This window comes from Salinicoccus jeotgali (genome assembly GCF_055379195.1).
On the sequence record NZ_AP043830.1, the window covers coordinates 1,321,593 to 1,379,263 of the forward strand.

The 57,671-nt window shown below is 44.9% G+C and carries 55 protein-coding genes, 2 tRNA genes and 1 other annotated feature (2 of these 58 cut by a window edge); of the genes, 6 read left to right on the top strand and 51 right to left on the bottom strand.

Going from position 1 to position 57,671, the window contains the following annotated elements; all coding sequences use genetic code 11:
• Positions 1-119 carry the start of a DNA topoisomerase IV subunit B gene (gene parE, locus ACZ43I_RS06655; RefSeq protein ID WP_344702793.1) on the bottom strand. Its footprint begins 1,861 nt before the window's first position, so the window shows 119 of its 1,980 coding nt (coding positions 1-119); its start codon is at positions 117-119; its stop codon lies beyond the left edge, outside the window.
• Between the two features lie 214 nt (positions 120-333).
• On the opposite strand from parE, the gene plsY reads away from it, so the two are divergent.
• Complete coding sequence (gene plsY, locus ACZ43I_RS06660) at positions 334-918, top strand: glycerol-3-phosphate 1-O-acyltransferase PlsY (RefSeq protein WP_344702791.1); 585 nt, start codon at positions 334-336, stop codon at positions 916-918.
• Between the two features lie 14 nt (positions 919-932).
• A complete protein-coding gene (locus ACZ43I_RS06665) occupies positions 933-1,211 on the top strand; it encodes a HesB/YadR/YfhF family protein (protein ID WP_344702789.1) in 279 nt (92 codons plus the stop codon).
• A 45-nt stretch (positions 1,212-1,256) separates the two neighbouring features.
• Here the strand turns inward: ACZ43I_RS06665 and acnA are convergent, their stop codons facing one another.
• Together acnA and ACZ43I_RS06675 are read right to left on the bottom strand one after the other, a co-directional pair.
• Entirely contained in the window at positions 1,257-3,962 is a 2,706-nt protein-coding gene (acnA, locus tag ACZ43I_RS06670) for an aconitate hydratase AcnA (RefSeq protein WP_344702787.1), read from the bottom strand.
• Positions 3,963-4,135: 173 nt separating this feature from the next.
• Complete coding sequence (locus ACZ43I_RS06675) at positions 4,136-5,716, bottom strand: glycine betaine uptake BCCT transporter (protein ID WP_344702786.1); 1,581 nt, start codon at positions 5,714-5,716, stop codon at positions 4,136-4,138.
• A gap of 221 nt (positions 5,717-5,937) precedes the next feature.
• On the opposite strand from ACZ43I_RS06675, the gene mscL reads away from it, so the two are divergent.
• On the top strand, positions 5,938-6,306 hold the full coding sequence (gene mscL, locus ACZ43I_RS06680; protein WP_344702784.1) for a large conductance mechanosensitive channel protein MscL: 369 nt from the start codon (positions 5,938-5,940) through the stop codon (positions 6,304-6,306).
• Between the two features lie 37 nt (positions 6,307-6,343).
• Here mscL and ACZ43I_RS06685 read toward each other — a convergent pair whose 3' ends face one another.
• Positions 6,344-7,759: a YfcC family protein gene (locus ACZ43I_RS06685; RefSeq protein ID WP_344702782.1), complete on the bottom strand. Its 1,416-nt coding sequence runs from the start codon at positions 7,757-7,759 to the stop codon at positions 6,344-6,346.
• 157 nt (positions 7,760-7,916) lie between these two features.
• On the opposite strand from ACZ43I_RS06685, the gene ACZ43I_RS06690 reads away from it, so the two are divergent.
• On the top strand, positions 7,917-9,296 hold the full coding sequence (locus tag ACZ43I_RS06690) for a YfcC family protein (protein ID WP_344702780.1): 1,380 nt from the start codon (positions 7,917-7,919) through the stop codon (positions 9,294-9,296).
• Positions 9,297-9,312: 16 nt separating this feature from the next.
• On the opposite strand, the gene ACZ43I_RS06695 is transcribed toward ACZ43I_RS06690, so the two are convergent.
• The 32 genes from ACZ43I_RS06695 to zapA form a co-directional block, all read right to left on the bottom strand.
• Positions 9,313-10,590: a bifunctional folylpolyglutamate synthase/dihydrofolate synthase gene (locus ACZ43I_RS06695; RefSeq protein WP_344702778.1), complete on the bottom strand. Its 1,278-nt coding sequence runs from the start codon at positions 10,588-10,590 to the stop codon at positions 9,313-9,315.
• A gap of 3 nt (positions 10,591-10,593) precedes the next feature.
• On the bottom strand, positions 10,594-13,221 hold the full coding sequence (locus ACZ43I_RS06700) for a valine--tRNA ligase (protein WP_344702776.1): 2,628 nt from the start codon (positions 13,219-13,221) through the stop codon (positions 10,594-10,596).
• Positions 13,222-13,261: 40 nt separating this feature from the next.
• Positions 13,262-13,465, bottom strand: a binding site (T-box leader).
• A 46-nt stretch (positions 13,466-13,511) separates the two neighbouring features.
• On the bottom strand, positions 13,512-14,570 hold the full coding sequence (locus ACZ43I_RS06705) for an AbrB family transcriptional regulator (protein ID WP_344702774.1): 1,059 nt from the start codon (positions 14,568-14,570) through the stop codon (positions 13,512-13,514).
• A 93-nt stretch (positions 14,571-14,663) separates the two neighbouring features.
• Entirely contained in the window at positions 14,664-15,068 is a 405-nt protein-coding gene (locus ACZ43I_RS06710) for a hypothetical protein (protein WP_344702772.1), read from the bottom strand.
• Positions 15,069-15,133: 65 nt separating this feature from the next.
• Positions 15,134-16,420: a glutamate-1-semialdehyde 2,1-aminomutase gene (gene hemL, locus ACZ43I_RS06715; RefSeq protein ID WP_425568365.1), complete on the bottom strand. Its 1,287-nt coding sequence runs from the start codon at positions 16,418-16,420 to the stop codon at positions 15,134-15,136.
• Between the two features lie 2 nt (positions 16,421-16,422).
• Positions 16,423-17,403: a porphobilinogen synthase gene (gene hemB, locus ACZ43I_RS06720; RefSeq protein ID WP_344702770.1), complete on the bottom strand. Its 981-nt coding sequence runs from the start codon at positions 17,401-17,403 to the stop codon at positions 16,423-16,425.
• Positions 17,393-18,106, bottom strand: a complete 714-nt coding sequence (locus tag ACZ43I_RS06725) for a uroporphyrinogen-III synthase (protein WP_344702768.1) — start codon at positions 18,104-18,106, stop codon at positions 17,393-17,395. Before ACZ43I_RS06725 ends, hemB begins: the two co-directional genes overlap by 11 nt.
• Entirely contained in the window at positions 18,093-19,016 is a 924-nt protein-coding gene (gene hemC / locus ACZ43I_RS06730) for a hydroxymethylbilane synthase (protein WP_344702766.1), read from the bottom strand. Before hemC ends, ACZ43I_RS06725 begins: the two co-directional genes overlap by 14 nt.
• A gap of 12 nt (positions 19,017-19,028) precedes the next feature.
• On the bottom strand, positions 19,029-19,853 hold the full coding sequence (gene ccsA, locus ACZ43I_RS06735; RefSeq protein ID WP_344702764.1) for a cytochrome c biogenesis protein CcsA: 825 nt from the start codon (positions 19,851-19,853) through the stop codon (positions 19,029-19,031).
• Positions 19,854-19,868: 15 nt separating this feature from the next.
• On the bottom strand, positions 19,869-21,215 hold the full coding sequence (gene hemA, locus ACZ43I_RS06740; RefSeq protein WP_344702762.1) for a glutamyl-tRNA reductase: 1,347 nt from the start codon (positions 21,213-21,215) through the stop codon (positions 19,869-19,871).
• Positions 21,216-21,350: 135 nt separating this feature from the next.
• Positions 21,351-21,938, bottom strand: a complete 588-nt coding sequence (gene yihA / locus ACZ43I_RS06745; RefSeq protein ID WP_344702760.1) for a ribosome biogenesis GTP-binding protein YihA/YsxC — start codon at positions 21,936-21,938, stop codon at positions 21,351-21,353.
• Positions 21,939-21,994: 56 nt separating this feature from the next.
• Positions 21,995-23,251, bottom strand: coding sequence for an ATP-dependent Clp protease ATP-binding subunit ClpX (clpX, locus tag ACZ43I_RS06750; protein WP_344702758.1), 1,257 nt, complete (start codon positions 23,249-23,251; stop codon positions 21,995-21,997).
• Between the two features lie 136 nt (positions 23,252-23,387).
• A complete protein-coding gene (gene tig / locus ACZ43I_RS06755) occupies positions 23,388-24,671 on the bottom strand; it encodes a trigger factor (protein WP_344702756.1) in 1,284 nt (427 codons plus the stop codon).
• Positions 24,672-24,755: 84 nt separating this feature from the next.
• A complete protein-coding gene (locus tag ACZ43I_RS06760) occupies positions 24,756-25,715 on the bottom strand; it encodes a hypothetical protein (protein WP_344702754.1) in 960 nt (319 codons plus the stop codon).
• Positions 25,705-26,319 carry an NUDIX domain-containing protein gene (locus ACZ43I_RS06765; protein ID WP_344702817.1) on the bottom strand — a complete coding sequence of 205 codons (615 nt, stop codon included), beginning with the start codon at positions 26,317-26,319 and terminating at the stop codon, positions 25,705-25,707. Before ACZ43I_RS06765 ends, ACZ43I_RS06760 begins: the two co-directional genes overlap by 11 nt.
• A 93-nt stretch (positions 26,320-26,412) precedes the next feature.
• Positions 26,413-26,486, bottom strand: a tRNA-Arg gene (locus tag ACZ43I_RS06770).
• A gap of 44 nt (positions 26,487-26,530) precedes the next feature.
• Positions 26,531-26,604, bottom strand: a tRNA-Arg gene (locus tag ACZ43I_RS06775).
• Between the two features lie 83 nt (positions 26,605-26,687).
• Positions 26,688-27,242 (bottom strand): GNAT family N-acetyltransferase, encoded by a 555-nt coding sequence (locus tag ACZ43I_RS06780; RefSeq protein ID WP_344702752.1) that lies wholly within the window; start codon positions 27,240-27,242, stop codon positions 26,688-26,690.
• Between the two features lie 27 nt (positions 27,243-27,269).
• Positions 27,270-27,635, bottom strand: a complete 366-nt coding sequence (locus ACZ43I_RS06785) for a thiol-disulfide oxidoreductase DCC family protein (RefSeq protein WP_344702750.1) — start codon at positions 27,633-27,635, stop codon at positions 27,270-27,272.
• A gap of 85 nt (positions 27,636-27,720) precedes the next feature.
• On the bottom strand, positions 27,721-28,209 hold the full coding sequence (locus ACZ43I_RS06790; RefSeq protein WP_344702748.1) for a metallophosphoesterase: 489 nt from the start codon (positions 28,207-28,209) through the stop codon (positions 27,721-27,723).
• Positions 28,206-28,814 carry an XTP/dITP diphosphatase gene (locus ACZ43I_RS06795; RefSeq protein WP_344702746.1) on the bottom strand — a complete coding sequence of 203 codons (609 nt, stop codon included), beginning with the start codon at positions 28,812-28,814 and terminating at the stop codon, positions 28,206-28,208. The genes ACZ43I_RS06790 and ACZ43I_RS06795 overlap by 4 nt, the downstream gene beginning before the upstream one ends.
• Positions 28,811-29,623, bottom strand: coding sequence for a glutamate racemase (gene racE, locus ACZ43I_RS06800; protein WP_344702816.1), 813 nt, complete (start codon positions 29,621-29,623; stop codon positions 28,811-28,813). The genes ACZ43I_RS06795 and racE overlap by 4 nt, the downstream gene beginning before the upstream one ends.
• The gene (locus tag ACZ43I_RS06805) at positions 29,616-30,059 is read right to left on the bottom strand and encodes a MarR family winged helix-turn-helix transcriptional regulator (protein WP_344702743.1); all 444 of its coding nucleotides are present in this window, start codon (positions 30,057-30,059) and stop codon (positions 29,616-29,618) included. The genes racE and ACZ43I_RS06805 overlap by 8 nt, the downstream gene beginning before the upstream one ends.
• 88 nt (positions 30,060-30,147) lie before the next feature.
• Positions 30,148-30,912 (bottom strand): succinate dehydrogenase iron-sulfur subunit, encoded by a 765-nt coding sequence (sdhB, locus tag ACZ43I_RS06810; RefSeq protein ID WP_344702741.1) that lies wholly within the window; start codon positions 30,910-30,912, stop codon positions 30,148-30,150.
• 18 nt (positions 30,913-30,930) lie between these two features.
• The gene (sdhA, locus tag ACZ43I_RS06815; protein ID WP_344702739.1) at positions 30,931-32,682 is read right to left on the bottom strand and encodes a succinate dehydrogenase flavoprotein subunit; all 1,752 of its coding nucleotides are present in this window, start codon (positions 32,680-32,682) and stop codon (positions 30,931-30,933) included.
• 16 nt (positions 32,683-32,698) lie between these two features.
• A complete protein-coding gene (locus tag ACZ43I_RS06820) occupies positions 32,699-33,325 on the bottom strand; it encodes a succinate dehydrogenase cytochrome b558 subunit (RefSeq protein ID WP_344702735.1) in 627 nt (208 codons plus the stop codon).
• Positions 33,326-33,453: 128 nt separating this feature from the next.
• Positions 33,454-35,223, bottom strand: a complete 1,770-nt coding sequence (gene uvrC / locus ACZ43I_RS06825; RefSeq protein ID WP_344702733.1) for an excinuclease ABC subunit UvrC — start codon at positions 35,221-35,223, stop codon at positions 33,454-33,456.
• A gap of 59 nt (positions 35,224-35,282) precedes the next feature.
• A complete protein-coding gene (trxA, locus tag ACZ43I_RS06830) occupies positions 35,283-35,597 on the bottom strand; it encodes a thioredoxin (protein WP_344702731.1) in 315 nt (104 codons plus the stop codon).
• Positions 35,598-35,776: 179 nt separating this feature from the next.
• Entirely contained in the window at positions 35,777-38,107 is a 2,331-nt protein-coding gene (locus ACZ43I_RS06835; protein WP_344702729.1) for an endonuclease MutS2, read from the bottom strand.
• Position 38,108: 1 nt separating this feature from the next.
• Positions 38,109-39,812, bottom strand: coding sequence for a DNA polymerase/3'-5' exonuclease PolX (polX, locus tag ACZ43I_RS06840; protein ID WP_344702727.1), 1,704 nt, complete (start codon positions 39,810-39,812; stop codon positions 38,109-38,111).
• Between the two features lie 28 nt (positions 39,813-39,840).
• Entirely contained in the window at positions 39,841-40,374 is a 534-nt protein-coding gene (locus tag ACZ43I_RS06845) for a CvpA family protein (RefSeq protein ID WP_344702725.1), read from the bottom strand.
• Positions 40,375-40,378: 4 nt separating this feature from the next.
• Positions 40,379-40,636: a cell division protein ZapA gene (gene zapA / locus ACZ43I_RS06850; RefSeq protein WP_344702723.1), complete on the bottom strand. Its 258-nt coding sequence runs from the start codon at positions 40,634-40,636 to the stop codon at positions 40,379-40,381.
• A gap of 118 nt (positions 40,637-40,754) precedes the next feature.
• Here zapA and rnhC point away from each other — a divergent pair, with 118 nt between their 5' ends.
• The gene (gene rnhC / locus ACZ43I_RS06855; RefSeq protein WP_344702721.1) at positions 40,755-41,441 is read left to right on the top strand and encodes a ribonuclease HIII; all 687 of its coding nucleotides are present in this window, start codon (positions 40,755-40,757) and stop codon (positions 41,439-41,441) included.
• Between the two features lie 79 nt (positions 41,442-41,520).
• Here rnhC and pheT read toward each other — a convergent pair whose 3' ends face one another.
• The 4 genes from pheT to ACZ43I_RS06875 all read right to left on the bottom strand — a co-directional run bounded on the left by pheT (position 41,521) and on the right by ACZ43I_RS06875 (position 47,077).
• The gene (pheT, locus tag ACZ43I_RS06860; protein WP_344702719.1) at positions 41,521-43,929 is read right to left on the bottom strand and encodes a phenylalanine--tRNA ligase subunit beta; all 2,409 of its coding nucleotides are present in this window, start codon (positions 43,927-43,929) and stop codon (positions 41,521-41,523) included.
• Positions 43,916-44,983, bottom strand: a complete 1,068-nt coding sequence (gene pheS, locus ACZ43I_RS06865) for a phenylalanine--tRNA ligase subunit alpha (protein ID WP_344702717.1) — start codon at positions 44,981-44,983, stop codon at positions 43,916-43,918. Before pheS ends, pheT begins: the two co-directional genes overlap by 14 nt.
• Before the next feature lie 280 nt (positions 44,984-45,263).
• Positions 45,264-46,010, bottom strand: a complete 747-nt coding sequence (locus tag ACZ43I_RS06870; RefSeq protein WP_344702714.1) for a TrmH family RNA methyltransferase — start codon at positions 46,008-46,010, stop codon at positions 45,264-45,266.
• On the bottom strand, positions 46,004-47,077 hold the full coding sequence (locus ACZ43I_RS06875; protein WP_344702713.1) for a M42 family metallopeptidase: 1,074 nt from the start codon (positions 47,075-47,077) through the stop codon (positions 46,004-46,006). Before ACZ43I_RS06875 ends, ACZ43I_RS06870 begins: the two co-directional genes overlap by 7 nt.
• Before the next feature lie 155 nt (positions 47,078-47,232).
• Between ACZ43I_RS06875 and ACZ43I_RS06880 the strand changes: the two genes are divergently transcribed.
• Positions 47,233-47,508, top strand: a complete 276-nt coding sequence (locus tag ACZ43I_RS06880; protein WP_344702710.1) for a hypothetical protein — start codon at positions 47,233-47,235, stop codon at positions 47,506-47,508.
• 52 nt (positions 47,509-47,560) lie between these two features.
• On the opposite strand, the gene rplT is transcribed toward ACZ43I_RS06880, so the two are convergent.
• The 11 genes from rplT to polA form a co-directional block, all read right to left on the bottom strand.
• Entirely contained in the window at positions 47,561-47,920 is a 360-nt protein-coding gene (gene rplT, locus ACZ43I_RS06885) for a 50S ribosomal protein L20 (RefSeq protein ID WP_344702706.1), read from the bottom strand.
• 25 nt (positions 47,921-47,945) lie between these two features.
• Positions 47,946-48,146 (bottom strand): 50S ribosomal protein L35, encoded by a 201-nt coding sequence (gene rpmI, locus ACZ43I_RS06890; RefSeq protein ID WP_344702704.1) that lies wholly within the window; start codon positions 48,144-48,146, stop codon positions 47,946-47,948.
• Between the two features lie 19 nt (positions 48,147-48,165).
• Positions 48,166-48,696: a translation initiation factor IF-3 gene (infC, locus tag ACZ43I_RS06895; RefSeq protein WP_344702701.1), complete on the bottom strand. Its 531-nt coding sequence runs from the start codon at positions 48,694-48,696 to the stop codon at positions 48,166-48,168.
• A 222-nt stretch (positions 48,697-48,918) separates the two neighbouring features.
• Complete coding sequence (gene thrS / locus ACZ43I_RS06900; RefSeq protein ID WP_344702699.1) at positions 48,919-50,847, bottom strand: threonine--tRNA ligase; 1,929 nt, start codon at positions 50,845-50,847, stop codon at positions 48,919-48,921.
• 305 nt (positions 50,848-51,152) lie between these two features.
• Positions 51,153-52,082, bottom strand: coding sequence for a primosomal protein DnaI (gene dnaI, locus ACZ43I_RS06905; RefSeq protein ID WP_344702697.1), 930 nt, complete (start codon positions 52,080-52,082; stop codon positions 51,153-51,155).
• A 5-nt stretch (positions 52,083-52,087) separates the two neighbouring features.
• Positions 52,088-53,419, bottom strand: a complete 1,332-nt coding sequence (locus ACZ43I_RS06910) for a replication initiation and membrane attachment family protein (protein WP_344702693.1) — start codon at positions 53,417-53,419, stop codon at positions 52,088-52,090.
• Positions 53,406-53,879, bottom strand: coding sequence for a transcriptional regulator NrdR (gene nrdR / locus ACZ43I_RS06915; protein ID WP_344702691.1), 474 nt, complete (start codon positions 53,877-53,879; stop codon positions 53,406-53,408). The genes ACZ43I_RS06910 and nrdR overlap by 14 nt, the downstream gene beginning before the upstream one ends.
• Positions 53,880-53,967: 88 nt before the next feature.
• Positions 53,968-54,972: a glyceraldehyde-3-phosphate dehydrogenase gene (locus ACZ43I_RS06920; RefSeq protein ID WP_344702689.1), complete on the bottom strand. Its 1,005-nt coding sequence runs from the start codon at positions 54,970-54,972 to the stop codon at positions 53,968-53,970.
• Positions 54,973-55,057: 85 nt separating this feature from the next.
• Complete coding sequence (gene coaE / locus ACZ43I_RS06925) at positions 55,058-55,648, bottom strand: dephospho-CoA kinase (RefSeq protein ID WP_344702686.1); 591 nt, start codon at positions 55,646-55,648, stop codon at positions 55,058-55,060.
• Between the two features lie 4 nt (positions 55,649-55,652).
• Complete coding sequence (mutM, locus tag ACZ43I_RS06930; protein WP_344702684.1) at positions 55,653-56,522, bottom strand: bifunctional DNA-formamidopyrimidine glycosylase/DNA-(apurinic or apyrimidinic site) lyase; 870 nt, start codon at positions 56,520-56,522, stop codon at positions 55,653-55,655.
• Positions 56,523-56,530: 8 nt separating this feature from the next.
• Positions 56,531-57,671, bottom strand: the final stretch of a protein-coding gene (gene polA, locus ACZ43I_RS06935; protein WP_344702682.1) for a DNA polymerase I. 1,460 nt of this gene lie beyond the right edge of the window; 1,141 of the gene's 2,601 nt are visible here — the last part of the coding sequence; its start codon lies off the right edge, out of view — the gene reads right to left on this strand; its stop codon occupies positions 56,531-56,533.

The window sequence follows — 57,671 nt, forward strand, 5'->3', positions numbered from 1 at the left end:
AGGTGATGCAGGCCCCTGTAGTCGGTTGAGCCGACATACATGCCGGGGCGTTTTCTTACAGCATCCAGCCCTTCAAGTATTTGAATCGACTCATCTGTATAAGTATTTCGTTTCGTCAAATCAGATTTCCTCCCACAAACATACGTTCGTTATTTTTATCTCATGTTCTATTTTTATACAAAACTTAAATGATTGCAACCCTAATTGGTCCAGGACAACCATTGTCACACTATATTAGTTTACATAATAAAGTTATAGTAAACTATATTTTATTATACCCAATTAAATTTATATGGTAAACTGTTAGTACCTGATAACAAAAGGGGATTTTAGATGGAAATCAATATGATACTCCTGATCTTCAGCTATCTCATAGGAGCAATTCCTTTTAGTCTTTTAATCGGCAAATGGTTTTATAAAATCAACCTAATGGAGCATGGCAGTGGAAATATTGGAACTACAAACACTTTTAGGATCTTAGGGAAGAAGGCAGGCATCGTCGTCCTTTTATTGGATATGTTCAAAGGAGCACTCCCTGTTTTGATTGCCATACTGGTCGATACGGATATGCATGTCTTCATCCCTGGGCTTGCCGCAGCACTTGGCCATGTCTATTCCATCTTCCTGAAATTCAAAGGGGGTAAAGCTGTCGCGACAAGCGCAGGAGCAGTCTTGGCCTATAACCCTGTTCTATTCATCATCCTGCTCACTGTTTTTCTCACCACCCTAAAATTAAGTAAGTATGTATCTCTTTCAAGCATCATCAGTGCCATCGTCTTCTTTATCTTGTCAATCGTCTTTCGGGATTATCTTCTTATTGCCTTTTCGTTCATCATCATGGTGGTCATTGTCGTTAGACATTCGTCAAACATCAAGCGTATAATGGATGGTACAGAATCGAAGATTACATTCATGTAGCAGGAGGTGGCATCATGTTGGAAGTTACAGACCGTGCAGTCGAATGGATGAAAGATGAAATGGATCCTGATGAGGGCCAAGGTGTAAACGTTTATGTAAGGTACGGAGGAGAAACGCAGTTGAAACAAGGCTTCTCGCCCGCACTCACTGTCGATCAGATTCCTCCAGACAGTAAAATATTCGAATACGAAGGACTTCAAGTCTTCATCAAGGAAGCCGATTTCTGGTATTTTGAAGACGCTGAGCTCCAGATTGATTTCGAGGATGAAGAAGTCATATTCAACCTTAAATAAAAGCATCCCATCTCGAAGAGATGGGATGCTTTTATTTCTATAATCTTAGGATTTCAGTTTATTCCTAAGTACGAGCTGTAGGATACCGCCGTTACGGTAATAATCAACTTCAACATCAGAATCGAAGCGTGCTTTCACTTTGAATGCCACTTTCTCACCGGATTCTTTAGTTGCAGTGACATCAAGAACATGTCCAGGCATGACATTGTCATCTACTTGGATATCAAATGTTTCACTGCCGTCCAGTCCAAGAGCTTCTGCATCTTCGCCATCTACAAATTGGAGTGGCAATACACCCATCATGACGAGGTTTGAACGGTGGATACGTTCATAGCTTGCTGCTATAACCGCTTCAACGCCGAGCAGATTCGTTCCTTTGGCAGCCCAGTCGCGGCTTGAGCCCATGCCGTAGTCGTCTCCAGCAATGACTACGAGACCAGTGTCGTCTTCTTTGTATTTCATGGCTGCATCATAGATGCTCATCACTTCGCCTGTTGGCCAGTACGTCGTGAAGCCGCCTTCTTTACCTTGTCCGATCTGGTTGCGGATACGGATATTGGCGAATGTACCGCGCACCATCACTTCGTGGTTACCGCGTCGTGAACCGTAGGAGTTGAAATCGCGTGGTGAAACGCCTTGTTCAATCAACCATTTTCCGGCCGGCGTATCTTTACCGATCGCCCCTGCTGGTGAAATGTGGTCTGTTGTGACTGAGTCTCCGAATTTGCCAAGTACGCGCAGTCCATTCAGTGACTTTATGCTGTCTGGCTCTGTTGAGAGATTCTGGAAGAATGAAGGGTTTTGGATGTAAGTGGAATCTGGATTGAAATCATAGAGCGGCTCATCTGTTGTTTCAATGTTGTTCCAGATTTCGTTAGCATCAAATACTCTTTCATATTCTTTCCTGAAGAGTTCAGGACTGACGTTGCTCATGACTGCATCCTTCACTTCCTGAGTGGATGGCCAGATGTCTTTCATGAAAACGTCATTGCCTTCTTTATCTTTACCAAGCGGCTCATTGCGGAGGTCGATATCTACTGTACCTGCAAGGGCATAGGCTACGACCAGCGGTGGTGAAGCAAGGTAGTTCGCTTTAACGAGCGGGTGTATACGCCCTTCGAAGTTACGGTTACCGGACAATACAGAACTTACAAGCATATCATTCTCTGTGATCGCTTCTGTGATTTCCGGAAGCAATGGTCCAGAGTTACCGATACATGTTGTACAGCCGTAACCGACAAGGTTGAACCCAAGTTGGTCGAGGTATTCCTGAAGGCCTGAGTCATCAAGATAACCTGTCACGACTTTTGAACCAGGAGCCAATGATGTTTTTACGTATGAAGGGACTTCTAGCCCTTTTTCAACTGCTTTTTTGGCAACAAGACCAGCACCAAGCATTACGTACGGGTTGGAAGTGTTTGTACATGAAGTGATTGCGGCAATGACCAGATCACCTGTTTTAATGTCTACATTCCTGCCGTCCTTGAAATTGATGGTCGCCTTCTTGTCGAACTCCCCTTCTTCCATGCCATGACCGTGGTTGCCGCTTTCAGCGGTTACGGATTTCCTGTATGAATCTTTCATATCAGACAAGTTGATAAGATCTTGAGGACGTTTTGGTCCGGCAAGCGCAGGTTCTACAGTAGAAAGGTCAAGTTCCACTTCTTCAGAGTATACTGGGTCGTTCTCCGGATTGAAGAACATGTCATTTTCCTTGAGATACGCTCTTACAATCTCAATATGCTCTTCGCTGCGGCCTGTCAGCCTCATGTAGTCGAGTGTTTCTTCATCTACTGGGAAGAAACCACAAGTTGCACCATATTCAGGCGCCATGTTCGCAATTGTGGCACGGTCTGCAAGCGGTAATGCAGGCACACCTTGACCGAAGAACTCAACGAACTTACCGACCACACCCTGCTTACGGAGCAGCTCCGTCACACGCAGCGCCAGATCCGTCGCAGTCGCTCCTTCTGGAAGCGAGTTCGTCAAACGGACTCCGACCACTTCAGGTACTGGGAAGTAGGATGGCTGTCCAAGCATTCCAGCTTCTGCTTCTATTCCGCCGACACCCCAACCGAGTACACCAAGACCGTTGATCATGGTTGTGTGGGAATCTGTACCGACTAGAGTATCCGGATACGTAATCATCTCTTCGCCATCTTCTTTCACATGGACAACATTCGCCAAGTACTCAAGGTTGACCTGGTGCACGATACCTGTGGCTGGTGGTACAGCTTTATAGTTATCGAATGCTTTAGTCGCCCAGTGAAGGAACTCATAACGCTCCTGGTTCCTTTCGAACTCAAGTTCCATATTGAGCTCAAGCGCGTTTTCAGTGCCGTATGCATCAACTTGTACAGAGTGGTCGATGACAAGATCAACAGGTACTTCAGGGTTGATCTTCTGGCCGTCGCCGCCGACATCATCCATCGCTTTCCTGAGAGATGCAAGGTCCACTACCGCAGGCACACCTGTAAAGTCCTGAAGGATGACACGGGATGGTTTGAATGGCACTTCTTTGCCTTTGTTGCTGCCCTGATCCCATGTCGCCAATGATTTGATATGGTCGTCTTTAATGACGCTACCGTCATATTGGCGCAATACAGATTCAAGCAATACCCTTATCGAGTATGGCAGTTTGTGAGTTTCTGACATGCCTTGTTCAGTCAAAGTCTTCAAGCTGTAGTAATTATAATCTTTGCCGTCGACAGTGAATGACTTTTTTGCTGATTCACTAATGTTCTGACTCATGTTAATAGCCCCCTATTAATATTCCAGTCGTAAGACCGTTCATATCAATTGTATATCTTTACATAATGGTTGTAAACGCCAGCACCATGTATTCATCAATAATCGTGATACAAAAAAATGACCTAGAGCAATAAGTAATACTTATCTCTCCAGGTCATAATCATAACAATATATTAATCCCTATTATTATTATCTTGTTCTTTTTCGTACTCGCGCATCATTTTCTCATATTTTGTACCTTCATAATCCTCTTTGAAGTATAAGCTGAGCGCCTTTTGTTCTTGCGCCACATCCTTGTAGGTGGCCACCATCATCAGTATCAGTATGATGGAGAATGGGAAAGCTGAGATGATTGCTGAGGCTTGGAGTGCTCCGAGTCCCCCGCCCATGAGAAGGACGATCGCAATCAATACTTGTGCAAATCCCCAAATTATTTTGACTCGGTTTGGTGGTGTCAATGAACCATTGGTCGTCTGCATTCCGAGAACGAATGTAGCAGAGTCGGCCGAAGTGATGAAGAAAGTACCGATCAGCATGACTGCTACAAGAGAAACGACCATGCCGAGTGGCATGTTATTGAACATTTCAAACAACACTGATTCGGTCGCCAGTTCGGAGAAGCCTCCGTTCATCCTCTCTGAATCTATTGCTGTTACACCAAAGACACTGAACCAGAAGAAGCTGAGGACGGCTGGTCCAACCATTACTGCCAACACGAACTCCCTGATTGTACGGCCTCTCGATACGCGTGCAATGAAGATCCCTACGAATGGGCTCCAGCTCATCCACCAACCCCAATAATATAGGGTCCAGTTGCCAAGCCAATCATTCTTTGCGCCATCCAGTGGTGCAACGTCATAACTCATATTGACGAAATTGCCGATCATGCCACCGAATGTATCAGTCCACATATTCAATATAAGGACAGTAGGCCCAAGGACGAGTGTAAAGATCAGTAGAATGCCTCCAAGTACCATGTTGGCATTACTCAAGTACTGGATGCCTTTCGATAATCCGGACCATGCACTCCACATGAATAGGACAGTGATGATTGCAATGATAAGTATCTGTACATAGATGTTATTCGGTATACCGAATAAATAAGTCAATCCGCCGTTGATCTGCATTACTCCCAGACCAAGTGAAGTCGCTACACCTGCAATTGTTGCAAAAACTGCAAGCACATCAATGGCTGTACCGAGCGGTCCTTCGACACGTTTGCCGAGGATCGGTTTCAAGGTCCTTGAAATAAGTCCCGGTTCACCGCGTCTGAACTGGGTAAATGCCAAGGCAAGCCCCACTACTGCATAGATTGCCCATGCATGGAAGCCCCAGTGGAAGAAAGTCCGGCGTAATGATTCCTTCAATGCCTGGTCGGTTTCAGGTTCTGCTGTTGGAGGGGTGAAATAGTGACTGATCGGTTCAGCCGCCCCCCAGAATACAAGACCGATACCCATACCGGCACTAAACAGCATCGCAAACCACGATATTGTTCTGAATTCCGGTTTTTCTGTCGGTTTACCCAACCGAATCTGGCCCATCGGCGTGAATACAAAAATAAGGCAAAATACGATAAATACCGTTGTTAGCGATACATAGTACCAACTGAAGTTACTTGTGATAAATCCCTGGATTGTACCCGTCACCGATTCAAAACTATCGGAAAAGAATACTCCATACAATACGAGTACGGAAACAATAGCCAATGCAATCCAAAACACGGGGGTCAGATGGACTTTTTCCTTTTCTCTCATGTAATTCCTCCTCTGGATATTTCATCCGTGCTGCTTACTTTCAGTAATGCAGCCCACAAAACAATTATTCATGTTATCATACACTGTTGATTATAGCAAACCACCTTATACTTTAAATTATCGATTGCTATATAAAAAACCTTTGAAAACATATTGCACTTTCTTGTCTGTATTGTAGTATTATCTATGTCCTTAAATAAATTGAATGGGAGAGAATCCACATGTGGCAAGAGTTTAAAGATTTCCTGCTCAGGGGCAATGTCCTCGACCTGGCTGTTGCAGTGGTGCTTGGGGCAGCGTTCGGTAAAATCGTCACAGCACTTGTCGAGAACATCATCATGCCCTCCATCGCCCTGATTTTCGGAAACACAGATTTCACTTCTGAATGGGCTTATAAAGGTATTACCTATGGTGTGTTCATCCAAGCCATCATCGACTTTATCATCATTGGTGCAGCAATCTTCATCTTCGTTAAAGTGGTCAATACATTAACCCGTAACCGTTTCGTGGAAGAAGCGGCTGAAGATGAACAGATTGTGCTCTTGAGGGAGATACGGGATTCCCTGAAGAATGACTCTTTAAAATCCTGATTGCATAAAAAGGCTGATCTTTTAAGATCGGCCTTTTTTAGGATATTCCGATCATCGTAGCGGCCACAAGTGCCAATGCGGCGATAAAGAGCCATAATGCAGTAATCTTCCAAACGAATTTCACCCATTTCAGATACGGGATGCCAGATACTGCAAGCACACCCATCAATGAGGCGGAAGTTGGAATGATGGTATTGGTTATTGCATCACCATATTGATATGCAAGAACCGCCACTTGCCTTGGGATCTCCTGTAGATCGGCAATGGGCGTCATAATCGGCATCGTAGTCATCGCCTGTCCGGAGCCGGACGGGATGAAGAAGTTGATGATGACTTGAATGACCAGCATACCAAGGGCTGTGATGGATGGCGGAAGGAAATCCAGTATACTGCTCATGCCGTGGATGATCGTATCAATGATGACACCTGACTCCAGGACCACCACAATGGCGCGGGCAAACCCAACGATGATGGCGCCGTAGACAACCAGCTTCATGCCATCTATGAATGCATCAAAAATATCATTTATCCTCATGCCACTCACGAGACCTGCCAGAAGGCCTATGACGAAGAAGTTGGCGGAGAGTTCGGTCAGGAACCAGCCATGCTGAAAAATCCCGTAGACGTTGATGATGATACCGGCAGTAAAAGTCAGCAGTATGAAAATATGCCTCTTCTTCAACTCTTCAAAGTTCATCACATCTTCTGTGAAGTTGACCTGTCCCCTTTTGGATTCTTCATAGACTAAACTCTTTTCGGGATCCTTCTTCACTTTTTTTGCATAGTGCATGACATACAGGATGCCGGCACCAAGCACCAGCAGATAGATGACTGTTCTGAACTGCCACCCAGAAAAGATGGTAAGCTCAGCAATCTCCTGGGCGATCCCTACAGTGAATGGATTCAGCATACCGCCGATGAAACCTGAAGCGGCACCCAAAGTCACTATCGCAGTCCCCACCATTGCATCATATCCTAGAGCAGTTGCAAGAACGATGCCGATCGGCACAAAGATGATCGCTTCCTCAGACATTCCGGTTGAGAAGCCCAGAACGGAAAAGACAAACATGATGACTGGAATCATCAATCGTTCATTCCCCTTAACTGCCACCATGACTTTTTGGATGGCAGCTTCTATGGCACCGGTAGCACGGACAATTCCAAAAGCACCACCGACGAGAAATATATAGAAAATGATGCTGGCACCGTCGATGAGCCCTGTTGGAATCGCCTTGAAGAGTTCAAAGAAGGTCACAGGACTCTGTTCAACCCCTGAATAACTCCCCGGTACAACCTCAGTTCGTTCGCCCACTTCCACACGCTCGAATTCACCTGCTGGCACAACATAACTGAGGACGGCTGCAATGATCACCACCGCAAATAAAATTGCATAAGTATGTGGGAACCTAAATCCTGGTGCCGGCGCTGACGGCTCGTTTCTGTCGTTGCTCATATAAATCTCCTCTCTCGATTTTATACATCTATTATACAGTTAATCGCAGTTTTTAAAAGATTAATTTGTAGGAATAATCTAAATAATTAATAAAATGATTGCCATAGATTTTCCATACCGTATAATTATAGATGAATAAAATAGATGGGAGATAGCCATGAAATATATCAAAGTGCCCCATGCATTTGTACTTATATACTCTATTGTCATCTTAGCGATGGTTTTGAGCTATATTATCCCGGCTGGGGAATATGAACGCTATGAAAATGAAAACGGGACCCTTGTAGTCGATGGCGATTCTTTTCATTTTACTGAACAGACGCCAGTTGAATGGACCGAAATTTTCCGCGTGATTCCAGCTGGCATGATGGATGCCGGCAGCATCATTTTCCTGATCTTTCTGATAGGCGGTGCTTTCGGCATGATAAACGGCACTGGTGCGATAGAATCTGGCATCAGCAAAGTTGTCTCTTTACTTGAAGATCGTGAAATAATACTCATCCCCCTCACCATGCTGATATTTTCTTTGGGAGGCGCCACTTTCGGTATGGCTGAATCTACGCTAATTTTCATTCCAATGGGAATCCTACTTGCCCGCTCTCTCGGCATGGATGCGATGACGGGCATGGCGATAGTGGCTCTCGGAGCTGCCTCGGGATTTGCCGGAGGCTTTATGAACATCTTTACAGTCGGCGTGGCACAGGAGATTGCGGAACTCCCCTTATTTTCTGGTATGTTCTATAGGATTATCATACAACTCATCTTTGTCGCGATCGCCTCATTCTTCGTCTACAGATATGGTAAACGTGTCCAGCACGATAAGACCAAAAGCTATGTCTATGCTTTGGAGCAATCAAATCATCAGGAAACATATTCGTTCAAAACATTTACGATGAGGCATGCTCTAGTGCTGGTCATCGTCCTGGCTGGATTCGGCCTGATCATCTACGGGGTGGTAAAAGGTTGGTCCACCGGGACCGACCTTGCAGCAATATTCCTTGCAATGGGGATACTATCCGGTCTTGTCGGGGGCAATACGCCTAATATGATTGCAGAAGATTTCATCAAAGGTGCCAAAGAAGTGACCTTCGGCGCACTGATAGTCGGCCTTGCCCGGTGCATCCTGCTGATACTCGAAGATGGAACCATCATCGATACAGTCATATATGCTGTAAGCTCTGTCTTGGACGGGCTGCCGGCTACAATTGCTGCAGTTGGAATGTTTCTCACGCAATTCATTCTCAATTTCTTTATACCTTCTGGCTCTGGACAGGCAGCTACGACCATCCCGCTGATGGCACCGATTGGGGATATCGTAGGCATCTCCAGACAGTCGGTTGTCCTTGCCTTCCAGATGGGCGACGGGCTTTCCAACTACTTATTTCCAACGTCCGCGATTTTGATGGCCGGTTTAAGCATCGCGAACATCCCCTATGAGAAATGGTTGAGGTTCGTTTGGCCCATCATGTTGAGTTGGGTGGTGGCAAGTGCCCTTTTCATGGTCATCAGTCTATGGATTAATTACGGACCTTTCTAAACAAAAACGACGATAATCATTGATTATCGTCGTTTTTGTTTAACTTCTGCTTAACTTCGCTGATGAAGTACAAACTGCCGGTAACAAGCAGTATATCTCCATCAAACGTGTCCAGAAATGCTTTATAGTCGTCAACCACGGCCTTTACCGGATGCTGGACTTTCTCGAATACCGTCTCTTTATCCAAGGCTTTTGGAAAATCGAATTCAGTGACGTTGAAGGAATCAGCAATCGATTCCAGTTTTTCGATCATCGTATCGATCGGCTTACCTTCTATTGCAGAAAACAGGACAGTGATATCCCTATTCGGATATTCCTTCGCCATAGTATTCACCAATGCATCGACGGCCTCATTGTTGTGGGCACCATCCAAAATGATTAAAGGTTCGGTCGACGCCACTTCTATCCTGCCTGGCCAAACCGTCTCTTCAATACCTTGTATCAACAGATTGCAGTCGATATTGACCTGGTTCCTTTCGTATAGTTCAATGAGTGCTGCAATCGCAAGGGAGGCATTCTCCTTCTGGTGCCTGCCTGGCATGCTCAACTTGAGGTCCTGGAAATCATAGTGCCCGTACTGGAATTGGAACTCGCCGTTTTCGGGGATGAGGATGATATCCCGATTCAATTCGATCCCTTTTGAATCGTTCTCTTCAAGGATTTTATGGATATAATCCCTGGAAACATCATCTTTGATACTGAAGACTAAAGGAACCCCTGGCTTTATCACACCACTTTTATCTTTTGTGATATCAAGCAATGTATCTCCCAAGATGGCGGTATGATCAAGGCCTATGCTTGTCAACACTGTCAGAATGGGATTGAATACGTTCGTAGAATCTTTTTTCGCACCGAGTCCTGCTTCAACAAGTACATAATCGACTGGTTGAATGGTACCGAAATGGACGAACATCATCGTCGTAATGATTTCAAACTCAGTCGCAGTACCAAGATCGGTTTCTCTTTCCAATTCTTCGCTTATGGGCTTCACTATTTCGATCAGTTCAACAAGCTGTTCATCGGTAATTGGATGGCCGTTGATTGATATTCGTTCATTGAATGTTTCGATGTAGGGGGAAGTGAAAGTCCCCACAGAGTAACCATTGCGGTTTAAGGCATTCCGCATATAGGCCACAGTGGATCCTTTACCATTCGTTCCCACTATATGGATCCCATTGATGTTCCGTTCAGGATTATCAAGCTGTTTAAGCATCCATTCCATGCGTTTTACACCCGGTTTGATGCCGAACTTCATCCTATCATGGATCCAATTCAATCCTTCTTGATATTCCATCACTTATCCCTTTCTTTTCAGGTTATTCAACCTTTCTTCTACCTCATCGTACTGTGCCTGGTAGTTCTGCTGTTTTTCCTTTTCTTTTTCGACTACTGCAGCCGGCGCATTTTGGACGAATTTCTCATTGCCAAGCTTGCCTTCAACGCGTTTCAGTTCGCCTTCCAGACGCTTCAACTCATTTGTAAGCCTCTCGATTTCCTCTTCCATATCAATCAATCCAGATAATGGCAGAATTACAGTGGCTCCATTCACCACATCGGTTTTGACATCATCATCTGCAGCGATATGTGATGAGATCTCCAATGTTTCCGGATTGCAGAAACGTTCAATGTAGTGGCGGTTGGATTCTATAATTTCAAGCCTTGATTCGTCTTTTACTTCAATGAGGATGTCGATTGGCTTCGACAGTGGAGTGTTTACATCATTCCGTGTGTGACGGATGGATTTTATGATGTCAACCAGAAGTGCCATAGCATTCTTCGATGTCGGGTTGCTTAGTGCAGGGGCCGCCTCAGGCCAGTCGCTTACAACAATCGAACGATCATTGTCGATGGTTTGGTATATCTCTTCTGTAACGAATGGCATGAATGGGTGCAGCATTTTCAACATGCTGTCTAAAGTGTGCAGCAAGACAGAGCGGGTCATCGCCTTTTCACTGTCTGATCCTTCAGTCATTGGTACTTTCGCCATTTCAATATACCAGTCGCAGAATTCGTCCCATATGAAATTATAGAGGATGCGCCCCACTTCCCCGAATTCATATTGTTCAGAGAGACGCGTGACGTCAGAGATCGTTTCATTCAAGCGCGTAAGAATCCATTCATCTGCAAGTGATTTATCCCCTTCGAGATCTATATCCTGCATCTTGAAGTCTTCACCAATGTTCATAAGTGCAAATCGTGACGCATTCCATATTTTATTGATGAAATTCCAGACGGACTCGACTTTTTCATCAGAATATCTGAGATCCTGTCCCGGCGTCGATCCAGTGGAGAGGAAATAACGCAATGCATCGACACCGTAATTTTCGATGACATCCATTGGGTCAACACCATTTCCAAGTGACTTGGACATCTTGCGGTTCTGTTCATCCCTTACAAGACCATGGAGGAGCACATCATCAAATGGCTTTTCTCCGGTGTGTTCCAGCGAAGAGAAAATCATGCGTGCTACCCAGAAGAATATGATGTCGTAACCTGTTACCAGTACGTTGGTCGGGAAGAATTTCTTCAGATCATCAGTTTCTTCCGGCCATCCCATCGTCGAAAACGGCCATAGGGCACTGGAGAACCATGTGTCCAGGACATCTTCATCCTGGGTCCAATCCCCAAGATTTTCAGGAGGCGTCATGCCGACATAAATTTCTCCGGTGTCATTATGGTACCAGGCTGGAATCTGATGGCCCCACCACAGCTGCCTCGATATCACCCAGTCCCGGATGTCGCCCATCCACCGTCTGAATGTTGCATCGAACCGCTCCGGTACAAATTGAATGGCCTCATCGGTATCCTGGTTATCCAGGCTATTTTTTGCCAGTGTGTCCATCTTCACGAACCATTGCGTCGACAAATACGGCTCTACAACTGCGCCGCTTCTTTCGGAATGGCCCACAGAGTGCATATGCGGTTCCACTTTTATCAGATAACCTTCGGATTCGAGGTCTGCCACCAAAGCTTTACGGCATTCAAAACGGTCAATACCTTCGTATTTCCCCGCAAGTTCATTCATCGAGCCATCCTCATTCATTACATTGATGCGCTCAAGATTATGTTTTTCCCCGAGGGTGAAGTCATTTGGATCATGTGCAGGTGTCACTTTCATTACGCCCGTACCAAACTCCATATCCACATAGGAGTCACTTATAATCGGCAATTCACGACCGACGATCGGCAAAGTTACGGATTGGCCGATGTACTCTTTGTAGCGTTCATCTTCTGGATGGACCACAATTGCGGTATCACCAAGCATCGTTTCTGGACGTGTCGTAGCAATTTCTAGATGATTTCCGTCAGGCAGTGGGTAACGGACATGGTAGAAATTGCCTTCCACTTCCTTATGGATGACTTCGATATCACTGAGTGCCGTTTTAGTGGCCGGATCCCAATTGATGATGTATTCTCCGCGATAGATGAGATTTTTATTGTACATATCCACAAACACTTTACGGACAGCTTTCGAAAGCCCCTCATCCATCGTAAAACGTTCTTTATCATAATCAAGCCCGAGACCAAGCTTCTTCCACTGGCTCCTGATGAAATCTGCATATTCTTCCTTCCATCCCCAAGCATGCTCAAGGAATTTCTCGCGGCCGATGTCATGTCTTGAGATGCCCTGTTCACGTAGGCGCGCATCGACTTTTGCCTGAGTTGCTATTCCGGCATGATCCATGCCGGGCAGATAAAGGACTTCATAGCCTTGCATACGCTTCATCCGTGTGATTATATCTTGCAGTGTAGTATCCCAGGCGTGCCCTAGATGCAGTTTGCCAGTAACATTCGGTGGCGGGATGACGATCGAAAATGGTGGTTTATCTGAATTTGCATCAGATTTAAAATATCCTGATTCCACCCATTTTTCATATTTTCCTTCTTCCACTTTTTGTGGATTATATTTCTTCGACATTTCCATATTATTCTCTCCTTAAGACATAATAAAAAGCTTCCATCCTGAATAGGACGGAAGCTCCGTGGTACCACCTAAATTCAACCTCTACGGCTGCACTCGAAATGATTAACGCTCATTACACGTCAGCACCTACTCGATTCAGAACTGATTGCAAGCAGACTACTTTCACAGCAAGTTTTGACATGTTTCCAGCACCACATGTTCTCTGGATTTCCCGCTTACCGCTACTCTTCTGCACTCTTTATATATCATTAGTTTTATAGTATTCCAACGGTTGGGAGCTGTCAAGTTCTTTAGCTGTCCTCGCTGTATCTGTTGCGTTTCAGCATGAAATTGATGAGGGGTGCAATGATGAGCAGGATGAAGAAGATACGGAAGATATGATAGCTTGAAATCATTGCGATGTTAGCATCCATCTCAACAGCCACGATGATGATCTGGCCGATCCCCCCCGGCGCAGCACTCAGGAAAAGATTTGTAAACTGATGATCCGTAGTGATTATAAATAAAAACACCAGTATCATCGTTCCGAAGATAAGAAGGACATTTTGAATGATCATAGAAACAATCATCCGTGTATTCAATTGATTGACCAACGTTGAAATCTGCATGCCGATCCTAAGGCCGAACAGAAGTTGAGCGGCATATAGGAATTCTATATCGACTGAAAAGCTGTAGCCTGTCGTCAAATTCCACACCAATATTGCGATCATTGGCCCGATCATGACGGGTACAGGGAATTTCAATCTCCCTAATATGTAGATGAGCAAGGGCGCAAAAACGATGATCCAGATCATTTCAGGGATGAGCATTTCCGATAAAGGCGCCGCCACATCATTTATACCGACAGAACTACCGTGCGGTGCCAAACTTGCAATGAAGGGGACGATGATGACCACAAGAACTATTCTGGACATTTGAGTTAAAGTAACTAGCAGAAGATCCGCTTTCTCCTCCTCCTCAGCCATGACGATCATCTGCGATAAGGCACCTGGAATTGTAGCGAGCACTGCCGTTTCATAAGAACACCCGGTCAACTTCATGAAGAACCGGGAAAGCAGCAGGCTCAAAGCGACGATTAGAACAGAAAGCAAAATGATATTCATATAATCATCGGCCATATCAATCAGTGTATCTTCTGTGAAAGTCGAACCGATTTCAGCCCCTATGATTATCAGTCCGGCACTGCCCAACCATTTCGGATAGGCAAACTCCGTGTTTACGAAGCGATGAAACAAGATTGCAGCAATCATGGCACCGAAAAGCCAAGGCAAGATCATGCCACTGAAGTGAAGTATGGAAGACACTGCTGCTGCCATTACGAAGAGCAGTATGAGGTAGAAATATTTCATCTGTCCCCTCCTTTATATCAATCAGAAACCTTTACAATAGGCGCAGACATAAGAAAACCCTGCCTCCCGGCAGGGTGCCCTCATGGTCATGGTTCAACTGGTCGCGGTCAATGCGCCTGTTGATGGAAATGTAGCGGAAATCATTCCCTGGAATGGCTGCACTACGCTGGCCATGTCTGCTTCTGAAATAAGCTCTTGCTCTGAAGTCGCTTCAAAATGCACTGCTGCTTCACCAGTTGCTGGCGCTTCCTGAATGATTGCAGCGCTTTCTTCCTCATCTTCTTCCTCAGAACCACCACCGCTGAACTGATTCACAATCAATGGAATGATCAATAGGACGATGAGGATTGGAATGATCCACATAAGAGGATTTTTCTTATTGACTGTCTCCCTCTGGATCATTTCCCTGTTCTGGCCTTCGATGTAGACCAGATCTTCTTCTCTTTCACCCTTCATATTCACATCTTTGTCAGAGACGTGTTCGTCTTTTTTATCCACTTGTGATTCCCCCCACATTATATAATTTACTCCATTATACACTTAAATACTGCTTTGGCAAAAGCCTATTTGGTTGCCAATCGATCCAATGCTGTCGAGAAGGCATCGATTGTACGCTCAATATCTTCTGGCGTATGTTTAGTCGAGAGGAACATTCCTTCAAATTGGGAAGGTGGCAGATAGACCCCTTCCTTGAGGAGTTCTTGATAAAGTTCCCTAAACAGGTTCAGATCGCTGGTATTGGCGCTGTCGAAATCCACTACAGGCCCTTCTGTAAGGAAGAATCCAATCATGGATCCGGCGCGGTTTACAGTTATAGGCAGGTCATGTTTGCTGAAGACTTTCTTGAGGCCGGATTCGAGCATGTCGCCCAGTTTATTGAAATGCTCATAACTCTCAGGCGTCAGTTGACGCAATGTTTCCAACCCTGCCGTCATAGCGAGCGGATTGCCTGAAAGCGTCCCTGCCTGATAGATATTACCAACTGGTGCAATGTGTTCCATGATATCGCGGCGTCCGCCATAGGCACCTACCGGGAGGCCCCCGCCAATCACTTTACCGAGGCATGTAAGGTCCGGCTTGATGCCGTAATGACCCTGAGCACTGTTATATCCGACACGGAATCCTGTCATCACTTCATCGAAGATAAGCAGTGTCCCATTCTCTTCTGTAAGTTCACGCACAAATTTCAAATAGCCATCTTTTGGAGGCACTACCCCCATATTACCGGCTACCGGCTCCATGATGACCGCTGCAATGTCGTCACCGAACTTGTCAAAAGCGATCTTTAAGCTCTCTTCATCATTGTACGGGACCGTAACTGTATTCTTTGCCGTCCCTTCCGGCACACCTGGGGAATCAGGCAAACCTAATGTAGCCACACCACTCCCTGCTTTAATCAGGAGGGAATCACTATGTCCGTGGTAGCAGCCTTCAAATTTAAGTATTTTATTTCTGCCGGTAAACCCCCGTGCCAACCGTAGGGCAGCCAGAGTCGCTTCTGTACCTGATGACACCATGCGGAGCATTTCTACTGACGGTACCCTTTCTATGACCAGTTCGGCCAACTCGTTTTCAAGGCGGGTAGGTGCACCGAAACTTGTGCCTTTTTGGGCTGCTGCTGTAAGTGCATCGACGACCTTCCTATCGCTGTGACCTAGAATAAGTGGTCCGAAACTTAAAACATAATCGATGTATTCGTTGCCGTCCACATCATATGTCCTGGCACCTTCTGCCCGATCGATGAATAAAGGATCCATACCAACCGATTTGAATGCTCTTACTGGACTATTGACTCCTCCAGGCATGAGTTCCTTTGCTGTCTGATAAAGTTCCTGTGACTTTTCATACATTCCTATTCCATCCCTTCATCAAGCATTCTGCAAATATCTTTTGCAAAATAAGTAATTATCATATCTGCCCCCGCGCGTTTCATTGAAATCATCTGTTCCATGATAACTGCTTCATCAAGAAGACCCATATCTACTGCCGTGCGCGTCATTGCATATTCCCCACTCACATTATAGGCGACCACTGGCACATCACTGCGATCACGTACATCCCTGATGATGTCAAGGTAGGAAAGTGCAGGTTTGACGATCATCATATCGCAGCCTTCTTCGAGGTCACTTGACAGCTCGCGGTGGGCTTCAAGACGATTTGCAGGGTCCATCTGATATGTTCTTCGATCACCGAATGATGGTGTGGAGTCTGCTGCATCCCTGAATGGTCCATAAAATTTAGAAGCATATTTGATGCCATAGCTCATGATTGGAATATGGCTGAATCCATTATCATCAAGTCCCTTACGGATTTCAGTAACAAATCCATCCATCATATTACTTGGAGCAATTATATCAGCACCTGCCCTCGCCTGAGACACTGCGGTCCTTACAAGAAGCGGTAATGTGCTGTCATTGTCGACATCCTGCGTATCAGGGTCTATCAGACCACAATGGCCATGGTCGGTATACTCACAGAGGCAAGTATCAAGTATGACAAGGATTTCCGGGTGCAATCTTTTCGATATTCGGCATGCTTCCTGTACCACGCCATTATCGTCATAGGCACCGTGTCCCTCGGCATCTTTCTCTTTCGGGATGCCAAAGAAAATTACAGACTTTATCCCTGCTTTTTTGACAGCGTCTAGTTCCTCCTCAAGAAGATTCAAGGAAATCTGGAAAACGCCTTTCATTGAAGGCACTTCTTCACGTATATCATCTTTTTCCACTACAAAAATAGGATAGATGAGATCCTCTTTCGTTATTTTCGTTTCGCGGACCATATCGCGCATGAATGCAGAACTTCTTAAACGCCGATGTCTATCAAAATTCATCTCTAGCTCTCCAATCGATTCTATTTTCTAGAAGGTTCATAATACTTTCCATTGTTGCTTTTTCAGGCTGCATTGGTTCTATACCAAATTCCATCAGTGCCGTCGCCGTAACGTGGCCGATTGCAATGGCCAATACGCCGTCCAGTTCAAAAGCAGAGAAATGCTCCTGAAACGCCCTGACACCTGACGGACTCAAAAAAATGACAGCAAAAAGATCTTTTTTCAGAAGCACTCTCATGTCCTTGAGCGATTTGTCGTTCTCTACCGGATGATAAAGGAAATGCCTATCGACTTGGCAACCTGCCTTCAGGAGATGCTTATAGATCAGCGGACGGGCATTTTTACTGACCGGATACAGGAGACGTTCTCCTTTTTTTGCTTCAAATTCAGCCATGAACCCTTCTTGGGTATATTCAGTGGGCTCAAAATCAACATGATAGCCCCGTTCTTCCAGTGCTTCGCTTGTTTTTCTGCCGATTGTGGCAATTTTTTTCCAATCCACTCTGTCGATATAGGGCATAAAGAATTCGACCGCATTTGGACTGGTCAGAAGGAGCCAGTCATATGTTTCTTCAAACACAGATTCATCCAGTGCGAAAGGTTCGACAGTAATGAGCGGCAGATGGACAAGTTCCATCAGATCAGAATGGACTGTAGGTGTCCTGCTTTGGGTCGTGACAACGATGGGCTTATAGTGATTCATTGATCCGATCGATGATATCCTTGGCTCCCATGCGTTCCATCTCATCTGCGACGATATTTCCGAGTGCCTCTGGGTCTTCATGGGATTTTTTGACGATATACTGTTCACTGCCGTCTTCAGGCATGATGAGGCCAGTCAAATAAAGTTCTCCATCCTCATATGAAGCATGCCCCCCGATAGGCACTTGGCAACTGCCATCCATTCTTCTCAAAAATGCCCGTTCTGCAGATGTGCAGATTGCATCTTCCTTTGAATGGACACTCTGTAGTATTTCAATCAATTCATGGTCGTCTGAGCGGCATTCAATTCCCAAGGCCCCCTGGGCAATCGCTGGGATGAACTCTTCTGGATCGAAGTATTCCGCTACGATATCATCTGACCATCCCATGCGCTTCAGTCCGGCTGCAGCCAGGATGATGGCATCATATTTACCGTCCTTCATCTTTTGGATGCGGGTATCGATGTTGCCTCGTACCCAGTCTACCTTGATGTCGTCTCGCATCGACAACAGTTGTGCACCCCTTCTGAGACTGCTCGTCCCTACCACACTGCCACTCGGCAGATCCTTAAACAGTATATTATCGTTCGACAGGAAAGCATCACGCATATCTTCTCGTTTAGGGACACATGCAATCGTGAATCCCTCAGGCATCACACTTGGCACATCTTTCAGGCTATGTATAGCCATATCGATCTCTCTATTCATCATGGCATCTTCGATTTCTTTGACGAACAGGCCCTTCCCTCCTACTTTTGAAAGTTGGACATCAACAATCCTGTCGCCTTTTGTCACAATTTCCTTTATCTCAATTTCCATGTCTGGGTAATGTCTCTTCAGCTGTTCGATAAATTGTTTGGATTGTGTCATAGCAAGGCCGCTCCGTCTGGAGCCAACGATAAATTTTCTCATGCTCTCTCTCCTTTAGTAATTCCAGAAATGAAAACTGGAAAGCTGTGTTATAAACAAATAATTCATCATACAAATAATAAATATTATGATGTTCGCTACTGCAAACTTATAGATGTTGCGCGTCAACCTCAAATAGGAAAGAAGACCCCCATAAAGTATGAGCACAATCAATGTACCAAGGACTTTAAGATCCGTCAGAATATCTGTACCGAATATATATAATCCCCATTGGATACCGAGGAATATACCTATCAATATAAACAAAAATCCAAGTATTGCTGTTCGGATCATCATTTTCTTGGCCGTCTCTACACTAAAAAGTGAGAAGAAGAGACGGTTGAAACGCTTCTTTTTAAGATTATCATATTGGATGATATAAATGCCGGCATGAAGGACCGAAATAAAGAACATGACGTAGGACAACAATGACAAAACGACATGGATCACGAGCAGATCATTCATGATGGCAGATACTTCCGTCACTTCATCATATGTCACGGGTGCGAATGTATACAATGAGAGCAGCAAAAAAGCAGTGAAGATATAAATTGCAAATGCGATTTCCGAATCACTGCGTTTATATTGCACGATTCCGATGATGACAAGTAGCATTGAAAGTACATATATCCCTTCAAAAACCGTCTGTATCGGCAAACGTCCTAGGGACAGGCCGATTTGCACAAAGGAAAATATATGAAAGATCGCCCCTGCCCCGACAAGATAAAACGAAACCTTTCTGGCCTGCCGATTTCTGAAAAACAAATCGTAGCTCAGCACAGAAAGGCTTAAAAAATATAATAGAAGTATAAACTCATGACTGCGGAACATCATATCCATATGGTTTCCACCTATCTAATCACTTGCGAGTGCCTGTTTTCTGGCCAGACGTTTCTCATGTTGCTTTTCTTTTTCCTGACGAGTTATCATTTCCACCTCTTCTTCGATGCCGAAGAGCTGTTTGATTTCTGCGAGCTTTTCGGTCGATTTCCTGTCACCCGATATCTCTTTTGTATAGGTGATTGGTTCTCGCAACATCTGATTGATGATACTCTTCATATGCTTTGAAATAACGGCACGTTCACGATCGCTCATTTCAGGTATTTTCCGTTCAACACTCTGCAATGTTTCTTCCTGTATGCCAAGTGCTTTAGTACGGAGCGCCTGTATTACTGGAACGACGCCAAGCATGTTGATCCATTCGTTGAATTGATCCATACTCTCAGCTATCATGCCTTCAATCTTATTTGCTTCCTGTTGTCTAGTCGACAAGTTGGCATCCACCAGTCCTTGTAGATCATCAACATTATACATATATATATTGTCCATATTACCCACTGTTGGTTCGATGTCACGTGGCATGGCGATATCCATCATTATAAGCGGACTGCCTTTACGTCCGCCTGTTATAGCGGCGACCGTCTCTTCAGTGATTACATATCCCCGAGCTGCGGTACTTGAAATGACTATATCAGCATTTTTCAGTTCATCCTCGAGCATTTCGAGAGTTGCACTGCGGCCATTGAACCTTTCTGCAAGCTGTTGCGCCTTGTCAATAGAGCGGTTGACCACAGTGACATCCTTGATGCCGTTGGAAGTCAGGTTCAACAGCGATTGCTCCGCCATCTCCCCTGCCCCGATGATAAGAACCTTACTGTCGCTGACACGTGAAAATATCTTCTTGGCGAGTTCTACCGCAGCATACGATGTTGAAATCGCATTTTTGGAGATATCTGTCTCATTATGTCCCCTTTTTGCCACTGTAATCGCTTCTTTAAACAGTTTATTGAATATGGTGCCAGTAGTATGTTCTTCCTGGGCAATCATGAAGGCTTCCCTGATCTGACCAAGTATCTGCGTTTCGCCCAACACCATGGAATCGAGGCCTGATGCTACCCGGTACAGGTGCTCTATCGCCTCATCACCGATTTTGACGTCAGTAATCTTCTTGATGGTATCAAGTTCCAGGTTGAACCAGTCTGCCAAAAACATCTGTGTATAGTATTTGCCTGTATGCACTTGATCACTGACTACATATACTTCCGTCCTGTTACATGTAGAAAGAAGCACAGCTTCCAATACACTTTTTTGTTCCCGCAATGAGTGGAGCGCGTGAATGACATCTTCATCTTCGAAGGCCACTGCCTCACGTTCTTCAACACTCGCTTTTCTATAATTTAGGCTCAATGCGATGACATGCATGTGATTTGCCTCCCTATACTATTGTGGCTATGTCTGAGCCACTATCAATACTTATTATTTTAACAGAAAGTGTTTCCTTAATCCATCGCATAGGATTAATTATAGTAATTATAAATAAGAAACTTTTGTGAACTTCTAGATGTATTCCGAAATGGCGTCCATCACTGGTGACACATTTTTTTTATCTATAGAAGAAAATGGAATCATGACATCCTCTTCTTCCAAATCAATCGTTTCCCTCACTGATTTCAGATGCTTCTGGAGTTTGCTCTTTGGAATTTTATCCATTTTAGTGCATATCAGAATGACTGGGATTTCGAAGTGCTTCAAGTAGTCATACATCAATATATCGTCCTCTGTCGGTTTATGCCTTAGGTCGACAAGTTGGATGACTGCAGATAGCTCCTCACGCTCTGCAAGATAACTCTCAATCATCTGTCCCCATTTCTCACGCGCTGTCTTGGATTGCTTCGCATAGCCGTAGCCAGGCACATCGACAAATATGAATTGATCGTCCATATTATAAAAATTCAATGTTTGGGTTTTACCTGGTTTAGATGAAGTCCTCGCAAAATTCTTTCGCCCTGCAATTGCATTGATGAATGAAGATTTACCGACATTCGAGCGTCCGCTTAACGCAATTTCTTTCAGACCGGTGGCGGGATATTGTGCTTTCTCAACGGCGGATATTAGTATATCTATATTATTTGGATTGATCTTCACTATAATGCTCCTCTCAGAAAAAAAAGCTGCCACAGATTTGGACAGCTTTTTTTGTATTATGCACTTTTACGGTTCAATTCGATCTTTTCGTTATTCTCATCAAAGAGCAACGGATCTGCTTCTTCTTCTATAGTCGCTCGTGTAATTTTAACTTTGCGGATCTCATCATTGGACGGTACGTTGAACATGATATCGACCATGCGTTCCTCTATGATTGACCGGAGTCCACGGGCTCCGGTCTTTCTTTCGATGGCAAGCTCACTTATTGCATTCAATGCATCTTCTTCGAATTCAAGCTCGACATCATCAATCTGGAGCATTTTTTCATACTGTTTGACTAGCGCGTTCTTCGGCTCAGTCAAGATTGATTTAAGTGCTTCAACATCAAGTTCTTCAAGGTGGCTGATGATCGGAACACGACCGATGAATTCTGGAATCAGGCCGTAGCTCTGAAGATCATCAGGGCGTACTTTGGACATCAACTCATCTTTGTCATTCGCTTTGTCTGAAGCACCGCCGAACCCAATGACTTTTTCACCTATACGGCGTTTGATGATTTCATCCATACCATCAAAGGCACCACCGAGCACGAACAGGATGTTCTTAGTATCAATCTGGATTGATTCCTGATTTGGATGCTTGCGTCCACCTTGTGGCGGTACGCTTGCTGTCGTTCCTTCAAGGATTTTCAGCAAGGCTTGCTGCACACCTTCACCTGAAACATCGCGGGTAATGGAGGTGTTTTCCCCTTTACGTGCAATCTTGTCAATTTCATCTACATAGATGATGCCTTGTTCTGCCCGCTCGACATCGAAATCCGCCGCTTGAATTAGGCGCAGCAAAATATTTTCAACGTCGTCACCGACATAACCTGCTTCAGTCAGGCTTGTGGCATCAGCAATGGCGAAAGGCACATTCAGTGTGCGTGCCAATGTTTGGGCCAACAGTGTTTTACCACTGCCTGTCGGGCCAATCAGCGCGATATTACTTTTAGAGATCTCTACACCATCTTCTTCGTTCTGGTTGATTCTCTTATAGTGGTTATATACAGCTACACTCAAAGCACGTTTGGCATTATCCTGTCCAATGACATAATCATTCAGCGCTTCCAATATTTCCTGCGGTTTTGGTACTTCTGTAATGACTTCGGTCTTTTCTGACTTCAGTTCTTCTTCGATGATTTCATGACAGAGTTCTATACATTCATTACAGATATAGACGCCGCTGCCTGCAATGAGTTTCTTGACCTGCTCCTGATCTTTTCCACAGAAGGAACAAGTCAGATTCGTATCGTCCTCATTAAATTTGAACATATTCAACACCTCTTTTTTCATTCTTGTAAAATATACTAGAAAACTTAAGCGAAATCAAATATCCGGTTTTAGGCCCCATAATACAGCGAGCCCCGCAACTTTATGCTGCAGAGCTCACCCTTATAATCTTTTGATTCTATTTCTGTTTACGGTTATCTACAAGTACATCGATTGCTTTTTGTACTTTAAGGTCATCTTTAAGCATTGATAGATCACCAAGAGTGGACTTGATGTCTTCTACGCTGATGCCGAACTGTTCACTCATCTTTTCGAGCTCCTTGTCCATGTCTGCTTCTTCAACTTCGATGTTTTCATCGATGGAAATCTGTTTTAGGACAAGGTTCGTGCGTACACGCTTCTCTGCATCATCTTTCATCTGCTCGCGCAAGGCGTCCTCATCCTGACCAGAAAGCTGCTGGTACATTTCCATGTTGATGCCTTGTTGTGAAAGACGCTGCTCAAATTCTTGGAGCATGCGGTCTGTTTCTGTCTTGACCATTGCTTCAGGCACATCGATTTCAGCATTTTCAGATGCTTGTTCGATGAGCTGTTCCTTCATAGTTACGTCAGCTTCGTTCTCTTTGGCTTCTTTGAGGTCTTTTTCAAGTTTCTCCTTCAAAGCGTCGACCGTTTCTACATCCTGGTCAAGCTCTTTGACGAGTTCATCATCAAGCTCTGGGATTTCTTTAGATTTGATGCTGTTTATTTTAACTTTGAAGACCGCTTCTTTACCAGCAAGTTCCTCTGCATGGTACTCTTCAGGGAAAGTGACGTTGACATCTTTTTCCTCTTCTAGGGACATGCCCACTACTTGCTCTTCAAAGCCAGGGATGAAGCTGCCTGAACCGACTTCGAGTTCATAGCCGTCTGCTTTGCCGCCTTCAAACTGCTCACCATCAACGTAGCCATCGAAATCAAGGTTTACGACATCTCCGTTTTCAACCGAGCCTTCTTCTTTAACGACCATGTCAGCATGTGCTTCAAGCATATTATCGATTTCTTTTTGGACATCTTCGTCAGAAACTTCAGTATCAAGTTCTTCTGCTTCCAGGCCTTTATATTCACCGAGCTTGACTTCTGGTTCAACAGTGACTTTAGCACTGAAGACGAGGTCCTGTCCTTTTTCCATCTGCTCTACATCGACTTCCGGCTGATCGACCGGATTGATGTCCGCTTCTTGAACTGCCTCTGTATATGCTTTAGGAAGCAGTATATCCAATGCATCCTGATAAAGGGATTCTACACCAAAACGTTTCTCGAACATTTGACGCGGTACTTTACCTTTCCTGAATCCAGGCATGCTCACTTCTTTGGATACTTTTTTAAATGCTTCATCGAGAGCACCGTCTACTTCTTTTGCTGGTACAGTAACTGTAAGAATGCCTTCGTTACCCTCTTGTTTTTCCCACTTCTGAGTCATAATCATATTCCTCCGTTAGTCCATAATTTCAATTAACCAGTATAGTATAACATATCACTTTTTTATATCCAACATTTGATTTGTTCAATCGGACGGTGACATAAGGCGTTCGATTGAACGTACCCACTCGAGGACCTCAGGTGTGGGTTCGATGCCACTGTCCACGTTCACCATCCTGAGTAGCTCATGCAGATAGGCGTCTGCCAGATTTTCATGATCATAAGGCAAGTCGAGTGGATAGATGCCTATTATATGTGCGATCAACATCGAATCGGCTGCTTCAGCGAACTCAGGCATCCTGTCTTCTAAGTGTTCCAGCACATCGTTGCGTACTTTGACATACATTTCCGTCTCTTCGATATCAGGAAGTAGCGCTGGTATGACCTCTTCTTCTGACCCCATCTTGTGGAACCGCACCGCCTGGTTCTCCCCACACATCTTCAAGTACAGTAACATGAATGTAATGGTTTCGGGGTTCTTTTCCGACGTAATCACGTTCATGATGAGCATACTGTAACTTTTATCCCCGGCGTCCATAAGATGTTTCAAAAAATCCAGTCTGGCATGCAATGGCATCTCATGGAAACTTTCTTCATCCATATCCTGGTACGTTTCATCATATGATTCCTCGGGCTGCACATCTTTATCATCCAATGCTTTTTTAGCTTTGTGACGCAAAGCGGCGACCTCTATGCGGAATTCCTGGGGAAGTTCTTCCTGCATGATCTGATCTGAGAATTCTATCACTTCGTAATATCTGCCTTGACTGAGCAGAGCTTCCAGGAGATTCTTCATGTGCAGATCGTAATTTCCAAATCCTTCGTTCATCTGGATCAAGGAATAATCGATGATATCATCATATTGACCCTTATCACCGAGTGATTTGTAGAAATACTCGGTAAGAGCCGTACTTGCTGGGTGATGACGCTCGTACTCCTTAAAGCGCATAATGAAGCCCCGGGCGTCTCCTTGTTCATATAGGACATGCAGATCCTGCTCCATCTTTTTTTGAAAACGTCTATGTGACAGGATATTATTGTCCATAAGCATCCCTGATGATCAGTTCACTCCACGATTCGTATGGCTTCATTTTTGGGAGGAGACTCCTGTCTTTCCATACCAGTTCCAGAGTATCCTCTTCCCTGGCATGTACTTTGTCCTTATCCACTTCAACTTTGAAGACGACGCCGATGTGCCCTCTTCCGACTTCATCCTCGTCATCATTGATCAGGCCCATGACTTCTATACCCTCAAGCGCGTCTTCTTGGAGTCCGACTTCTTCCTCCAGTTCACGTGCTGCGTTGATGAATAATTTTTCATTGATGGCCCCGGTCTCTGGCACATCATTCATATGGCCACCCACTCCAATGGACAGGAGACCATGCAGACGGTCTTCGCCCCCGCCTTCAAGGCGCTTATAAACCAATGTCTCCTCCCCCGCAGTGATGACTGCGTAGCTGATTAGTTGCTTATAGGTAGGATCTTCTTCCATATCACCGCGTCGCTTCACTTTATAGTCATTGAATGCAGATAATATACGGGCATATCTCGGGTCTTCTTTGCTGATGAACCCATTGAATGCATCAGCTTCATCTTTGAAGACCTGTTGCCTTGGTACGACGAGGATCTGTTCATCGAATTTACTCATCATGGACCTTCCTCTCCTTATTTACATTTATTTTATATTTCGTCCGTTAATTTGTAAAATAAAAATACCCTTCAATAATATGAAGGGTATGGACGTCCCAGGAGGGATTCGAACCCCCGACCTACAGCTTAGGAGGCTGTCGCTCTATCCTACTGAGCTACTGGGACAAAATATGATAAAAAAAGAAAAACCCCAGAGCGGGGTTTTTTAGCATCCTGGGAGGGATTCGAACCCCCGACCGATGGCTTAGAAGGCCATTGCTCTATCCGACTGAGCTACCAGGACTTAATCAGACAAGTACCATTATAATCAATCGTGCCGACAAAAGTCAAACTTATTTTTAAAACTATTGATGTTTTATTACACAATCAAAGCAGACTTTTCCAATCCTCATATTCCGCTTTCAACTGGCGGTACATTATGCAGTCATGAAAATGGTCATATAGGTATTCGTACTCTTTCATGACACCCTCTTTAACGAACCCGAGTGATTCGGGCAACGCCCGGCTACGGTAATTGAAGACGCCACATATGATTTCTATCCGGTTCAAGTCGAACACTTCAAACCCATATTGGATGAGGGTCTCGACAGAACGGCTCACTATTCCTTTACCTTCCGCTTCCTTCACTATCCAATAGCCTATTTGACCCCTTTGGCTCATGGAAAAGATTTCATTATATCCACACATCCCTACGAAGCTGCCGCGATAAAAAATCCCGAGCTGCATACCGCTGCCCTCATCTATCGCATTTTGCCACATCTGAATGATTTCTATGTAATCGGCTGAGTTTGTCATATAATCGACCCAAGAGAGCCACTTTCTCAAGTGCCCTCTGTTCTCATCTATTGCTTTATAGACCACTTCATTCTCTTTTGGAGTTAGGGCCCTCAATTCTATTTCAGAATCTACGGTGATGATCATCTCTCTGCACTCCCTTGTATAACGACTTCATTTCGTGGATTTAACAATCTTGCTGCGCACATCCGGGTCTATTGTGCATGATTTCCCTCTATTTACTCGATGGCGGTTGGCGGCAACCAATTTGTACAATGCATTTCTCCAGCATATGGGGATGACCTTCATTAATTTGACCGGTTTAAAACCTGTCGTGTCTGCGAGTACTTCAATCACTGCATCCGAATATATATAGATGTCATCAGAATAATAAATAAGCGAGTCGACTTCTTCCGGCATGATGGTATCCAATGTTTTAATCGATTGAAATCGAATTTTATCTTTCCGGTCCAGACTGGTGATAATTTTTGCAAATCGGTTGCAGATGATGCAATCATCATCGAAATAAAGAATGTTCATAACCAACGCTCCCCGCTGACGGTTCTTTTATTTAAAACTTCGGTATACAACAGTACGATAATCAATCTGCCCGCCCACCAGAGCCTTATAGATTGCCAAGATCTGTTCCCTTCAATACTTTATGGTCACGTCCAAGGAATGTCACGACATCATTATCTGTATCTAAAATGGCATAGGATTCAGGCATTTCCCCTTTTGAAAGTGATATGCTGCCAGGATTGATGCAATAGACACCATTTATTTTTTCAGCTTTTGCAATATGGGAATGTCCATAAAAAGCATAACTGGCACCATACTCACGTGCTCGTGACGCAAGCTTACCACGATCCTTCTTTATACCGTAATAATGTCCATGTGTATAGAAAACCCCGGATGCTTCATCGTACCCTTCTACAGGATAACGGGAATCCGTATCGACATTTCCGCCAACACGTTTGAAGTGGCGCATTTCCGTATCATCATATTCAAACTCGCTGTCTCCAAGATGAATGTTCAAACTACCGCTGTTACTGCCGAATGCATCATATACGATATTTTTTTCTCCATGATTATCACTTACAATCAATATCTTCATTTATCTGCACCTCCGTCATAGTTCAACAAAATCTCGAATGCTGAAGCATCATGCTTCAATTTCTCCAAAGCCTTTCTTCTATGACTTATTTCCCCTTTTTGTTCTGTGCTAATCATCCCTAGGTACTCACCCTGCAGTGTCTTAAATAGAGGGTCATAACCAAAACCACCCTGCCCGGCGGGTGATTCCAATATCTCCCCGTGCAGTTGTCCAACATAGCTCCTCGTATCCTTGCCAGGGATCGCCAATGCAATGACACAGACGAATCTTGCCGCGCGGTCTTCAACACCCGTCAGGGTTGTCAGCAATTTACGGTTATTATCTTCATCGCTCGCCCCTATGCCTGCATACCTTGCAGAATATACACCGGGGTCTCCATCAAGGGCATCGACGCATAGACCCGAGTCATCACTGATGACTGGCAGACCAAGTGCTTTTGAGGCTGATTCAGCCTTCAGTACAGCATTCCCCTCAAATGTATCTTCTGTCTCCTCCACCTCAAAGTCGGGGAGCAGTTCCTTAATGCCGATCACTTCCACATCTGAAAATATTGTTTTGAAGTCCCTGATCTTCCCTTTGTTGCCTGTAGCTATAACAATCTTCATTGAGTCTCCTCCTCAAGTGTAATCTGTTCAATTTCATAATCGAGGAAAGGCATCCAATCCTTCAGAATATATTCGAAACGCTCTGTCTTGCCATTGACGATCATAGTATAGGTCGGTTCAGATTGTGATATCGCGTGTGCCTTAAGCGCGGTGAGTATTGAACTCGCTTCGCGCGCTGTCTCGTGCCCCGAGTCGATCACTTTCTTTCTACCGGAAAAATAATCATATATCTCATCCGCCAACAATGGATAATGTGTACAGCTGAGGATGATTGTGTCTGCTTTGGAGCTGTGTAGATGCTTCAATGTCTGATGAAGGACAACTCGTACCACAATCTTATCTTTATAGCGCAGTTCCTCGACTAGAGGGACCAGTTTCGGACAAGCCGTGCTCTCCACATTGAATTTACGGTTGATGCGCTGGATGGCTTCAGGGTAGGCACCAGAGTCGACTGTACCATTCGTTGCAAGAACAATGACATTCTGGTTATTGCTGCTTTGGATGGCACTGCGCGCACCGGGCCCGATCACACCGACCACCGGAATCGTGTATCTCTCCCTTAGTATGTCGAGAGCAGCTGCTGTAGCCGTGTTGCAGGCTACTATAAGCATTTTTATGCCACGCGCCACAAGGACGTCTGCGACTTCTATTGTGTATCTTCTGACCTGGTCCATCGGCCTATCACCGTAAGGACATCTGTTCAAGTCCCCAAGATATATAATGGATTCATTCGGCAACTGCCTGATGACCTCCCTTACTACTGTAAGACCCCCGACACCAGAATCCATCACTCCAATCGGCCTATCCATCACTTCTTCGTTCGCTTTCATCGAGTATTGATTCAAGGACATCAGGCAGCATGCTCTTCTCGTCCTCCGTCAGATGTGAAGTTATATCAGAGATATAGGATATCCGTTTATTGATGACTTCTTTTATGACTTCCCGTCCTTTGTCCTGCATGAGAACCAGAACGATACGTTTATCCTTTTCATATTTCTGTCTTTTGACGAACGCACCATTCTCAAGCTTATCCACGATATCAGTTGTCGTTGAATGCGCCAAATACAATCTGTTTGACAACTCACCTATGGTAATGCCGACCTTATCATCCACCCACTGAAGTGCCACGAACTGCAGTGGTGAAATCTCATACTCTTTAAGTATTTCCCTGCCGTGGCTTTTTACATGAACCGATATGTATCTGATTGATTTTTCTATGGAGATGATTGCTTCCTTATCACTCATTATCCACAGTCCTTCCCACTGATTTATTTCATTATATCGTAGTTGAAAATAAAAAAATAGGAAGAGCACTGCTCCTCCTATTTCAAAATTATTCTACTTCATGGTCGCTTCCGAAGAAGGATTTGAACATATGGAAGTTTGTTTCCCGTTGCATCGCTGCAATTGAGGTAGTCAATGGAATGCCTTTCGGGCATGCTTTGACACAGTTTTGCGCCATGCCGCACTCGGCAACTCCGCCTACGCCCATCAATGCATCCAGGCGCTCATTTTTGTTCATGCTCCCTGTCGGGTGGAGGTTGAACAATCTGACTTGGCTGATTGGGGCAGCACCCATGAATTGGGAACTGTCATTGACGTTAGGACATACTTCCAGGCATACGCCACATGTCATACATTTTGAAAGTTCATACGCAGTCTGACGTTTCTTTTCAGGCATACGTGGTCCAGGACCAAGATCATATGTTCCATCGATCGGTACCCAAGCCTTGACACGTTTCAGGCTATCGAACATGAATGACCGATCGACCTGCAAGTCTTTGACAACCGGGAATGTGGACATTGGTTCAAGCTTGATGGGTTGATCCAACTGATCGACCAATGCAGTACAAGATTGGCGTGCACCACCATTGATGACCATTGAACAGGCCCCACATACTTCTTCAAGACAGTTCATATCCCAAGTGACAGGAGTAGTACGCTCACCTTTAATATTAACAGGGTTCCGCTGGATTTCCATCAGAGCGCTTATGACGTTCATATTCTCACGGTAAGGTACTTCAAACTCTTCCCAATAGGATTGGGATTCTTTGTTTTCTTGACGTTTTATTGAAAATTTTATCTTTTTCTCACTCATCTATCTTCGCACTCCTTTCTAGCTTTTTTTAGAATAATCCCTCTCGCGCGGTGGAATCAGACTGACATCCACTTCTTCATATTCGAATCGAGGTGCCTCTTTCGGGCCTTCGAAGTATGCTTTAGTCGTCTTCAACCATTCTTCATCATTACGTTCTGGGAATTCAGGTTTGTAATGGGCGCCGCGGGATTCATTTCTGTTGTAGGCACCGATTGTGATGACACGTGCAAGTACCAGCATGTTCCATAATTGACGCGTGAAGAAGGCGGCTTGGTTACTCCATTTCTTCGTATCGTTGATATTTATGCGCTGATAGCGTTCCATGAGTTCAACGATTTTTTTGTCCGTTTCAAGGAGTTTGTCGTTGTGGCGGACAACTGTTACATTATCCGTCATGAGTTCACCAAGTTCCTTATGGATGACATAAGCGTTTTCATCGCCGTCCATACTCATGATGGCATCGAAATTCTCCTGTGCCATATTGACATGTTTTTCATAGAGGGAATCATCAAGATCTTCATATGTGCTATCAAGACCTCTGACGTATTCTATTGCGTTAGGTCCGGCTACTGTTCCGCCGTATATTGCCGACAGGAGGGAGTTCGCTCCAAGCCTATTACCGCCATGCTGTGAATAGTCACATTCTCCTGCAGCGAAAAGTCCAGGGATATTCGTCATCTGGTCGTAGTCGACATACAGACCACCCATTGAGTAATGAACTGCCGGGAATATTTTCATCGGCACTTTACGTGGGTCATCACCTGTGAATTTCTCGTAAATTTCTATGATTCCGCCCAATTTAACATCGAGCTCGTGTGGATCTTTATGTGATAAGTCGAGGTACACCATATTTTCGCCATTGATGCCGAGCTTCTGGTTGACGCACACATCGAAGATTTCACGTGTGGCGACATCCCTTGGCACAAGGTTTCCATAATCTGGGTACTTCTCTTCCAAGAAATACCAAGGTTTGCCATCTTTATAAGTCCAGATGCGTCCCCCTTCTCCTCTGGCCGACTCACTCATCAACCTGAGCTTATCATCTCCCGGTATTGCAGTCGGGTGAATCTGGATAAACTCCCCATTTGCATATACTGCACCTTGCTGATAAACGACTGAAGCCGCAGAACCAGTATTGATCATGGAGTTCGTCGATTTTCCGAAGATGATTCCAGGGCCACCTGTCGCCATTATGACTGCATCAGACTTGAATGTCTGAATTTCTGCACTCGTTATCTGTTGTGCTGTAATTCCACGCGCACGCCCCTCATCGTCAAGGACGACTCCAAGAAATTCCCAGCCTTCGTATTTATTGACGAGGCCGTCTACTTCAAACTTCCTGACCTGCTCATCCAGGGCATACAGCAACTGTTGCCCAGTCGTTGCACCAGCATAAGCTGTCCTGTGGTGAAGCGTTCCACCGAAGCGTCGGAAATCAAGCAATCCTTCATTTGTCCTATTGAACATGACTCCCATACGGTCCAGCAGGTGGATTATATCCGGCGCTGCATCAGTCATCGCCTTGACCGGAGGTTGATTGGCCAGGAAGTCTCCACCGTACACCGTGTCATCAAAGTGGATTGCTGGAGAGTCACCTTCACCTTTAGTGTTGACCGCCCCATTGATGCCACCTTGGGCACATACGGAGTGAGAACGTTTCACTGGCACTATAGAAAACAGGTCCACTTCGGCCCCTGTTTCAGCCGCTTTGATCGTCGCCATAAGACCGGCAAGTCCGCCCCCGACAACGATAATTTTGTCATTAGCCATTCTGTCCACTCCTTAATTAGATAAATGCCAATATTGCTTGAATGCCGATGAAGCTGACCACTACGAAGATGACTGCTGATACATAGCTCATCATACGCTGTGATCTATCAGATTGTGTGAAGCCCCATGTAATCATGAATGCCCATAGACCATTGGCGAAGTGAAATACAGTCGCAATGATTCCAACGATATAAAATATTAGCCATGCTGGATTGTTTACAATCTGATGTACCAAGTCAAAATTAACTTCCGCTCCAAAGAACACCTGCACCCTTGTCTGGAACACGTGGATTGCAATGAAGATAAATGCAATCACACCGCTGATCCTCTGAAGTGCAAACAGCCAGTTTCTGTATGTACTATGGAAGCCATAACCTTTTCCGCCTATATTATACTTCGCAGTGAAAGCGATGTAGATTCCGTAGACGCCATGAAACAGAATCGGAAGATAGATTACAAAAATCTCCAAAAACAGAACAAAAGGCAGACTTGCCATGAATCCGGCTGCAGTATTGAACGCTTCTTCACTACGTGTTGCAAAGTGGTTGACGACCAAGTGCTGAATAAGAAATACACCCAGCGGAATTACACCCAGCAACGAATGAAGCCGCCTGATCGCAAAACTTGAATCTTGTTTTGACACTCGAATTCCCCCCTAACTCTCCAATGAAATAAGTTTATACAAACACCATTTTACTCTCAAGAATTATATAAATCAAGGCGACTTGACGTGTTGCATAAAAAAGATCATGCCCATTCGAGTGCTGCTGTTCAGTCTTTCAATGTTTCCAAAATGCGTTTTGCGATCGGCGCAGGTATGCCTATCTCAGTAAAGTCTGCCACTTCCTTTTCACCCATGCGTTTAATTGAACCGAAGTGGCTCAGTAATTTCTGTTTGCGTTTTGGCCCCACACCTTCAATACCATCCAATCGGGAGGTCACGGATGTCTTCCTTCTTGTATTGCGGTGGAAGCTGATTGCGAACCTGTGCACCTCGTCTTGTATCCTTTGCAGAAGATAGAATTCCTGTGAATTCTTTTTAAGCGGTATGATTGATGCATTATCGCCATAGAGGAGTTCGGCCGTCTTATGTTTGTCATTTTTGGCCAACCCCGCTACTGGGATGTCCAAAGATAATTCATCGAGGAGGACGGATTTGACGGTATTCATATGACCCACACCGCCATCCACTATAAGTAGGTCGGGCAATGGTAATCCTTCTCTAAGAACACGTGTGTAGCGTCTTCTGACCGCTTCAGCCATGGACGCATAGTCATCTGGCTGGGTGACGGTCCTTATTTTATATTTCCGGTAATCCTTCTTGCTCGGCTTTCCATCGACGAAGGCCACCATGACGCTGACCGGGTCGACACCTTGTATATTCGAGTTGTCGAAGGCTTCTATGCGCACAGGCGTTTCGATATTGAGTGCTTTCCCAAGTTTCTCTATCGCTTTTACGGTTCTGGCCTCATCTTTTTCAATCATCTCGAACTTATTGCTAAGTGCTATCTCGGCGTTCTTCGTTGCAAGATCGACCATTTCGCGCTTTTGACCCCGTTTGGGCTGTATAACACTGACAGGCAGGTACTCTGCAATGACTTCATGTTCCAGATGACTCGGTATATGGACTTCCTTTGGCAAGAGATTGGATTTCACATCATAGAATTGGGCAATATACCTGAAAAATTCTTCTTGGGGCTCATCATTTATTGCGAACATATCTGCTTTCTTCTCAATGAGGTTGCCATTTCTTATCAATAGTACTGATACTGCCATCCACCCTTTGGATATGCTGTAACCGAAGCAGTCGCGTGCAGTCATATCCTTGGTCATCATCTTCTGCTTGTTCATTGTAGCCTCTATATGTCCAAGCAAATCCCTATATTCCTTAGCCTGTTCAAACTCCAGGTCTTCGGAAGCTTTCTGCATCTTATCCTTCAATTCGTCCGTTATCTGTTTGGTATCTCCATTAAGGAAACGGGTTATACCATCAATCATTTCTTTATATTGGTCCTGACTGACATCGTAGACACAAGGACCGAGACATTGGTCGATGTGATAATAAAGGCACAGTCGATCCGGCATTGTATTGCATTTCCTGAGCGGGTAGATCCTATCGAGCAACTTTTTTGTCTCGTGCGCACTGTAGGCATTGGGATAGGGCCCGAAATAGGTGCCGGAAGATGGCTTGACTGTACGGGTGACGATAAGTTTAGGATGCCTCTCCTTTGTGATTTTAATAAAGGGATAACTCTTATCATCTTTTAGGAGTATGTTGAACCTTGGGTAATGCTTCTTGATGAGATTGAGTTCAAGCAGTAGTGATTCGACTTCGGAATTGGTTACTATGAAATCGAAATCTTCGATTTCTTTTACAAGACGCATCGTTTTCTCATCATGGGCTCCGGAAAAATAGGATTTGACCCTATTGCGGAGATTTTTCGCCTTGCCGACGTAGATCACGATGCCATGACGGTCTTTCATCAGATAACAGCCCGGTTCAGTCGGCAGGACGGACAATTTCAATTTAAGTTCTTCCATAATCATCCCTCATGTTGAATTAAATGATAAAAAAGCCGCCTCAGAGGGCGGCTCATTCATTATGCGTGTTTTTCAATAAGTGCTACAAGCTGTTCTTTTGGTTGGAAACCAACGACTTTATCTACAGGCTCCCCATCTTTGAACAGGATGAGCGTCGGAATGCTCATGACTTCATATTCGCTTGCTGTAGCCTGGTTATCATCAACGTTAAGTTTGGCGATGTCTGCTTTGCCATCCACTTCTTGGGCCACTTCTTCGAGTACAGGTGCAATCATTTTACAAGGTCCGCACCATGGTGCCCAGAAATCCACCAATTTAACGCCGCTGTTTACTTCTTGTTTGAAATTCTGGTCGTTCACTTCGATTATTGCCATTTGAAATTCCTCCAATAAGTTGAATTGTGAGTTGATTATATCATGCACGTTCAGCATGCTCAATTTTACTGCCTATGCCAAAAAAGCTAAATAGACAATGCCACCCAAAAACATGATGACACCAATCACAATCAGCACTTTGGCGAGTTTATACATATCAAAATTATCCATCAGACCACCTACTTCATCTCAACGATCGTTACACCGAAGCCACCTTCACCAGGCATGCCACCCCTAAAGGATTTCACTTTGGAATGGGATTTAAGGAACTGCTGCACACCTTTTTGCAGCGCACCGGTCCCCTTCCCATGAATGATTTCAACTTCATTGTAATTGGAGAGCAGGACCTGGTCAAGATAACGATCGAGTTTCTGGAGCGCTTCTTCATAGCGTTCCCCCCTCAGGTCAAGCTCCCTCTTCACCGGTGTTTTCCCTACCCGGCGTGATACGGTACGCTGCTGTTGCTTTTCCTTCTTCCTCTTCTTGACCTCATCGAGGCCCACCTTCATTTTGATGATACCCATCTGTACAGTGACGGAGTCATCATCCGCTTCAAGCACTTCACCCTTTTGGCCATAGGACAAGACATCCACTTCGTCTCCGCGTTCGATGTGCTCTTTTTCCTTAGCGCGCTCCTTCTTACGGATATCCTCCTGATGATAACTGTCAGACAATTGTTTTTTCTGTTCTATCATTTCATGTTCCTGTATATCCGCACCGCGTTGCTTCATGTTCTCAAGGGTTTGGATGACAGTCTCTGCGTTCGCTTCTGCCTGTTTGATGATGCGGTTGGCTGATTCGCGCGCCTCTTTTCTGATCTTTTCTTTATATTCTTCATGACTTTCCATATATGCATCCAGTTCAGCATGAAGCTGTTCAGTTTCCTTCAGAAGCCGCGCAGTCTCTTCCTCATTTGCCCTGGCAGTCTTCGTATGCCTCTCAAGTGCTGTAATCATTTCATTGACATCTTCCGAGTCGCGTCCGGCAAGGGCCCGTGCCCGCTCAATGACACTCTCTTCCAAACCGAGTTTATTGGATATCTCAAAAGCATTGGACTTGCCGGGGATCCCCATGAGAAGACGATATGTCGGGGAGAGCGTCTCCACATCGAACTCTACACTTGCATTAATGGTATCTTCCCGTGTATAGCTGAACGACTTTAATTGAGGATAGTGCGTTGTCGCTACTATGGTCGACTGCTTTGAAAGCAGATATTCCAAGATGCTGATGGCCAGGGCCGCCCCTTCTTCAGGGTCTGTCCCCGCCCCTAATTCATCAAGGACTACAAGACTTTCCCCATCCGCTTCTTCGAGTATCCCGGTGATATTCGTCATATGACTTGAAAACGTCGAAAGAGACTGTTCGATGGATTGCTCATCCCCGATGTCACTGAATACCTTACGGAACAGCTTTAGACGGCTGCCGTCCCTCGCTGGTATGGGTATGCCGGACTGGGCCATAAGCACGCTCAGACCAAGTGTCTTCAGTGTGACTGTCTTACCGCCGGTATTCGGTCCCGTTATGATCACAGCACGCGTTTCATCATCCATTATGATATCATTTTTCACCACTTCATCCGCCGGGATGGACGGATGGAATGCCGCGGGCAGATAAATGCCACCCCCAGTCATGATATCCGGTTTTGTACCATTGATGCTTTTACCATAACGCGCTTTGGCGAATACCAGATCAATATGGTGGAGTGCATCATCGGTCATGGATAATTCACTGCTGACTGTAGCGACTTCAGCAGACAATGCATAGAGGATACGCTCCACTTCAGATTGCTCCTCATCCTTCAAATGTTGGATCTGGTTCGTCATCTGAACGACAAGCATGGGCTCCATATAGACAGTTTGGCCACTCGCTGATATATCATGCACGATGCCATTGAAATCCCCTTGATGTTCAACCTTTACGGGCACGACATACCGGTTATTGCGCATTGTGATGAGGCTATCCGATAACTTCTTCTGGTTGTTGCCGCGGATGATATCATTCAGGCGTTCTCTTATCTTACCTTCTTCAGCCTTGATTCTGCGGCGGATTCTAAGAAGGGCTTCGGACGCATGATCCAACACTTGATGGGCGTCACATGTCTCAGAAATTCTACGGTATAGGAAATGGATATCGGGAAGGCCGTTAATATAAAGGGGCAGATGCATAAGATTGATCTCATCCGCCTCAAACTCGTCGAACACGCCCTCCAGCGTATGTTTACGGTTCAGCATCATCCGTATTTCATTCAATTCTGAGACTCCAAGCATACTGCCTATTTCCGCCCGCTTCAGATGACGTTTGATATCAGTGATGCCTGAGAGTTCTACTGCCCGGTACCTCAGCATCGTCGATGCGTCATCAACTTCATCGATCATCTGACGGACGAGTTCTATATCGGTGGATATGATATCCTCACTGATGGCCTGCTTCGTCTTCTCACTCTCGGCCAGATTGCCCAAATCAGCGAGTATCTTATCGAACTCTAAAGTTTTTATTGTTCTATCATTCATTTTAAAACCTCTGTTTTCCATTTTTGATCCATTCCCGGAATCTTTCCCTTGTGAACGTATTGATCACCTGATCTTTTTTCACCAGACCTTTTTGCAGCGTAGCGATACCGTACTCCATAAAGTCCAAGTGATCTGTATGGTGGGCGTCCGTATTGACCGTCAACATCAGACCGGAATGGCGTATCACATCGGAAGATAGATCCAAGCGTCTTGGGTTAGCGTTCACTTCGAGCACTGTCCCTGTTTCTTTCGCCTTTTTGATCAAACGTTCCATATTAACGGCATAACCATCTCTTTTTCCAATGAGTCGTCCAGTGGGATGGGCGATATGTCTGACGTGTGGGTTATCACACGCTGCTTCCAGACGCTTCATGATTTGTTCTTCAGTCTGTTGGAAACTGGAATGGATGGCAGCAATGACATAATCCAATTCACCGAGTATATCATCATCAAAGTCCAGGCTGCCATCTTTTAATATATCCATCTCGGTGCCGGTGTAAATATCTATTTCTGGATATTTCGGCCGCAAGCTCTTCACTTCTTCAATCTGTTGCCTAAGTCTTTTCTCATCCAGTCCATTCGCGACTTTAAGGCTCTTCGAGTGATCTGTGATGACCATATATTCATAGCCCTTATCAATGCATGCTTCAACCATTTCAGAAATCGAATGGGAGCCATCACTGTAGACGGTATGCATATGCAAGTCACTTCGAATGTCTTCTGGGGCTACAATTTCACTCACATCCATATCCACCTCTTCTCCTGACTCGCGCATCGCTGGAGGGATATAGGGTAGATTGAAATGATTGAAAAAGTCTTCTTCAGAAGAGAATGTAAGCATTCCACCGTCTTTTTCGATACCATACTCACTGATTTTCTCACCCCGTGATTTGGCAATCTGCCTCATCCTCACGTTGTGTTCCTTGGAGCCGGTGAAATGGTGGAGTGTGGTATGGTACGCACCAGGAGTTGTGAAACGGATATCGACATTGATCTGATCGAAATCGTAATCGGCGACTACGGAGAGCTTGCGCTCCCCTTTGGCGACCACCTCTTTTATGAACGGCAGTTTCAAAAATGTCTCCGTTACCTGCTGCAAGTCATCTGCTTCCACGATAAAATCCAAGTCCTTGCTCATTTCCTTATAACGCCGGGCACTACCGGCGATATCAAACCGCTTGACCCCTTCCAATTCTTTTAATGCATCCGTAATCATCATTTTGAACTTCTGAATTGTTTCAATGGGATGGCGTTCAGGACGCGTGAGTAATTCATCGATACCTTTTATGATGTTTTCTTCAGTCTTTTTCCCGAAGCCGCTCAAAGCACTGACATTGCCGGCCTCGCATTCTGTCCTCAGGCCTTCTAAAGTAGTTACACCAAGTTCCTTATGCAGTTTTGCTACTTTCTTAGCCCCAAGTGTCGGGAGATGGAGCAGTTGGATCAGCGACGCGGGAACAGTCGACTTCAGATCTTCGAGCATAGTCGAGCGGCCGGTATTCACATACTCTTCAATAACTTCATTGACCCCTTTACCTATACCTTTCAGCTCTGAGAAGTCTTCGATTTCAGAAAGTGTCCTTGGATCCCGCTCTATAGTACTTGCAGCCTTGCGGTAGGCGGAGACCTTAAACGGGTTTTCCAGGGCTAATTCCATGTAGGTCCCTATAGTTTCAAGCAGATTGATTATGTCCTTCTTAGTCATGTCTACCTCCTAAAAAAGAGCCATATCGCTATGACTCACTCTGTAACCATTCTATGAATTTTTCGGAAAGAATAAATGTGTTGTCCAGCAGGAATTGAGCCAAACCGGACTCCCCTACCATCGTTTCGATGAAGTCCAGCGGCACTAGAGCAATCATCGTCAAGAAAACTGCCAGTATATAGATCATTTCCATCAGACCGAGCAAAGTGCCCACTATATCACCAACTATACCGAACACACTAATCTGTTGTAGGTAATCGAATGCGCTGACGATAAGTTGGATGATGATTTTAGAGATGATGAAGATGATGAAAAAAGCGGTCATATTATAAAACGCATGTTCGGCATTCGCCAATTCCGGCATAAGGGGATTGGTAAGCGTATCGGAAGTTGAAGGATAGGGCATCACCATATCGAAGCGTGCAGCCAGCTTCTCATAGTTTTTAGCGGAGATGATGATGGCCGAGAGTGTACCAATCAAGTGGAGCAGTTGGAGGACCATTCCTCTTCTATATCCTATCACCATTCCTGCAATCAGGAGTATCAGCAGTATGAGTGTCATGATATCATTTACCCTGCTCTTCCATCTCTTCTATTAATGCCTGATGCTTCTCAAGCAATTTGACATACTCATCCATGACGTTCACTGCTGTGAGTACTGCCTTTCGCGTTGTATCCAAACCCGCATTCTTCGCTCCAATTTCCTGGATTTTCTCATCCACGAGCCTCGCTACATAGCGAATATGCTGAGGGTCTTCTTCCCCAACCAAGGTATATTGTTGATCATTGATTTCGACAGCAATGCGGTTTTTATATTCTGCCATCTGACATTGCCTCCCCGTAAAAATTTCGCTTCCCATATGTTATCATTAATTTATTATACTTATGTAATCAATGTTATACAAGTATATGCATAAGAAAAAACATAAAGGTAGGATAGCCATGAACTATGACACTATGAATACAATCGGCAGCGATGAAGCTGGGGTCGGCGACTACTTTGGGCCGATGACAGTCTGTGCCGCCTATGTCCCGAAGGATAAAGTCGCACTCCTCAAAGAACTTGGCGTAAGGGACTCCAAAAACTTAAGCAACAGCACAGTAAAGAAAATCGCAGGCGACATCATACATATCGTCCCGTACTCCCTTGTAATACTCGATAATCCTTCCTACAATGAAAAGATTGATCAGGGATGGAATATAGTCAAACTTAAGGCAGTGCTCCATGATCACTGCATCAAAAATGTCCATGAAAAATTGACGACTGACTGGAAGGAGACATTGGAAGCCATTGTCATCGACCAGTTCACATCTGAAAATGCATATCGGAAATATGTCCCCCACCCTTTCCGTGAAGATTTGATATACCAGGAAACGAAAGCGGAATCCAAATCCATCGCGGTGGCCTGTGCAAGCATACTGGCACGCAGCAAATACCTGGAACAGATGGAGAACCTGAACCGCAACCTAAAAGCAGAGGTGCCACGCGGTGCAAGCAGCAAAACCGATGTCTTCGCTGCCAAGCTTGCAAAAAAGCATGGTTTGGGATACCTTGATGACATCACTAAAAAACATTTCAAGTCACGTCAAAAAGTCATCGACCTGATTAACAGCAGAAATCATGGCTGACGATATTATTTGTATGGTGCATTTCAAAAAGAGTAAAGATGCCTATGGCGACATCGTCCGCCATAGGCATCTTCATTTATCATCTGATATGTGCACCTTGTGCTTCCAGTGCTTTGACAACCGGATTGTATGAATCTTCCACTTCCGCATCGGTCAGTGTTTCCTCTTTATTCAGGTATACGAGCCTCAAGGCGATTGATTTGCTCCCTACTTCCAGATGCTCACCTTCATACACATCAAATACAAATACATCGTGAAGGTATTTTCCAGCCGTTTTCTGGACCGTCTCAACAAGGTCCCCAGCATGTGTCTCAGAAGAGACCACCAGCGCGATATCCCGGGTAATGGACGGGTATTTCGACAACTGCTGATAGATGATCTCCCCTTGGGCCTTCTCAAGCAATTCACCCATGCTGATTTCAAATACCGCAGCACTATCCAGATCATTCTCATTTGCATACGCAGGGTGGACTTCACCTACGAATCCGATGACAGTATCATTCTCGAGAATGATGTCTGCTGTTCTGCCGGGGTGCATCTCGCTTAAACGCGAAGATGGTCGATAGGTGATATGTGCAGACATGCCGAGTTTCTCAAACACCGTCTCCACAATGCCTTTGGCTGCATAGAAATCTGCAGGTACTTTAGTTCCGAGCCAATCTGTACGGTGCATATCACCCGTCACTATACCAGCAAGCATTTCTTTTTCCAACGGAAGTTCCGCTTCTCCACGCGGGATGAATATCCTGCCCATTTCATACAGTTGGACGTCTTTTTGTTGGCGGTTGCTGTTATATACTGCACTATCAATGAGATGAGGCACCAGACTGGTGCGCAGCACCGCATGATCTTCACTCATCGGCATCAGAAGGTCCAATGTTTCGTCGATTTCCGTAAATTGTCCGGCTTGACTACGGCTTGTCAATGCATAGTTGACTGCCTGCGATAAGCCAAGCGATTCCAGTTGATGTCTTATGACCCGGACCTTTTTCTGGACATCCGTCAATTGCCCTGGAGTAATCTTCGAATACTCGGGGAGTGAGCTCGGCAAAGCATCATAACCGTATATTCTTGCGATTTCCTCTGTGATATCTGCTTTAATCTTCAAGTCATCGCGCCTTGACGGTATCGATACCGTCAATATCCCTTCTTTTTCCGAGGCAACAAGCCCCAACTTACCCAAGACATCGGTAATCTCTTTGACGGTCAGATCCATGCCTAACCGATTATTGATGTAGTCTTCTGTGATTTCTATCGTGGAATCTTCTACGTCCAGTTCACCTGCTGAGATGACTTTCGACGTGGCTTTACCACCTGCATATTTCTGCAGGAGATAAGCTGCGCGGTCGAGTGCCTTCAGTACAAATTCATGGGAGACACTCTTCTCAAAACGCGATGATGCTTCACTGCGCAAGTTCAGGCGATTGCTTGTCTTACGCACGGAAAATGCATCAAAGACTGCCGATTCGATGACGACGTCGGTCGTGTTCTCCGTGACTTCAGAAAATGCGCCACCCATAACACCGGCCAGGGCAATCGGCTCGTTGCCATTGGTTACAACGATGTCACTCTGCTTGAGGGTCTGTTCCTTACCATCCAGAGTCGTCATCTTTTCGTTTTCCTTGGCGTAGCGCGTCACAATCTTATCAGAGCCAATCTGTTGACGGTCGAACATATGCAATGGCTGTCCAAATTCAAGCAGCACATAGTTGGATATGTCGACGATATTGTTGATCGGACGGAAACCTGCTTTAATCAGACGTATCTGCATCCAGACGGGTGAAGGATAAACTTTGACGTCTTCGACCACCCGGGCAGCATAGTAGGGGACTGCCAGATCATCTTCATTATCGACACTCAATTCAGCATCATCACCGAGATGCGCATCATCAATACCATATTCAGGGAGTGAAACCTCTCCACCGAATAGAGCCCGCGCTTCATAGGCGACACCTATCATGCTGAGGGCGTCCTTGCGGTTTGGAGTCAAGTCGAATTCCATGACCTGATCATCGAGGCACAATGCCCGAAGAGCATCTTCGCCGGCAGTTTTCTCCTCTTTAAAAATGAAGATTCCATCACGATATTCCGACGGCACCTGATCTTCATTGATGCCAAGCTCCTCAAGCGAGCATATCATTCCTTCCGAGACTTCACCGCGTAGTTTTGCCCGTTTGATTTTCACACCACCAGGGAGTCTGCCGCCGACTTTACAGACGATGACATAGGAATCGGGAACTACGTTAGGAGCTCCGCATATTATCTGGTTTGTCCCATCCCCTGTATCGACTTGACATATCTTAAGGCGATCTGCCTCAGGATGCTGCTCGACTGACTGGACATGGCCGACCACCAGGTTTTTGATTTCTGCCGTATAATCCTTCAGTTCGTCGACTTCGATACCACCGCGTGTAATCTTTTCAGCCAATTCTTCCGCAGGAACATCGAGTTGTATGAACTCCTGCAACCATTCTTTAGATACTTTCATTCTTTGCACCACCATCTTCTGTCACTTTGAACTGATTGATGAACCTCAAATCATTTGTATAGAAGTGTCTGATATCTTCTATACCGTGTTTCAGCATAGCTATCCTATCAGGCCCCATGCCAAAAGCAAAGCCGGAGTATTCACTGGAATCAAAGCCAGCCATCTCAAGAACATTAGGATGAACCATTCCTGCTCCGAGTATTTCTATCCAACCAGTATATTTGCAGACATTACATCCGTTACCCTTGCATTTGAAGCAGGAGATATCGACTTCCACACTCGGTTCTGTAAATGGAAAATAACTTGGGCGTAGGCGTATTTCACGCTCTTCCCCAAAGATTTCCTTGGCGAAAAGCTCCAAAGTGCCCTTCAAATCACTCATATGGATATTCTTATCGACCACCAGGCCTTCAATCTGGGTAAATTGGTGACTATGCGTCGCATCATCACTATCCCTACGATAAACTTTCCCGGGACAGATTATCTTGACCGGACCCTTTCCTGCCCGGGATTCCATCGTGCGCGCCTGGACAGGTGAAGTATGTGTTCTGAGCAGCATCTCCTCAGAAATATAAAAGCTATCCTGCATATCGCGTGCAGGATGTGATTTTGGCAAGTTGAGCGCTTCAAAATTATAGTAGTCGGTTTCCACTTCATACCCTTCTGCTATTTCATAGCCGAGACCTATGAAGAAATCCTCAATATTTTCGATGATCAAACTGAGGGGATGTGGACTGCCCAAACTAAAATTGCGTCCTGGCAGTGTAACATCAATCGTCTCTTCCGCTAATTTAGCCTCAAGCGCTTCAGCCTCAAGTGTTTGGGTCTTCTGTTCGATAATTTCTGTTATATGGTTGCGTGTTTCATTCACTGCCGCCCCAAACTGAGGACGCTCCTCTTTGGACAAGTTCTTCATTTCCTTCATGAGTCCTGTCACTTTGCCTTTTTTCCCTAAGTATTCCACTTTCAACTGCTGTAGACTCTTTAAATCTTCTATATGGGCCACAGCCTGATCGAATGATTCCTGGACTTGCCCTATTTCTGATGTATCCATCATTTCACTCCTAAAATATAATAAAAACCCCGCCCTTCATCAAAGGACGGAGTTTCCGCGGTACCACCTGATTTTCTGCATGACAATACAGACGCTTATGGAAAGATAAGGGATTGACCCATTGCTCCATCTGCCAGGTGAACCCTGATCTCATCCGTACGCAGCATTCCAGTCCATGTGCTGCGCTCCCTGTTTCGGAATTATAGATCATTTATGTCCGGCTTCATCTGAAGCATCGTATTCATCTTATAAAATCATTATAAATCAAACTACCGAAAAATCAAGCTTTGAAATGATGCATAATAATGCTTCCGGCAACCGCCACGTTCAGACTTTCACTATCGCCAGGCATGTCTATCTTCAGTTTCTGATCGACCAATGAAAGTACTTCTTCTGAAACGCCACGCCCTTCATTACCAAGCACCACCATAACGGACTCCTTGGGTGAACGAGTATCATCGAGCAGTACTGCGCCATCGATGGCAGTTCCCATCACAATACCCTGAAACGCATTAACTGCGGCTGTAGGTTCTACTGTTTCGAGACGGATGTGAAAGAGGCTGCCTTGCGTACTCCTTAACACCTTATCGCTGAATGGATCCACCGTATCATGAGACAAAATGATGTGCTTGAATCCAAATGCATCCGCCGAACGGATCAACGTCCCCAAGTTGCCGGGGTCTTGTACACCATCAAGGAGCAGCGTATTGTCCTCCCCCACTTCAGGAGCCACATAGGACACAGCCGCCATGACTCCTGGCGGCGTATCAAGGGTGGATAAGGTTTTCATCACAGCCCGGCTGACGGTGAGCATCTCAATGTCCTCAGGTATCGGCAGAGCAAAATCGCATCCCTCCAAGAGTATCACAGTATGGAGTCTCTGGTGATATCTGACGGCTTCTTCAACCAGATGCTCCCCTTCTATCAGAAAGCGCTCTTCCTTTTTGCGGTATTTTTTCATCTGTAGTTTCTTGAGGTCTTTGATGCGCTTATTATCTTTTGAGCCGATGAATGTTGGTACTACCAAATGATTTCCTCCACAGCATCATCATTTAGCGACCGGACGATTTCCGTCACGAGGCGGACCGCGTTATTATAGTCATTCCTGTTCAGAATCGAAACATTCGAATGCATGTAGCGGAGCGGTACACCGATGGAGATTGACGGCACGCCTTCGTTGGATACATGGAATGCGCCTGAATCTGTGCCCCCGCCAGTGATCGCCGACCACTGAACTGGTATATCTTTTTCTTTGGCCAATTTCTCTACGTGGCGCCTGAAACCGACATGACCGATATTCGAACCGTCAAGTAGCAGAACAAGCGGACCATCACCCATCTTTCCGGTGCCGTCCTTTTCACTCATACCTGGCGTATCCCAGGAAATGCCGACATCGACTGCAATCGCAAGATCCGGCTTCACTTTGTTCGCTGCCACTTTGGCACCGCGCAGACCGACTTCTTCCTGTACCGTGGCTCCGCTGACAACATTGATGTCCAGATCCTCATCCTTCAATGACTCCAGCACTTCAATGGCTACGCCACAGCCGAACCGGTTATCCCATGCTTTTGCCAACAGATAATCCTTGTTGGCCATTTCTGTGAATTCACAATGAGGTGTAATCATGTCACCGACTTTGACCCCTGCCGATTCTGCTTCTTCTTTTGAAGCGACACCGATGTCTATAAACATCTCTTTCATATCGACAGGTTTCTTTCTTGCTTCTGGAGATAATACATGAGGTGGTTTGGAACCGATGACCCCTGTCAGCACTCCCGTTTCAGTCACTACATTCATCCTTTGGGAAAGCATGACCTGGTTCCACCAGCCACCGATCGGTGTGAATTTGATGAAGCCATTATCATCTATCTGCGTTACCATGAAGCCGATTTCGTCAAGATGCCCACCAATAAGCAGTGTGCGCGCACCATTTTTGGCATTTCGTTTGCCGAACAGCCCTCCAAGGTTATCTTGGATCAGCTCGTCACTGACTGGTTCCAAATATTTTTTCATGACATTTTTAACATCATATTCAAAACCGGAGATGCCATTTGCATCCGTTAGACTTTTCATCATTTCAAGTTGTTTATCCATAATCGGTCATCAATCTCCTTATAATTAATTGGTCGATTTCATTCTATCATAAATTATTTCACTTTTCGTAATATAAAACTTATTAATACACATTTAGCCTTTTAATTGTTATCATCAATAGGAGAAGCGTAAAGCTTGTAGAAGGAGGCGTTATAGTGATCGATATAAAACTATCCAGAATTGAACGTACAGGAAAAGAGTTGGATGTCTTGAAGAAGACATATGAAAGTGAAGAAGAAGCCATTGAAATCTATAATAAACTCACTGATGAATATGCAGAACAGACTTTGCCGTTCTTCGATGAGGATGAACCCCTCATCCGCTTGGACATCATGCCGCAGTCTGATGGAGATCAAGGGAATAAGGAACAGAAGGAATGCTATTTCGAGTACTCGGATGATCTGATGGATACACTCTATAAGAGAATATAGGCAGCATATGTAAAATGGCCGCTCCTGTTAGGAGCGGCCATTTTTTTAAGCATTATTTATTCAAAGCGTTTTTAGCTTGTGTAACGATTTCGCCGAATGCTTTTTCATCTGAAATTGCAATTTCGGAAAGCATTTTACGGTTGATGTCGATACCTGCTGTTTTAAGTCCGTTCATCAGACGGCTATAGCTCAATCCATGCTGACGTGCAGCTGCATTGATACGTGTAATCCACAATTTGCGGAAATCACGTTTAGTCTGACGGCGGTCGCGGTACGCATACTGGCCGGATTTTATTACCTGCTGTTTCGCTGTTCTATAAAGTGTGCTTTTCGCACCGAAATATCCTTTTGCCTGCTTCAGTACTTTTTTACGTCTTTTACGGGACGTTAAACCATTCTTGACACGTGCCATGTGTGATCCTCCTTAATTCGATTGATTATTTTATATATGAAAGTAGCTTTTTGATGCGTTTTTGGTCTGCTTTAGCAACTAGCGTCGCTTTTCTCAAGTGACGTTTCTGCTTTGTAGTCTTGTTGGCGAACAGGTGTGATGTGAACGCACGATGACGTTTGAATTTACCTGTTCCAGTACGCTTGACGCGTTTAGCATAACCTTTGTGAGTTTTCATTTTCGGCATGAGACTAACCTCCGGATTATTATTTTTTGTCAGTGATCGGTGCGACCACCAAGAACATTGAACGGCCTTCCATCTTAGGTCTTTGTTCAATTGTAGCAACTTCAGACAATTCATCTGCAAAGCGCTGGAGCACTTTACGGCCGATATCTTTGTGCGTGATTGCACGGCCGCGGAAGCGGATGGAAACTTTGACTTTGTCTTCCTTCGAGAGGAATTTCTTAGCCTGTTTCAATTTAGTGTTGAAATCATGGTCCTCGATTGTTGGAGAAAGCCTGATTTCTTTAACATTGATCACTTTTTGCTTTTTACGCGCTTCTTTTTCTTTAATCTGCTGCTCATACTTGAATTTACCGTAATCCATGATGCGTGCAACAGGCGGTTTGGCATTAGGCGCGACCAATACTAAATCAAGTTCTACGCGCTCAGCCATCTCTTGTGCTTCGCGGGTGGGTTTTACCCCAAGCTGTGAACCATCTTGTCCGATGAGACGAACTTCTCTGGCGCGAATCTTGTCATTGATTAATGTTTGATCTTTTGCTATCTTTGACACCTCCATATAGTTTGAAGACGAACAAAAAGGGCGGGCACATATATGCGCCCGCCAACCAGTAATGAGAAATTCTGGAATGGTAATATGCCAATCCGTCGTTATCTCACTGCGTGACCCGGTCACTACCTCATAGGTGTTTGCGGGTGAGAAGCGGGAGCTTCTTCTTGTCCGTTCTTATCAACTCTTATAATTCTACAGTCTTTCCCAGACTTTGTCAAGCAGTTATTTTTTCAGCCTGATTTCATCAACAAGTTCCCAGATGAAGTCTTCCCTATCATAAGTGTTCTGGTCCTTCTCGCCGTACTTTCTGACGTTCACCTGGTTCTCTTCAATTTCCTTATCCCCTATTACCACCTGATAAGGCACCTTCCTCATCTGGGCTTCTCTGATTTTATACCCAAGCTTTTCATTCCTATCATCGATGCTGACTCGCATGCCGTGGCTCTTCATTTCATCTTTGAGTGCACGGGCGTAGTCATAGTGCAGATCAAGGTTGACCGGAATGATTTCCACTTGCTGCGGGGCGAGCCAGAGTGGGAATGCACCTTTATATTCTTCGGTCAGGAACGCAACGAAGCGTTCCATGGTAGAAACTACTCCGCGGTGTATCACTACAGGGCGATGCAGTTCGCCATCGCTGCCCGTATAGGTCAATTCGAACCGTTCCGGCAGCAGGAAGTCCAACTGCACTGTTGATAGGGTTTCTTCTTTGCCAAGGGCAGTTTGTACTTGAACATCAAGCTTCGGCCCGTAGAAGGCAGCTTCCCCATCAGCCTCAGTGTACTCGAGTTCCATTTCATCTACTGCCTCTTTTAGCATCAGTTCCGCCTTATTCCACATTTCATCGTCATCGAAATACTTCTCAGTATCTTCAGGGTCGCGATAGCTCAGGCGGAATGAATAGTTCTCGAAGCCAAAATCGTCATAGACATCAATTATCAGTTGGACGACACGTTTAAACTCTTCTTTTATCTGATCCGGCCTGACGAACACATGGGCATCATTCAATGTCATTCCCCTGACGCGTTGAAGTCCGCTCACAGCACCACTTGCTTCGTATCTGTGCATCGTACCGAGTTCTGCAATCCGTATCGGCAGTTCCCTGTATGAGTGCTTGCTCGACTTGTAGATCATCATGTGGTGCGGACAGTTCATCGGGCGCAGCACCAACTCTTCCCCATTCATATCCATCGTCGGGAACATGTCATCCTGATAGTGTTCCCAGTGGCCACTTGTTTTATACAGGTCGACATTCGCCAGTACAGGTGTATAGACATGGTCATAACCTAAAGCAACTTCCTTATCGACGATGTACCGTTCGATTTCGCGTCTGATTGTTGCACCGTTAGGCAGCCATAATGGCAAGCCTGCACCCACCAACTGGTTGTTTTGGAATAATTCCAGGTCCTTACCAATTTTTCTGTGGTCACGTTCCTTACGTTCTTCCAATAGGTTCAAGTAGGATTTCAAATCTTTCTTATCAAAGAATGCAGTGCCGTATATGCGCTGCAGCATCTTGTTATTGCTGTCTCCCCGCCAATAAGCACCGGCTGTAGATAGGAGTTTGAAGGTCTTTATTTTTGATGTGGACGGAACATGTACACCGCGGCACAGGTCTGTAAACTCACCTTGCGAATAGACTGTTACAGTCTCATCCTCAGGAATCGCCTCGATGAGCTCCTGCTTATAGGGATCATCCCTGAATAATTCCTGCGCTTCATCCCTTGTGAGTTCCTTACGCTCTATTTCCACATTCTCATCTACAATGCGCTGCATTTCTTTCTCTATTTTTTCAAAGTCATCCGAGGAAATATTCTCGTCAGTATCAAAGTCATAATAGAAGCCCTCTTCAATTACAGGCCCAACACCGAATTTCACATCGCCGTAAAGGCGTTTCAGTGCTTGCGCCATAAGATGGGCTGTAGAGTGGCGTAAGACTTCAAGTCCTTCTTCGTCCTTATTGGTAATAAGCTGCAAATCAGCATCTCCATTAATCGGTCTTCGCAAATCATACATTTCCCCATTCACTTTTGCGGCAACGGCCGCTTTTTTCAAGCCTGGGCTTATGGATTGTGCAATTTCTTCCGGAGTCACACCCGACTGTAAATTTTGGACATTGCCATCTGGAAATTTTATTTCTATCTGCGTCATGTTTTCCATCCTTTCATCATCATAGTCTCACCAGAAAAAAATCGCCCCTCTACTAATAGAGGGACGATTGACACCGCGGTACCACCCTGATTCACGAGATATAACCCGCCTTCAGCCGGAGATAACGGTCCGCGCCGTCCGGGTTTTGGCCCGGCATATATCAAGGGAGTATCTCAGTCGTTTCATTATGCATGTTCCAGCACTTCATGCACTCTCTTTGAATGAATACGAAAAAGCATTGTCCTTGGCGTTTACTGATGGAATTATATATTGATTATACTGAAGGCCGATTCAATTATCAAGCCTCAACCGTTTCTGTAGTTTCTGCCTTCAAGCTGGACTTCTTCACATAATGAGCGCAACCGCTCCGTCATCCTTCGGGCTTTAGTCTCCTCCACACCGTTTTCCTTCGTCCGGCTATAACGATACTCCAGTTCTTCTATCGAATAGTTTGAACTGATGAACGTCGGTAGGCCTTCGACCATACGGTAGTGGAGCAGGCTTGTAATGACTTCATCCCTCACCCAAGGGGTCACATCTTCGGCCCCCAAATCATCAAGCATCAGCACTTGCGCCGTTTTCAGTGTCTTAAATTTGATATCCGTCGTCCCATCTTTGAAACCTGATTTGAGATCCCGGATGATTTCAGGTACATAGGCGATTATCGAAGAGACCGACTGTTCCTTCAATTCATTGGCGATGCACCCTAGCATATAGGATTTGCCGATGCCGAAACTACCATGTATATAAAGCCCTTTTGTCTTTTCCCCATCGATTATCTTTTTGCTTGCTGAAATTGCCTTTTTGATGATTTCCTGCCTGTTGGAGTCCCCATCCAGAAAAACCGTATCAAATGTCGCATTTTTGACATCTTTAGGTACATGATAGGATTCAATCATCTTCTCCTTTTCCCGGAAGCGGTCTTCTTTGATTTTTGTAGGACAAGGGGAATAGATTACATGTATCCGCCCGTCCCTTACATCTATCGAAGGTACATAACCTTGTGGATGGTTCACACACCCACTCAGCGAGCCACATTTCTCACAGGCTAAAGATTGTTCGGAGTAGCGTTTCAATTGAAGCAGATCATTTTTAATCATAGAACGCGTAATCTCATGCTCGCTGTTTTCGATCAGTTCTATAATGCGCGGATGCTTGATGAGCGATTCATAAAGGCGCTCATTATTCTCCTGCAGTTTCTTTGAGTTTTTTAAAAATTGGTTTATGGGTTCCATTAAAATCACCTAGATTTTCTGAATTCATCTATCATTCTTTGTAGCTCGGGATCATCTTTTGCTGTCTTTTGGGCAGGTGTTGTCTTTTTCTCACTGCCTTTTTTCGCATCATTTTTCTGTTTAGCGGATGGCTTATCCATCCATGCAGGTTTCTTTTCACCTTGGCGTTCTTTGCGTCCGCCTTTTTTCGAGTTGCGTTGCTTTCTGTATTCCATTATCGATTCATAAGCTTCCTTAGCCGAACGTATCCCCTTCTCCTCCCAGTCCCTTGCAATTTTCATTGTATACGGATAGTTCAGGTCTCCACCCTTCTGCTGATAAACATACTCAAGAAGTAGGTTTATGACACCGCCTGGAAGGCTTGTACGGGCAATGATGTCGGTGACAAGCTTCACGTCATTGTCGCTTGGCCGCTGGCCGCGTATATCATTCAGCCGGTCTAAGGGGTTAATGGATTCGAGCTGCTCTATATATGATTCCTTACCAGTGTTATCTTCAGCCGTCTGTTTCGCCGGACCATCAAATTTGGGGACTTTACCCTTGTTTTCTTTCTGATAGTATTTCCTCGCTTCATACTTCAACTGTTCTTTATCTATTCCTGCATATTGTGTTGTAGATGGCAATAGTATTTGTTTTATATCATAGGCATTAAAATTAAAAAGGATACTCAATTTAACGATAAGCATGCGTATTTCCTTAGTGAAGAAAGCACGGTCGATGCGTGTCCCTTTCAGATGTGTAAAAAGTACATCAAAGTCAAAGTCCTCAAGATCGACCTGCGGCCCTGCAGATTCGTTTTCCTTCCTGAAGGTTTCAGTGGGTACTTCGAAACCTTCACCACTCCCTGTGTGGAACACTTCGGTGAACTTACGCGTTACTTCGGTGAAGTTTTCCGGCATGGGCGGATATTGGAGTCGACCCTTCTTTTTATTGAAAGCCACAGAACCCACTTGGCCATAGAGATAGAGGCTAAGCATCGGATCTTTGAAGAAGGCATCTGGTGTGAGCGGCAACAACAGCTCGTATATGAAACGATCTTCATGGGCGTTATTGGACACGAACGTGCGGATAAGTCCAATCGCTTCAAGCTTCTCGAGTATACTTGAGAAGCCTGAGAGCGGCATGTTCAATTCATCCATTACTTCTCTGTGGAGTCTTGTTTCAAGTTTGCTGTAATGGTTTGAAGATTCCTGGAGGTAGATATATGAAATGGTCGCTTCCTGTCCAATCAGGGGGAGATACAGTTCATTGATGATGTTCAGATGGGACTTTTCGAACGATGATGGCATATAAACGATGAACTCGGTATTTGGTTTTAGTCTTTCATTGAAGTTCATTATCGTCACTGCCTTTAGCCAGATGCTTCAAGGTCTCCATGAGCTGGTCGATGTCCTTGAACTCCTTATAGACCGAAGCGAACCTTACATATGCCACTTGATCCAAGGTGATCAGCGCTTTCATGACATGTTCTCCGATATCATTGCTCGAAACTTCCGATTTATTCAAATTCCTGAGATCCGACTCTATCTGGGCTGCTGTCTTCTCCAACGTCTCATAAGAGATTGGACGCTTTTCGCATGCACGGAGCAATCCATCCATCAGTTTCTCCCGGCTGAAAACTTCCCTGTTTCCATCCTTTTTAACTACGACCAGCGGTGATAATTCCATACGTTCAAACGTCGTGAACCTAAAACCGCACTCTTCGCATTCCCTACGTCGGCGTATCGCAGACAGTTCATCGGTATGTCTGGAATCGACCACTCTCGAACTTGTATGATGACAATTCGGGCATTTCACTATGACCACCTCTTCCTACCCAGTTTGGTATACCATTATAATACATTGAACATAAAAAAAGAAGAAACTCCCGTTTCTTCTTTTCTTTCTATAGATTTTCCGCAATTTTTTCAGCAAATTCCACCACTCGGGTCGAATAACCCCATTCATTGTCATACCATGCCAGGACTTTAACTTTATTGTCGTCCATGACCATCGTCAACGACCCATCTATAATTGAACTTCTGCTGTCAGTGTTGAAATCACTGGACACAAGTGGCTCATAAGTGACACCCATGATACCGGCTAGCGCACCATCAGCGAATTTCTCGAATGTTTCATTGAGTGAGTCTTTCGTCACAGGTTTTTTAAGATCAACCACAAGATCGACAAGTGATACGTTCGATACAGGCACTCTCAATGCCAAGCCATGGAGTTTGCCATTCAATTGGGGGAGAACCTCACCCAAAGCTTTTGCTGCGCCAGTCGAAGTCGGTATGATGTTGTCTGCACAAGAACGTGCCCGTCTAAGGTCTTTATGCGGGTTATCGATGTTCTTTTGATCGTTTGTGTAGGCATGGACAGTCGTCATCAGACCATTTTCGATGCCATACTCCTCATCCAGCACTTTGGCGACCGGCGCCAGGCAGTTTGTCGTACAAGATGCATTGGAAAATACATCATATTTATCTATATCGAATTCTTCATCATTTACACCAAGAACCACTGTTTTTACATCTCCGCCTTTGGCCGGTGCAGTCAGCAATACTTTCTTGGCCCCTGCTTTAACATGGGCTGCTGCTTTGTCACCATGGTTGAAGGCGCCTGTCGCTTCGATGACAATATCCACACCCAAGTCTCCCCATGGCAGCTTTTCTGGATTTCTTTCTGTCGTGATCAGAATTTCTTTGCCATCCATGACCAGCTTGTCTCCATTGCCTTCTATCTGCTTTTCGAATTTCCCGTGTGTGGTGTCGTAGTTGAGGAGATGAGCCAGTGTTTCAGCAGGATAGCTGGCGTTCACCGCTACGAGCTCCAATTCATCTGAAGCGGCAACGATGCGAAATACCATCCTTCCAATTCTTCCCAAACCATTGATTGCTACTTTTTTCATGACGATTGCCCCTTTATGCTATACTTTTCACTGATTAGTATAACATATTGAAAGCGTGTTTAAAGGTGTATTCTGCATAAAATGTTCACTTTTCAATCTTGTCTAGAAAGCTTTGAATCTGGCCCCTCAATTCCTGAATAGAGCCACTATTCTGAAACACAACGTCACTTCTATCGCGCTTATCTGACAGCGGCATTTGACTTCTTATTCTCGACAACGCCTCTTCTTCTGTAAAGCCGTCTCTGTCCATCAACCGCTTTTTCTGCGTTTCTTCATCGACATAGACTGTTGCAGTCAAGTCGCATTGTTCATCCAGTCCATTTTCGAATAACAGCGGGATATCCAAAAATACATGACTCTCCAGGCTCAACCGTTCTTTATCCTCATTCATCATGCGTCTCACTTCAGGATGGACCAGACCATTCAATATTTGCCGTTCTTCTGGATCATTGAAAATGATTGCACCCAACTTCCTTCTGTCTATTTCCCCGTCCGACCTTGCAATGTCCTCCCCGAAGTGGTCGAGTATCCCTTTATAGGCAGGGCCATTTTGTGCAGTCGCTTTTTTGGCATAAATATCCGCATCAAGTACCGGATAGCCTTTTGATTGAATATATTCTGAAGCGGTCGACTTGCCGCTGGCAATGCCTCCGGTCAGACCGATAATGTAGTTCATTGGATCACCTCTGACAATTTGTACAATAAAATGTATTTCTTCCTGCTATAGTCTTTGTTTTGAGGGGCGCTTCACAGTCCGGGCATACCTTCTTCTGGTAGACTTTAAACCGGTCCTGCATGCTGCCCCTCTCCCCGGATATCCCTCTATAATCCGAAATTGTGGAACCACCTCGGCTCAATGACAGCTCAAACACTTCAACAATCGCCTGGTGCAGCTTCGTTAACCGTTCAACTGAAATATTCCCCGCCTTCCGCACAGGGGAGATCCCTGACATGAACAATGCTTCTGAAGCATAGATGTTGCCGACACCTGGTATGATCGTGCTATCCATTATCAACGCTTTGATCGCTTTATTGCTTCTGCTGGGATCTTTGATTTTTTCAATGAATTCAGCAAGACTATCCGGATGCGTATACTCTAGGGCCATCCTTTTAAAGGGAGGAAAGTCATTTATCCTTTTAATGGTCGACATTTCCCCAAAACGTCTGATATCACTGTAGACAAGGGACTGCCCATCTGACAGCGGCATGGACACTTGCCAATGCCTACGGTAGTTCAAGTCTTTGATCTGTTCTATCGAGTCGGCCACAAAGAAAGCACCCGACATGCCGAGGTGGGAAATCAGATGGAAGACGTCCCCATCTTTTTCCATGATGAAGTATAGATATTTCCCGCGTCTTCCCACCTTTTTAATACGGCCTCCATCGATTTTCTTTTTAAATGATTCAAGATCTTCTTTTATTATGGTTCTTCGGCCAACCTCATGTCCTTTATATATATGGTCAGAAAAAGACATGGCACCGATTCCCTTCTCTTCTACCGTTCGTTCTAGAGAACGCTTAACCAATTCCACTTCTGGTAATTCAGGCATTCTACCACCTACTTCACTTGATACCAATCACTGCCATAACCATAATCCACATTGAGCGGTACACTGAGTTCAATCGCATTCTCCATAATGCGCCGAATAATTGAGATGAAATCTTCCACTTCATCTTTTGGAACATCGAAAATCAGTTCATCGTGGATTTGAAGCAGCAGTTTTGCATCATATTTTTTCGCTTCTTCAGATCTGTCATATTCTACCATTGCCAATTTTATTATATCGGCTGCTGTACCCTGGATTGGGGAGTTCATTGCAGTGCGTTCTGCAAAGCTTCGTGCATTGAAGTTCTTGCTATGGATATCAGGTATATATCTTCTGCGATTGAGCATTGTCTTCACATAACCATCACGTTTGGCATCTTGTATGATCGACTTCATGAACGCCTTGACCTGCGGGAATGAATTCAGGTAATTATCAATGAAGGTTTTGGCTTCTTTACGGGTGATGCCAAGGTTTTGACTCAATCCATAGTCACTTATGCCATAGACGATGCCAAAATTCACCGCTTTCGCATTTCGCCTCATGTTCTGCGTAACATCCTCTTTATCGACTTTAAATACTTCCATCGCAGTTTTGGTGTGGATATCGGTATCACTTGTAAAGGCATTGATCATCGTTTCATCTTGAGTAATGTGTGCAAGCACCCTCAGTTCAATCTGTGAATAATCAAGAGCCAACAGAACATGATTTTCATCTTTTGGAACGAAAGCTTTACGGATCTTACGTCCTTCGTCTATCCTTATCGGGATATTTTGAAGGTTCGGTTCAACTGACGACAACCTGCCTGTTTGGGCCAGTGTCTGATTGAATCGAGTGTGGATCTTCGAGTCTTCTTTAATTTCTCCCTGGAGTCCAATCACGTATGTGGATTGGAGTTTGGCCAAGGTACGGTAATGCAGTAGATGCTCAATGATTTCATGTTTATCCTGCAGCTGTTCCAGAACGTCTACTGCAGTGGAATAGCCCGTTTTAGTTTTTTTGATGACAGGTAGATTCAGTTTTTCAAACAGAATATGCCCCAACTGTTTAGGCGAATTGATATTGAACGACTCTCCGGCCATCTCATATATGGTACTTTCGATTTCATCCAGCCGCTTCTGTATGTCCTTCTCCATTTCCTCAAGGCGAGAAGCA

What these genes read in the sequence shown, in the direction of transcription:
- plsY (WP_344702791.1), top strand. Translation starts at nt 334, where the DNA reads ATGGAAATCAATATGATACTCCTGATCTTCAGCTATCTCATAGGAGCA.
- ACZ43I_RS06665 (WP_344702789.1), top strand. Translation starts at nt 933, where the DNA reads ATGTTGGAAGTTACAGACCGTGCAGTCGAATGGATGAAAGATGAAATG.
- acnA (WP_344702787.1), bottom strand. Translation starts at nt 3,962, where the DNA reads ATGAGTCAGAACATTAGTGAATCAGCAAAAAAGTCATTCACTGTCGAC.
- ACZ43I_RS06675 (WP_344702786.1), bottom strand. Translation starts at nt 5,716, where the DNA reads ATGAGAGAAAAGGAAAAAGTCCATCTGACCCCCGTGTTTTGGATTGCA.
- mscL (WP_344702784.1), top strand. Translation starts at nt 5,938, where the DNA reads ATGTGGCAAGAGTTTAAAGATTTCCTGCTCAGGGGCAATGTCCTCGAC.
- ACZ43I_RS06685 (WP_344702782.1), bottom strand. Translation starts at nt 7,759, where the DNA reads ATGAGCAACGACAGAAACGAGCCGTCAGCGCCGGCACCAGGATTTAGG.
- ACZ43I_RS06690 (WP_344702780.1), top strand. Translation starts at nt 7,917, where the DNA reads ATGAAATATATCAAAGTGCCCCATGCATTTGTACTTATATACTCTATT.
- ACZ43I_RS06695 (WP_344702778.1), bottom strand. Translation starts at nt 10,590, where the DNA reads ATGGAATATCAAGAAGGATTGAATTGGATCCATGATAGGATGAAGTTC.
- ACZ43I_RS06700 (WP_344702776.1), bottom strand. Translation starts at nt 13,221, where the DNA reads ATGGAAATGTCGAAGAAATATAATCCACAAAAAGTGGAAGAAGGAAAA.
- ACZ43I_RS06705 (WP_344702774.1), bottom strand. Translation starts at nt 14,570, where the DNA reads ATGAAATATTTCTACCTCATACTGCTCTTCGTAATGGCAGCAGCAGTG.
- hemL (WP_425568365.1), bottom strand. Translation starts at nt 16,420, where the DNA reads ATGTATGAAAAGTCACAGGAACTTTATCAGACAGCAAAGGAACTCATG.
- hemB (WP_344702770.1), bottom strand. Translation starts at nt 17,403, where the DNA reads ATGAATTTTGATAGACATCGGCGTTTAAGAAGTTCTGCATTCATGCGC.
- ACZ43I_RS06725 (WP_344702768.1), bottom strand. Translation starts at nt 18,106, where the DNA reads ATGAATCACTATAAGCCCATCGTTGTCACGACCCAAAGCAGGACACCT.
- hemC (WP_344702766.1), bottom strand. Translation starts at nt 19,016, where the DNA reads ATGAGAAAATTTATCGTTGGCTCCAGACGGAGCGGCCTTGCTATGACA.
- ccsA (WP_344702764.1), bottom strand. Translation starts at nt 19,853, where the DNA reads ATGGATATGATGTTCCGCAGTCATGAGTTTATACTTCTATTATATTTT.
- hemA (WP_344702762.1), bottom strand. Translation starts at nt 21,215, where the DNA reads ATGCATGTCATCGCATTGAGCCTAAATTATAGAAAAGCGAGTGTTGAA.
- clpX (WP_344702758.1), bottom strand. Translation starts at nt 23,251, where the DNA reads ATGTTCAAATTTAATGAGGACGATACGAATCTGACTTGTTCCTTCTGT.
- tig (WP_344702756.1), bottom strand. Translation starts at nt 24,671, where the DNA reads ATGACTCAGAAGTGGGAAAAACAAGAGGGTAACGAAGGCATTCTTACA.
- ACZ43I_RS06760 (WP_344702754.1), bottom strand. Translation starts at nt 25,715, where the DNA reads ATGGACAATAATATCCTGTCACATAGACGTTTTCAAAAAAAGATGGAG.
- ACZ43I_RS06765 (WP_344702817.1), bottom strand. Translation starts at nt 26,319, where the DNA reads ATGAGTAAATTCGATGAACAGATCCTCGTCGTACCAAGGCAACAGGTC.
- ACZ43I_RS06780 (WP_344702752.1), bottom strand. Translation starts at nt 27,242, where the DNA reads ATGATCATCACCGTAGATTCTGAAATAGAATTGAGGGCCCTAACTCCA.
- ACZ43I_RS06785 (WP_344702750.1), bottom strand. Translation starts at nt 27,635, where the DNA reads ATGAACATTCTTTATTTCGATGATGATTGCATCATCTGCAACCGATTT.
- ACZ43I_RS06790 (WP_344702748.1), bottom strand. Translation starts at nt 28,209, where the DNA reads ATGAAGATATTGATTGTAAGTGATAATCATGGAGAAAAAAATATCGTA.
- ACZ43I_RS06795 (WP_344702746.1), bottom strand. Translation starts at nt 28,814, where the DNA reads ATGAAGATTGTTATAGCTACAGGCAACAAAGGGAAGATCAGGGACTTC.
- racE (WP_344702816.1), bottom strand. Translation starts at nt 29,623, where the DNA reads ATGGATAGGCCGATTGGAGTGATGGATTCTGGTGTCGGGGGTCTTACA.
- ACZ43I_RS06805 (WP_344702743.1), bottom strand. Translation starts at nt 30,059, where the DNA reads ATGAGTGATAAGGAAGCAATCATCTCCATAGAAAAATCAATCAGATAC.
- sdhB (WP_344702741.1), bottom strand. Translation starts at nt 30,912, where the DNA reads ATGAGTGAGAAAAAGATAAAATTTTCAATAAAACGTCAAGAAAACAAA.
- sdhA (WP_344702739.1), bottom strand. Translation starts at nt 32,682, where the DNA reads ATGGCTAATGACAAAATTATCGTTGTCGGGGGCGGACTTGCCGGTCTT.
- uvrC (WP_344702733.1), bottom strand. Translation starts at nt 35,223, where the DNA reads ATGGAAGAACTTAAATTGAAATTGTCCGTCCTGCCGACTGAACCGGGC.
- trxA (WP_344702731.1), bottom strand. Translation starts at nt 35,597, where the DNA reads ATGGCAATAATCGAAGTGAACGACCAGAATTTCAAACAAGAAGTAAAC.
- ACZ43I_RS06835 (WP_344702729.1), bottom strand. Translation starts at nt 38,107, where the DNA reads ATGAATGATAGAACAATAAAAACTTTAGAGTTCGATAAGATACTCGCT.
- polX (WP_344702727.1), bottom strand. Translation starts at nt 39,812, where the DNA reads ATGACTAAGAAGGACATAATCAATCTGCTTGAAACTATAGGGACCTAC.
- ACZ43I_RS06845 (WP_344702725.1), bottom strand. Translation starts at nt 40,374, where the DNA reads ATGACACTCATACTGCTGATACTCCTGATTGCAGGAATGGTGATAGGA.
- zapA (WP_344702723.1), bottom strand. Translation starts at nt 40,636, where the DNA reads ATGGCAGAATATAAAAACCGCATTGCTGTCGAAATCAATGATCAACAA.
- rnhC (WP_344702721.1), top strand. Translation starts at nt 40,755, where the DNA reads ATGAACTATGACACTATGAATACAATCGGCAGCGATGAAGCTGGGGTC.
- pheT (WP_344702719.1), bottom strand. Translation starts at nt 43,929, where the DNA reads ATGAAAGTATCTAAAGAATGGTTGCAGGAGTTCATACAACTCGATGTT.
- pheS (WP_344702717.1), bottom strand. Translation starts at nt 44,983, where the DNA reads ATGGATACATCAGAAATAGGGCAAGTCCAGGAATCATTCGATCAGGCT.
- ACZ43I_RS06875 (WP_344702713.1), bottom strand. Translation starts at nt 47,077, where the DNA reads ATGGATAAACAACTTGAAATGATGAAAAGTCTAACGGATGCAAATGGC.
- rplT (WP_344702706.1), bottom strand. Translation starts at nt 47,920, where the DNA reads ATGGCACGTGTCAAGAATGGTTTAACGTCCCGTAAAAGACGTAAAAAA.
- rpmI (WP_344702704.1), bottom strand. Translation starts at nt 48,146, where the DNA reads ATGCCGAAAATGAAAACTCACAAAGGTTATGCTAAACGCGTCAAGCGT.
- thrS (WP_344702699.1), bottom strand. Translation starts at nt 50,847, where the DNA reads ATGACGCAGATAGAAATAAAATTTCCAGATGGCAATGTCCAAAATTTA.
- dnaI (WP_344702697.1), bottom strand. Translation starts at nt 52,082, where the DNA reads ATGGAACCCATAAACCAATTTTTAAAAAACTCAAAGAAACTGCAGGAG.
- ACZ43I_RS06910 (WP_344702693.1), bottom strand. Translation starts at nt 53,419, where the DNA reads ATGAACTTCAATGAAAGACTAAAACCAAATACCGAGTTCATCGTTTAT.
- ACZ43I_RS06920 (WP_344702689.1), bottom strand. Translation starts at nt 54,972, where the DNA reads ATGAAAAAAGTAGCAATCAATGGTTTGGGAAGAATTGGAAGGATGGTA.
- coaE (WP_344702686.1), bottom strand. Translation starts at nt 55,648, where the DNA reads ATGAACTACATTATCGGTCTGACCGGAGGCATTGCCAGCGGCAAGTCG.
- mutM (WP_344702684.1), bottom strand. Translation starts at nt 56,522, where the DNA reads ATGCCTGAATTACCAGAAGTGGAATTGGTTAAGCGTTCTCTAGAACGA.